This window comes from Streptomyces avicenniae, assembly GCF_000719135.1.
Classification (GTDB): Bacteria; Actinomycetota; Actinomycetes; order Streptomycetales; family Streptomycetaceae; genus Streptomyces; species Streptomyces avicenniae.
In genome coordinates, this window is sequence record NZ_JOEK01000009.1 from 567,742 (window position 1) to 624,094 (window position 56,353).

General features: G+C 74.5%; 56 protein-coding genes (2 of these 56 running past the window's edge). 39 read left to right on the forward strand and 17 right to left on the reverse strand.

Annotated elements, in window-relative coordinates:
- A protein-coding gene (locus tag IF27_RS17515) for an MFS transporter (RefSeq protein ID WP_052850523.1) crosses the window boundary here: on the reverse strand, positions 1-636 show its 5' portion. The gene continues 594 nt to the left of window position 1, outside the view; the window shows 636 of its 1,230 coding nt (coding positions 1-636); the start codon lies at positions 634-636; the stop codon falls past the left edge of the window.
- Between the two features lie 459 nt (positions 637-1,095).
- Between IF27_RS17515 and IF27_RS17520 the strand changes: the two genes are divergently transcribed.
- The 8 genes from IF27_RS17520 to IF27_RS17555 all read left to right on the forward strand — a co-directional run bounded on the left by IF27_RS17520 (position 1,096) and on the right by IF27_RS17555 (position 7,705).
- On the forward strand, positions 1,096-1,482 hold the full coding sequence (locus tag IF27_RS17520) for a DUF6879 family protein (RefSeq protein ID WP_338058212.1): 387 nt from the start codon (positions 1,096-1,098) through the stop codon (positions 1,480-1,482).
- Between the two features lie 254 nt (positions 1,483-1,736).
- Positions 1,737-2,000 carry a hypothetical protein gene (locus IF27_RS17525; protein ID WP_052850524.1) on the forward strand — a complete coding sequence of 88 codons (264 nt, stop codon included), beginning with the start codon at positions 1,737-1,739 and terminating at the stop codon, positions 1,998-2,000.
- Positions 1,981-2,499 (forward strand): DUF6879 family protein, encoded by a 519-nt coding sequence (locus IF27_RS17530; protein ID WP_052850525.1) that lies wholly within the window; start codon positions 1,981-1,983, stop codon positions 2,497-2,499. The genes IF27_RS17525 and IF27_RS17530 overlap by 20 nt, the downstream gene beginning before the upstream one ends.
- A 3-nt stretch (positions 2,500-2,502) precedes the next feature.
- Positions 2,503-3,351, forward strand: a complete 849-nt coding sequence (locus tag IF27_RS17535; RefSeq protein WP_052850526.1) for a helix-turn-helix domain-containing protein — start codon at positions 2,503-2,505, stop codon at positions 3,349-3,351.
- A 177-nt stretch (positions 3,352-3,528) separates the two neighbouring features.
- Positions 3,529-3,765: a putative ATP-grasp-modified RiPP gene (locus tag IF27_RS17540; protein WP_263053845.1), complete on the forward strand. Its 237-nt coding sequence runs from the start codon at positions 3,529-3,531 to the stop codon at positions 3,763-3,765.
- Positions 3,765-4,742, forward strand: a complete 978-nt coding sequence (gene tgmB / locus IF27_RS17545) for an ATP-grasp ribosomal peptide maturase (RefSeq protein ID WP_052850528.1) — start codon at positions 3,765-3,767, stop codon at positions 4,740-4,742. Before IF27_RS17540 ends, tgmB begins: the two co-directional genes overlap by 1 nt.
- A complete protein-coding gene (gene tgmC / locus IF27_RS17550; protein WP_052850529.1) occupies positions 4,726-5,868 on the forward strand; it encodes an ATP-grasp peptide maturase system methyltransferase in 1,143 nt (380 codons plus the stop codon). The genes tgmB and tgmC overlap by 17 nt, the downstream gene beginning before the upstream one ends.
- 154 nt (positions 5,869-6,022) lie before the next feature.
- Positions 6,023-7,705 carry an immunity 49 family protein gene (locus tag IF27_RS17555; RefSeq protein ID WP_223291088.1) on the forward strand — a complete coding sequence of 561 codons (1,683 nt, stop codon included), beginning with the start codon at positions 6,023-6,025 and terminating at the stop codon, positions 7,703-7,705.
- 36 nt (positions 7,706-7,741) lie between these two features.
- On the opposite strand, the gene IF27_RS17560 is transcribed toward IF27_RS17555, so the two are convergent.
- Together IF27_RS17560 and IF27_RS17565 are read right to left on the reverse strand one after the other, a co-directional pair.
- Complete coding sequence (locus tag IF27_RS17560) at positions 7,742-8,134, reverse strand: VOC family protein (RefSeq protein WP_052850530.1); 393 nt, start codon at positions 8,132-8,134, stop codon at positions 7,742-7,744.
- Between the two features lie 100 nt (positions 8,135-8,234).
- A complete protein-coding gene (locus IF27_RS17565; RefSeq protein ID WP_052850531.1) occupies positions 8,235-8,942 on the reverse strand; it encodes an MBL fold metallo-hydrolase in 708 nt (235 codons plus the stop codon).
- 94 nt (positions 8,943-9,036) lie between these two features.
- Here IF27_RS17565 and IF27_RS17570 point away from each other — a divergent pair, with 94 nt between their 5' ends.
- Positions 9,037-9,588: a TetR/AcrR family transcriptional regulator gene (locus IF27_RS17570; protein WP_052850532.1), complete on the forward strand. Its 552-nt coding sequence runs from the start codon at positions 9,037-9,039 to the stop codon at positions 9,586-9,588.
- A 48-nt stretch (positions 9,589-9,636) separates the two neighbouring features.
- On the opposite strand, the gene IF27_RS17575 is transcribed toward IF27_RS17570, so the two are convergent.
- Both IF27_RS17575 and IF27_RS17580 read right to left on the reverse strand, forming a co-directional pair.
- Entirely contained in the window at positions 9,637-12,156 is a 2,520-nt protein-coding gene (locus IF27_RS17575) for an excinuclease ABC subunit UvrA (protein ID WP_052850533.1), read from the reverse strand.
- Between the two features lie 116 nt (positions 12,157-12,272).
- Positions 12,273-12,803 carry a pyridoxamine 5'-phosphate oxidase family protein gene (locus IF27_RS17580; RefSeq protein ID WP_052850534.1) on the reverse strand — a complete coding sequence of 177 codons (531 nt, stop codon included), beginning with the start codon at positions 12,801-12,803 and terminating at the stop codon, positions 12,273-12,275.
- 415 nt (positions 12,804-13,218) lie between these two features.
- Here IF27_RS17580 and IF27_RS17585 point away from each other — a divergent pair, with 415 nt between their 5' ends.
- Positions 13,219-13,725, forward strand: a complete 507-nt coding sequence (locus IF27_RS17585) for a DUF6624 domain-containing protein (RefSeq protein ID WP_052850535.1) — start codon at positions 13,219-13,221, stop codon at positions 13,723-13,725.
- Positions 13,726-13,843: 118 nt separating this feature from the next.
- Here the strand turns inward: IF27_RS17585 and IF27_RS17590 are convergent, their stop codons facing one another.
- Positions 13,844-15,901 carry an alkaline phosphatase D family protein gene (locus IF27_RS17590; protein ID WP_052850536.1) on the reverse strand — a complete coding sequence of 686 codons (2,058 nt, stop codon included), beginning with the start codon at positions 15,899-15,901 and terminating at the stop codon, positions 13,844-13,846.
- A gap of 134 nt (positions 15,902-16,035) precedes the next feature.
- Here IF27_RS17590 and IF27_RS17595 point away from each other — a divergent pair, with 134 nt between their 5' ends.
- On the forward strand, positions 16,036-16,764 hold the full coding sequence (locus IF27_RS17595; RefSeq protein WP_052850537.1) for a GntR family transcriptional regulator: 729 nt from the start codon (positions 16,036-16,038) through the stop codon (positions 16,762-16,764).
- Positions 16,765-16,781: 17 nt separating this feature from the next.
- Here IF27_RS17595 and IF27_RS17600 read toward each other — a convergent pair whose 3' ends face one another.
- Positions 16,782-17,231, reverse strand: a complete 450-nt coding sequence (locus tag IF27_RS17600) for an NUDIX domain-containing protein (protein ID WP_223291089.1) — start codon at positions 17,229-17,231, stop codon at positions 16,782-16,784.
- Positions 17,232-17,490: 259 nt separating this feature from the next.
- Here IF27_RS17600 and IF27_RS17605 point away from each other — a divergent pair, with 259 nt between their 5' ends.
- Positions 17,491-18,207, forward strand: a complete 717-nt coding sequence (locus IF27_RS17605; protein WP_190233003.1) for a hypothetical protein — start codon at positions 17,491-17,493, stop codon at positions 18,205-18,207.
- A gap of 349 nt (positions 18,208-18,556) precedes the next feature.
- On the opposite strand, the gene IF27_RS17610 is transcribed toward IF27_RS17605, so the two are convergent.
- A complete protein-coding gene (locus IF27_RS17610) occupies positions 18,557-20,428 on the reverse strand; it encodes a hypothetical protein (protein ID WP_052850539.1) in 1,872 nt (623 codons plus the stop codon).
- Positions 20,429-20,587: 159 nt separating this feature from the next.
- Between IF27_RS17610 and IF27_RS17615 the strand changes: the two genes are divergently transcribed.
- A complete protein-coding gene (locus tag IF27_RS17615) occupies positions 20,588-21,331 on the forward strand; it encodes a metallophosphoesterase (RefSeq protein WP_052850540.1) in 744 nt (247 codons plus the stop codon).
- A gap of 25 nt (positions 21,332-21,356) precedes the next feature.
- On the forward strand, positions 21,357-21,977 hold the full coding sequence (locus IF27_RS17620; protein WP_052850541.1) for a LysE family translocator: 621 nt from the start codon (positions 21,357-21,359) through the stop codon (positions 21,975-21,977).
- A 239-nt stretch (positions 21,978-22,216) separates the two neighbouring features.
- Here the strand turns inward: IF27_RS17620 and IF27_RS17625 are convergent, their stop codons facing one another.
- Complete coding sequence (locus IF27_RS17625; protein WP_052850542.1) at positions 22,217-23,038, reverse strand: class I SAM-dependent methyltransferase; 822 nt, start codon at positions 23,036-23,038, stop codon at positions 22,217-22,219.
- Positions 23,039-23,067: 29 nt separating this feature from the next.
- Between IF27_RS17625 and pdxR the strand changes: the two genes are divergently transcribed.
- The gene (pdxR, locus tag IF27_RS17630; protein ID WP_110945992.1) at positions 23,068-24,576 is read left to right on the forward strand and encodes a MocR-like pyridoxine biosynthesis transcription factor PdxR; all 1,509 of its coding nucleotides are present in this window, start codon (positions 23,068-23,070) and stop codon (positions 24,574-24,576) included.
- Between the two features lie 19 nt (positions 24,577-24,595).
- Here the strand turns inward: pdxR and ssuE are convergent, their stop codons facing one another.
- On the reverse strand, positions 24,596-25,147 hold the full coding sequence (ssuE, locus tag IF27_RS17635; RefSeq protein WP_052850543.1) for an NADPH-dependent FMN reductase: 552 nt from the start codon (positions 25,145-25,147) through the stop codon (positions 24,596-24,598).
- Positions 25,148-25,243: 96 nt separating this feature from the next.
- Complete coding sequence (locus IF27_RS17640) at positions 25,244-26,380, reverse strand: LLM class flavin-dependent oxidoreductase (RefSeq protein ID WP_052850544.1); 1,137 nt, start codon at positions 26,378-26,380, stop codon at positions 25,244-25,246.
- Between the two features lie 445 nt (positions 26,381-26,825).
- On the opposite strand from IF27_RS17640, the gene IF27_RS17645 reads away from it, so the two are divergent.
- Positions 26,826-28,082 carry an SMI1/KNR4 family protein gene (locus IF27_RS17645; RefSeq protein ID WP_052850545.1) on the forward strand — a complete coding sequence of 419 codons (1,257 nt, stop codon included), beginning with the start codon at positions 26,826-26,828 and terminating at the stop codon, positions 28,080-28,082.
- Positions 28,083-28,193: 111 nt separating this feature from the next.
- The gene (locus IF27_RS17650) at positions 28,194-28,574 is read left to right on the forward strand and encodes a VOC family protein (RefSeq protein WP_052850546.1); all 381 of its coding nucleotides are present in this window, start codon (positions 28,194-28,196) and stop codon (positions 28,572-28,574) included.
- Between the two features lie 9 nt (positions 28,575-28,583).
- Here IF27_RS17650 and IF27_RS17655 read toward each other — a convergent pair whose 3' ends face one another.
- Positions 28,584-29,462, reverse strand: a complete 879-nt coding sequence (locus IF27_RS17655) for a PhzF family phenazine biosynthesis isomerase (RefSeq protein WP_223291090.1) — start codon at positions 29,460-29,462, stop codon at positions 28,584-28,586.
- A gap of 70 nt (positions 29,463-29,532) precedes the next feature.
- Here IF27_RS17655 and IF27_RS17660 point away from each other — a divergent pair, with 70 nt between their 5' ends.
- Positions 29,533-30,453 (forward strand): LysR family transcriptional regulator, encoded by a 921-nt coding sequence (locus tag IF27_RS17660; protein WP_052850548.1) that lies wholly within the window; start codon positions 29,533-29,535, stop codon positions 30,451-30,453.
- 14 nt (positions 30,454-30,467) lie between these two features.
- On the opposite strand, the gene IF27_RS17665 is transcribed toward IF27_RS17660, so the two are convergent.
- From IF27_RS17665 to IF27_RS17675, 3 genes are all read right to left on the reverse strand, one after another.
- On the reverse strand, positions 30,468-31,310 hold the full coding sequence (locus tag IF27_RS17665; protein WP_052850549.1) for an aldo/keto reductase: 843 nt from the start codon (positions 31,308-31,310) through the stop codon (positions 30,468-30,470).
- A gap of 34 nt (positions 31,311-31,344) precedes the next feature.
- Positions 31,345-32,124 carry a thioesterase II family protein gene (locus IF27_RS17670; protein WP_052850550.1) on the reverse strand — a complete coding sequence of 260 codons (780 nt, stop codon included), beginning with the start codon at positions 32,122-32,124 and terminating at the stop codon, positions 31,345-31,347.
- A gap of 263 nt (positions 32,125-32,387) precedes the next feature.
- A complete protein-coding gene (locus tag IF27_RS17675; RefSeq protein ID WP_052850551.1) occupies positions 32,388-33,257 on the reverse strand; it encodes an SDR family NAD(P)-dependent oxidoreductase in 870 nt (289 codons plus the stop codon).
- Positions 33,258-33,386: 129 nt separating this feature from the next.
- Between IF27_RS17675 and IF27_RS17680 the strand changes: the two genes are divergently transcribed.
- The 3 genes from IF27_RS17680 to IF27_RS17690 all read left to right on the forward strand — a co-directional run bounded on the left by IF27_RS17680 (position 33,387) and on the right by IF27_RS17690 (position 35,639).
- Positions 33,387-33,956 (forward strand): PadR family transcriptional regulator, encoded by a 570-nt coding sequence (locus IF27_RS17680; protein WP_052850552.1) that lies wholly within the window; start codon positions 33,387-33,389, stop codon positions 33,954-33,956.
- A gap of 74 nt (positions 33,957-34,030) precedes the next feature.
- Positions 34,031-35,299 carry an FAD-binding protein gene (locus tag IF27_RS17685; RefSeq protein ID WP_052850553.1) on the forward strand — a complete coding sequence of 423 codons (1,269 nt, stop codon included), beginning with the start codon at positions 34,031-34,033 and terminating at the stop codon, positions 35,297-35,299.
- A 97-nt stretch (positions 35,300-35,396) separates the two neighbouring features.
- Complete coding sequence (locus IF27_RS17690; RefSeq protein WP_052850554.1) at positions 35,397-35,639, forward strand: DUF2630 family protein; 243 nt, start codon at positions 35,397-35,399, stop codon at positions 35,637-35,639.
- A gap of 21 nt (positions 35,640-35,660) precedes the next feature.
- Here the strand turns inward: IF27_RS17690 and IF27_RS17695 are convergent, their stop codons facing one another.
- Positions 35,661-36,260 (reverse strand): CGNR zinc finger domain-containing protein, encoded by a 600-nt coding sequence (locus IF27_RS17695; protein ID WP_052850555.1) that lies wholly within the window; start codon positions 36,258-36,260, stop codon positions 35,661-35,663.
- Between the two features lie 156 nt (positions 36,261-36,416).
- Here IF27_RS17695 and IF27_RS17700 point away from each other — a divergent pair, with 156 nt between their 5' ends.
- Positions 36,417-37,253, forward strand: coding sequence for a TrmH family RNA methyltransferase (locus IF27_RS17700; RefSeq protein ID WP_052850556.1), 837 nt, complete (start codon positions 36,417-36,419; stop codon positions 37,251-37,253).
- A 75-nt stretch (positions 37,254-37,328) separates the two neighbouring features.
- Complete coding sequence (locus IF27_RS17705) at positions 37,329-37,865, forward strand: SMI1/KNR4 family protein (protein ID WP_052850557.1); 537 nt, start codon at positions 37,329-37,331, stop codon at positions 37,863-37,865.
- A 27-nt stretch (positions 37,866-37,892) separates the two neighbouring features.
- Here IF27_RS17705 and IF27_RS30385 read toward each other — a convergent pair whose 3' ends face one another.
- A complete protein-coding gene (locus IF27_RS30385) occupies positions 37,893-38,147 on the reverse strand; it encodes a hypothetical protein (RefSeq protein WP_110945993.1) in 255 nt (84 codons plus the stop codon).
- Between the two features lie 148 nt (positions 38,148-38,295).
- Here IF27_RS30385 and IF27_RS17710 point away from each other — a divergent pair, with 148 nt between their 5' ends.
- From IF27_RS17710 to IF27_RS17785, 16 genes are all read left to right on the forward strand, one after another.
- Positions 38,296-39,519: an MFS transporter gene (locus tag IF27_RS17710; protein WP_110945994.1), complete on the forward strand. Its 1,224-nt coding sequence runs from the start codon at positions 38,296-38,298 to the stop codon at positions 39,517-39,519.
- A gap of 841 nt (positions 39,520-40,360) precedes the next feature.
- Positions 40,361-41,248 (forward strand): helix-turn-helix transcriptional regulator, encoded by an 888-nt coding sequence (locus IF27_RS17715; protein WP_052850558.1) that lies wholly within the window; start codon positions 40,361-40,363, stop codon positions 41,246-41,248.
- A 51-nt stretch (positions 41,249-41,299) separates the two neighbouring features.
- The gene (locus IF27_RS17720) at positions 41,300-42,001 is read left to right on the forward strand and encodes a formylglycine-generating enzyme family protein (protein ID WP_052850559.1); all 702 of its coding nucleotides are present in this window, start codon (positions 41,300-41,302) and stop codon (positions 41,999-42,001) included.
- Positions 42,002-42,032: 31 nt separating this feature from the next.
- Positions 42,033-42,686 carry a TetR/AcrR family transcriptional regulator gene (locus IF27_RS17725; RefSeq protein ID WP_052850687.1) on the forward strand — a complete coding sequence of 218 codons (654 nt, stop codon included), beginning with the start codon at positions 42,033-42,035 and terminating at the stop codon, positions 42,684-42,686.
- 99 nt (positions 42,687-42,785) lie between these two features.
- A complete protein-coding gene (locus IF27_RS17730; protein WP_052850560.1) occupies positions 42,786-44,705 on the forward strand; it encodes an AMP-dependent synthetase/ligase in 1,920 nt (639 codons plus the stop codon).
- A 297-nt stretch (positions 44,706-45,002) separates the two neighbouring features.
- A complete protein-coding gene (locus IF27_RS17735) occupies positions 45,003-46,331 on the forward strand; it encodes a cytochrome P450 (RefSeq protein WP_052850561.1) in 1,329 nt (442 codons plus the stop codon).
- A 39-nt stretch (positions 46,332-46,370) separates the two neighbouring features.
- Positions 46,371-47,531, forward strand: coding sequence for an acyl-CoA dehydrogenase family protein (locus IF27_RS17740; RefSeq protein ID WP_052850562.1), 1,161 nt, complete (start codon positions 46,371-46,373; stop codon positions 47,529-47,531).
- Between the two features lie 7 nt (positions 47,532-47,538).
- Positions 47,539-48,795 carry a GNAT family N-acetyltransferase gene (locus IF27_RS17745; protein WP_052850563.1) on the forward strand — a complete coding sequence of 419 codons (1,257 nt, stop codon included), beginning with the start codon at positions 47,539-47,541 and terminating at the stop codon, positions 48,793-48,795.
- Positions 48,783-49,244, forward strand: coding sequence for a type II toxin-antitoxin system RatA family toxin (locus IF27_RS17750; RefSeq protein WP_052850564.1), 462 nt, complete (start codon positions 48,783-48,785; stop codon positions 49,242-49,244). Before IF27_RS17745 ends, IF27_RS17750 begins: the two co-directional genes overlap by 13 nt.
- The gene (locus tag IF27_RS17755) at positions 49,241-50,509 is read left to right on the forward strand and encodes an aspartate aminotransferase family protein (RefSeq protein WP_052850565.1); all 1,269 of its coding nucleotides are present in this window, start codon (positions 49,241-49,243) and stop codon (positions 50,507-50,509) included. The genes IF27_RS17750 and IF27_RS17755 overlap by 4 nt, the downstream gene beginning before the upstream one ends.
- Entirely contained in the window at positions 50,506-50,775 is a 270-nt protein-coding gene (locus tag IF27_RS17760) for an acyl carrier protein (RefSeq protein WP_052850566.1), read from the forward strand. Before IF27_RS17755 ends, IF27_RS17760 begins: the two co-directional genes overlap by 4 nt.
- Positions 50,772-52,013, forward strand: coding sequence for a beta-ketoacyl-[acyl-carrier-protein] synthase family protein (locus IF27_RS17765; RefSeq protein WP_052850567.1), 1,242 nt, complete (start codon positions 50,772-50,774; stop codon positions 52,011-52,013). The genes IF27_RS17760 and IF27_RS17765 overlap by 4 nt, the downstream gene beginning before the upstream one ends.
- 25 nt (positions 52,014-52,038) lie before the next feature.
- Positions 52,039-53,052: an SDR family oxidoreductase gene (locus IF27_RS17770; RefSeq protein ID WP_052850568.1), complete on the forward strand. Its 1,014-nt coding sequence runs from the start codon at positions 52,039-52,041 to the stop codon at positions 53,050-53,052.
- Between the two features lie 161 nt (positions 53,053-53,213).
- Complete coding sequence (locus IF27_RS17775) at positions 53,214-53,978, forward strand: LppU/SCO3897 family protein (protein ID WP_052850569.1); 765 nt, start codon at positions 53,214-53,216, stop codon at positions 53,976-53,978.
- Between the two features lie 145 nt (positions 53,979-54,123).
- Positions 54,124-55,665 (forward strand): ABC transporter substrate-binding protein, encoded by a 1,542-nt coding sequence (locus IF27_RS17780; RefSeq protein WP_052850570.1) that lies wholly within the window; start codon positions 54,124-54,126, stop codon positions 55,663-55,665.
- Positions 55,666-55,672: 7 nt separating this feature from the next.
- A protein-coding gene (locus tag IF27_RS17785; RefSeq protein WP_052850571.1) for an ABC transporter permease crosses the window boundary here: on the forward strand, positions 55,673-56,353 show its 5' portion. 255 nt of this gene lie beyond the right edge of the window; only the first 681 of its 936 coding nucleotides appear in the window; the start codon lies at positions 55,673-55,675; the stop codon falls past the right edge of the window.

Below are 56,353 nucleotides of genomic sequence, written 5' to 3' on the forward strand. Positions count from 1 at the left end.
CGACCACGCCCACGCGGCGCCTTCGCGCACCTGCCGGACGAACCGCTGCCGTTCGCCACCGTGTTGGGGCTCGGGAAGCCGGTACGCCCCGCGCAGCCGGACGTACGCCAGCGCCGCCAGCAGGAAGACGCACGTGTTCAGCAGCGACGGCGCGAACGCCGCCAGCCCGAACAGGAACCCGCCGAGCGGCGGCCCCACGAACTCGTCCACGACCACCTGCGTGCCCGCGATCTGCGCGTTCGCGCGGTCGAGCCTTTCGGCCGGGACGGCCTGGGGCAGGATGGCGACGGCGGCGCTGTCCGCCAGCGTCTCGATCACCCCCATCACCGCATACACCATGTACAGGACGGTCAGGGTCGTCGTGTCACTCAGCACCACCAGCGTCAGCACCGCGAACAGCGCGCCACGTGAGAACCCGGCCCCGTAAAGCAGCTTGCGGCGATCGACCCGGTCCACGAGGACGCCGATGCCGAGCACCGACAGCAGACGCGGCAGCGTGTAGGCGATCGACAGCCCCGCGATCGCGACCGGGTCCTCGGTGAGCGTGGCGGCGAGCAGGGGCAGCGACACGAAGGTCACGCCGTCGGCCAGGTTGGACGAGGCGTTGCCCGCCCAGATCTTCCGGTAGTCGTCCACAAGTTGCCCCCCTGGCTCAGCCGCTCGGACAAGGATGCCTGCGAGCGCACAGCCACTCCGGTCGCGAGCGCGCCGAAGTACCCGACAAAGCGGTCGAGTTGGGTCGCGCCCCAGCACGCGGCGGGCAGGGATCACGACTTCGCCGCTCGCGTCCGAGGACCCGAACACCAACGGCGACGAATGCCTCACCATGTGTGGGGACAACCAGAGTTCGTAGGCCGATGGCGACACGGAAGCGGAACGCCGGACAAACGGGGCCGTCCCCAACTCCGCGCCGATCCGCATCCGCGCGCAGGGTGCCGTTGAAACAGGAAGGCATGTCATGAAGCCGAGCGTTCCGCCGTTCCGTGAGCTGATCGCAGACTGTCACCGCTCCGCCGTGCACCTCGAACTACGCGACACCTACGAGGGGTACGAGGACGGGGGGGGCACTTCGCCGCCTGGAAGCAGGCCGGTGGGATCACCCCGGCCTTTCTCGCGTACTTCCGCCCGTGGACGGAACTCGTGCAGGAGGCGATCGGTCGCGGCGTCGAGATGCGCCGGGCCCGTGTCGTGTCCGAGCCGGTCACCGACTACATCCGGTTCGAGCACGACGTCTCGCGCCTCAACCAGGAGGCCGGGGAACAGTTGCGGTGGCTGCCGCGCAGGGACGCGGCGACGCTGCTCCTGCCCGGCGCCGACCTGTGGATCTTCGACGACCGGCTGATCAGGTTCGGCCACTTCGCGGGCGACGGCTCCTCGGTCGGCCAGGAGTTGTGCGACGACCCGGCGGTGATCGCGAAGTTCAGCGCGTCGTTCGAGGCCGTGTGGGAACGAGCCGTCCCCCACGACAAGTTCACGGTCTGACGGCTCCCCCGCTGCGTCAGCTCGTTGCTCAGCACAGGTCACGCGTGTCACGCGCACTCGCCACCAGTCGGCGCGCCCCACGGCCAGCCTCGCCGAAATGGCGGCCGAGATACCGCTGTCGCGCCACGACGGGCGGCGTGGTCGGCGTGGTCCGAGTGGCAGTCAACGGCCGAAAATGTCTACTTGACGCGTCGCACCGCCCGGGCGATGGTCGTGCAATCGCATGCAACCACACCGACTACGGGAGAGGCGGCATGAAGTTACGGTTCCTCGGGATCATCCCGAACAGCCCGGTGGACGAGTCCCCGACCATCTGGTTGGACGACGAGACCGGCGACCTGCTGATCCAGTCGTACAAGGCCACCGAGACGGAAGTGAAGGCGTGCCAGGAGATCGGTTCCCTCCCTGGCCACTCCGCGGACGTCCCGGATCACGAGACGATCATCCGGCTCCCGGCAGTGATGCTGAAGTACGTTCCGCGACCGGAAGGCAGCAACGGTGAAGTACCCCGTCCGTGAAGGACTGGCGGCGGCCCGGCACTCCGCGATGCACCTGGAGATGCGGGACCGCTACACCCCGGACGCCCCCGAGTTCGCCCGCTGGCGAGCGGGACATCGCTACGCCGGTGACCACGCCAGGCTGCCTGACTGGTGGGCGGCGTGGGCGGACGTCGTGGGCGAGACGACGGCGCGCGGAGTCACGATGCGACGCGCCCGCATCGTCTGCGAACCCGTCACCGACTACATCCGGTACGAGCACGACATGACGTTCGCCAATGTGGCGGCGGGTGAGCTGGTGCGCTGGCTGCCTCGCCGCGAAGCAGCGGACATCGCGCTGCCCGGGACCGATCTGTGGATGTTCGACGGCTCGACGGTCCTGTTCACGTTCTTCTCGGGAGACGGGGACGTGGTGGATCGCGAATGGACCACGGAGCCGTCCGTGCTGGCCATGGTGAGCACGGCGTTCGAGACAGTGTGGGAACGAGCGACACCACATGAGGACTATAAACTGACCTGAATCGTGTCCGATTCAGCGTCATCAAGCGTTCAACGAGCCCGGCGTCTCCTTGCCGACCGCCTCAGGGAATTGGTCAGGGACGCCGGGCTGGACGGCAAGGATGTGGCCGCCCTCTGCGGGTGGCACCCGTCCAAGGTGTCTCGTATCTCGACGGCGAAGACACAGCCCAGCGCCGACGACATCCGCGCCTGGTGCCACGCCTGCGGCGCCGACGACCAGGCGGAAGACCTCGTCGCCACACTGCGGGATGTCGAGGGCATGTGGGTGGAGTGGCGGCGCATGGAGCGATCGGGGCTCCGGCGGTCACAGCAGGCGGCACTGCCTCTTTTCGAGCGCACCCACCGGTTCCGCGTCTACTCCTCCTGGTTGGTACCGGGCCTCCTCCAGACTCACGGATACACCGAGGCCGTGTTGCGCGCGGTTCAACGGCGGCGCGTGCCCGTGGACGACGTGGCCGATGCCGTCGCCGTACGGATGGAGCGCCAGCGCATACTCCATGACGCGCCACGCACCTTCGCGTTCCTGATCGAGGAATCCGTGCTGAGCAATGGGCTCGGGGACGCCGACACGCAGGCCGAACAGTTGGAGCGACTCCTCACGGTCAGCACCCTTCCCCAGATCAGCATCGGCGTCATCCCCACCCGTCTGGAGCGGACACGCATGCCCGTGGAAGGCTTCTGGATCTTCGATGCGGGACAGGTCAACGTCGAGTTGGTCTCAGGACATCTCACCCTGACCCAACCCGGTGAAGTGAACGCGTACGCCGAGACCTTCGCCGAGTTCGCGCAGATGGCCGTCCACGGTGCACGAGCCCGCGCCTTGATCGTCAGAGCAAGGGACTCGCTCGCCTGATTCGCATGCAATCGGATGCAATCGGCTGTGTGGTGAGGTTCGTCCCTTTCTAGTGTCGTCGTGAACCGGACGACATGAAGGGGTCGGCATGAGCAAGCCGCTGCACTGTCGGCACCGCCAGGAAGCGGAGGCGCAGCACCGATGACACAGTTGCCCGCACCGTGGGGTACTGGCCGGATGGGGCCGTATGCGGCTGCCGTCGAGGTCCCCCGGTCCACACCCGTGATCGACCCCGAGACGCAGATCGCGCTGATCGTGGACGAGAACGGCCGTACGGTCGAACTCGGCGCCCACGGCACCAGCACCAGCGGCCTGACGCCCACCACCACCTCGCCGGGCGACGGAGCCGCCCCGGAGGTGGCGTCGGACGCCGACAGCACGGAATCGTACGACCAGGACGAGAGTTCCGGCTGATGGACGACCCGGGCGGGTCGGTGTTGGTGCTGACGAACCCGTACGACGTGACGGCGGACGTCGTCCTGCGGGTTCTCGCGGAACGCCGGGTCTCCGTGGTGCGTCTCGACCCCGGCACCGACCTGCACGCGGGTGCCTCGCTGACCGCCACCTACGGGACAGGCGGCCGACGGGGCACCCTGCGTACCGCGACCCGGAGCGTCCGTACCGGCCGCATCCGGTCCGTCTGGGTACGCAGGCCGTCGCCGCACGACGGGCCTTCGGAACTCGCCGCGCAGGACCGCCGGTTCGCCGCCGCCCAGTCCCTGTGGGGAGCCGGGGGCATCCTCGCGTCACTCCCGGAGGCGCACTACGTCAATCACCCATGGGCCAACCGCGCGGCCGAGTTCAAGCCCGCGCAGCTCTCGGCCGCGGAGCGCTGCGGCTTCCCGCTGCCCGACACGATCATCACGAACGATCCTCGCGAAGCCCGCGAGTTCGTCGCCTCACTGCGCGGGGCGGCGGTCTACAAGCCGCTGTGGAACACGCCTTACCGGGTCGGTGGCGAGCCGCACGGTGTGTGGGTGCGGGACGTCGGCGCGGAGGAGATCACCGACGCCGTGTCCCTCTGCCCACACCTGTTCCAGGCGAAGGTGGACAAGGCGTTCGACGCGCGGGTCACGGCCGTCGGGGAGCGCGTCTTCGCGGTCCGTATCGACAGCCCTGATCTCGACTGGCGCCGACGGCAGGACCTGATGACGTGCACGCCGATCGAGGTCCCACCGGAAACGGCGCGTTCGATCGTCACCTATCTCCGTCATTTCGCGCTGGTCCACGGGGCGTTCGACTTCGCCGTGACCGCCGAAGGTTCCTGGTACTTCCTTGAGTGCAACCCGAACGGCCAATGGGCCTGGCAGCCCCCGGCGACCACCGAGGCGATCGCCCGCGCCCTCGCCGACCAGTTGGAGAAAGGCACGACACGTGAGCACTGCGGCTGAACTCCGCGCCGCCCTGGCGGACGGCCTCGCCGAGCACGGCACGCCGACCGACCCCGCATGGCGCGACGCCGTCAGGAGCGTCCCCCGCGAACTGTTCACCAGGGCCTACTTCACGCGGGTCGGCGACAGCTTCCCGGCCGGTTACCGGCCGATGCGCGAGGGCGAGCCGGGATGGCTGGAGGGGATCTACACGGACCAGACGCTCGTCACGCAGCTCGACGGTCGCGTCCGGCCCGACGACGTGGCCGGGGGCACCGTGACCGGCTCGCCCTCCTCGTCGTCCACCCTGCCGTCACTCGTGCTGCGCATGTGGCAGCAGTTGGGCGCCCACGCGGGCCACAAAGTTCTTGAGGTGGGCACGGGCACCGGCTACTCGACCGCCCTCGGCGCTCACCGGCTCGGCGACACGCGCCTCACCAGCGTCGAGTACGACCCGGCCGTGGGCGAGGCCGCCGCGGCGGCGATCAGGGCAGCCGGGTACGCCCCGCGGCTGATCATCGGTGACGGGCTGCGCGGCGACCCGGACGGGGGACCGTACGACCGGGTGATCGCCACGTGCTCCGTCCGGTACATCCCGCTCCCGTGGCTGCACCAGGTGAGGCCGGGCGGCCGGATCCTGGTCACCCTGTCCGGCTGGAGCTACGCCAACGCGCTCGCGCTGCTCCACGTGACCGGGCCCGGTGAGGCGACGGGCCGGTTCCTGCCCGGCCACACCAGTTTCATGATCGCGCGCCCGCACGACCGCCCGCCCCGCCCGCACCTGGCCCTGCTGCCGGGCGAGGAGCGTCCGAGCCGGATCGACCCCGCGAAGCTCGACGACTGGACCGGCGGTTGGGTCGCGCAGCTCGCGGCGCCCTCGGCCGAACGCCTGGGGGGCGGCGACCGTCAGATCCTTTGGGACGTGTCCACCGGATCGCAGGCCAGGACGGCGCCCCACCCCGACGGCGGATGGACCGTCGTCCAGCGCGGACCGGTGCGCCTGTGGGACCGGGTCGAACGCGCCGTTCAGCTCTGGCAGGCGGCCGGGGAGCCCCACCAGGAGAGGTTCGGCCTCACCGTGTCGGCGGCGGGGCAGCGTGTCTGGCTCGGCGACGACGACGGGCCCGGCTGGGATCTGCCGATCTGAGGCGCCCGCGTTCCTGCGGGACGGGCCAGGGCCGTCGCTCAAGTGACGGGCCTGGTCCGCCCCATGGGTGTTCCGGGTTCGGTGGAGCAATGTTCACCTGGGCATACGAGTCCTTGGTGTGATCATCATCCGAATGGCACGTAGAGTTGCCAAGGTGAATGGTGACAACGACGTTGACCCCGAGCTGCCGATGCTGACGGCCGCCCAGGCCGTGCGCCTGCGAACGCTCGCCGCCCCGCACACCGCGCACGTCCAAGGCGTCTCCCTGCACAACCTGGCGTACCTGTGCCGCCAGGCCCCGGAGGACCACTGGCCGGAACTGGTGCGGACGCACTTCGCGCAGCTGCGGCAGGCGGGTCAGGGCGACGAGAGCCCCGCCGAGCTGCTGAGCGGCGTGCACGCGCGCCTGCTGCCCGCCGACGCGCTCACCCCCGAACTCGCCGCGGCCATGCGCTACGCACGCCCCGTCGCCGAAGGGCTCGTCCTCGTCCACGCCCACGACGCGCCCACCACCATCCGCACGCTCACCGACTCCGACGTCGAGCGCGCCGGGCACGAGGCGCTGAGCCAGGCGGCGTTCGCGAACCTGGCGCGTGTCCCCGTCAACCACGACGTGGTGACCGTGTCGGACGGCGCGTCGCTGCACTCCGTCCACGGCGACTCGCCGTTCGTCGCGAGCAAGGCGCTCATCCTGTCCCAGCTGGCCGAGGAGCTGACCGGGGAGGCGCTGCCGGACGCCGGGGCGCTCGTCGTCGTGCCGACGCGGCACCTGCTGGCGTACCACCCGATCACCGACGGATCGGTCGTCGGCGCGCTCAACGACCTCGCCTCGTACGCCCTGGGCGCCTACCAGGACGGGCCGGGGCCGCTGTCCCCCCGTGTCTACTGGTGGCATCGGGACCGCCTCACCTCGCTGTCGGTCTTCGACGGCGAGAGCCGCGTCTTCTCGCTCGAACCACCGGCCGAACTGCTGGGCGTCATGCGGAGCCTGGTCCGGCTCGACACCGCCGGGCGGCTCGCCCGCCGCGCCCCGGACAAGGCGCCGGACGACGAGACGCTGACCCGCACCGTCGCCGACGCGGTGGCCGGGCTCGCGCGGGACCCGTCGGGGCTCGCCGGGGCCTTCGCCGCCACGCTCGACCTGGCGTACGTCCGCAGCGCCGCCGACCCCCACCTCGCGGGCATCGACGCCTGGGACGCGTGGGCCGCCGCCGTGCAGCTCGGCACCGCGCTGTTCACCGGGACGGGCGCGCTGGACTGCCGTCTCGGCGAGGACCTCGTACGCCCACTGCCCGCCCTCCCCGCGGCGCCGCCGCCGGACGCCCGCGCCTGGCTCGACGCCTTCTACCTGGCGCTCGTGTGCCGCCAGCGGGACCGCCTCGGCCGTCTGTGCCAGGTGCCGTTCGAGGCGCTGCGGCAGGACAGCTCGGCCGACGCGTACGTCCTGCACTGGATCGACACGCTGCGGTCGTACGTCACCCAGCGCCCGATGGACGAGATCGCGAACAAGCTGACCGCCACCATCAAGGCGTCCTGGCCCGAGGCCGCGGTGCGGACGCCGAAGAGCCTCGTGGACCGGATCGACTACCAGCCGGTCGCGCTCTTCCACCGTCTGATCACCCGCAATCACGCGGCCTTCGCCGAGACGCTGGCCGAGGCCGTCGAGCGCCACGGGACGTACTGGGCCGGGTCGGCGGCGCCGCGCGCCCACGTGGCGCTCGGGCCGCTGGCGATCGCGTGCCTGGCGTACGACGACGGGTTCCCGCTCCCCGCGAGGCAGCGGTTCCTGCCCGGGTACCTGCTCAACCGGGAGCGCATCGAGTCGATCCCCGGCTGAGGAGCGCGGGGCGGCGGGGCGGCGCGGCGTCCGGGGTCAGGGGCAGCGGGTGGCGAGGACGCAGAACTCGTTGCCCTCCGGGTCCACGAGCACGACCCAACTCGCGTCGCCCTGGCCGACGTCGGCGTGCCGCGCGCCGAGTCCGAGCAGGCGGGCGACCTCGTCGGCCTGCTCCCTGTCGGTGGGGTTCACGTCGATGTGGAGCCGGTTCTTGACGGTCTTGCCCTCGGGGACGCGCGCGAAGGTCAGCATCGGGGGCACGGGGCCGGGGCGGCTCTTGCCCTCGGGCACGGCCGGGGAGCCGATGAGGACGACGCCGTCCTCCTCGTCCTCGTCCTGCACCTCGTAGTCGAGGACGGCGCACCAGAAGTGGGCGAGACCGGCCGGGTCGGCGCAGTCGATGACCATCTCGGTGAACTTGCTGGCCATGTCTGGACCTCCCGGTCGCGGCCTGGCGGGTCCGCCGAGCGGCCCGGCGGGATCGCCGCACAGTGTAGGCGGGCCGGGTGACCCGGGGGCGGTGGCGGGCTCAGCCGTTCCTGACGGCCGCCGCGATCTCGGCGGGTGACGCGTTCCAGGGCGCGCCGTGGCCCGGGAGCACCCAGGACGCGTCCAGACCGGCGATCCGGTCGAGGGAGGCGAGCGCCTGTGCCGGGTCGTCGGTGAAGGGCGCGGGCTGGGGTCCTGTGCGGCCGGTGAGGACGTGCCGTGTGGTCAGGGCGTCGCCCACGAACACCGCCTCGGCGAGCGGGACATGGATCGCCACGCTGCCGGGCGAGTGTCCCGGCATGCCGACGATCACGGGGCTGCCCGGCAGGTCCAGGACGTCGCCGTCGGCGACCTCCGTGACCTCGGCGAGGTAGCGGGGGCGCATGCCGTTCTTGCGGAGGCTGTACGTGAGGAACCCGAGCGTCGCGAGCGGGCGCATGGGGCCCGCGGGGGTCTTGGGCTTGTCCCCGGTACGGGCGCGGGCGGCGTCGGCGGCGTGCACGAAGACGGGCACGCCGTGCTCGCTGCGCAGGCGCTCGGCGAAGCCGATGTGGTCGGAGTCGCCGTGCGTGAGCACGAGGCCGCGGATGTCGTCGGCGGACTTGCCGAGGGAGCGCAGTTCGCGCTGGAGGTCCTGCCAGTGGCCGGGCAGGCCCGCGTCGATGAGGGTGATGCCGTCGGGGGTGTCGATGAGGTAGCTGGCCACCACGTCGCTGCCGAGGCGGTGCAGGTGGGGTGCGAGCTTCATGGGGGGTCTCCGGGGGGTGGTGCTGGCGACGTACGATGGCTAAGGTACGTAGCTATGATGGCTAACGTCAATAGCCATCGACCGGGAGGCCGACATGCCGACGCCCGAGAAGACCTCGCTCGGCGCGATCGTCGCCGCGGGCCGCGACCTGCTGGAGGTCGGCGGCCAGCAGGGGCTGACGATGCAGGGCGTCGCCGAGCGCGTGGGCGTGCGGGCGCCGTCGCTCTACAAGCACGTCGGCAACCGCGCCGCCCTGCTCGCCGCCGTCGCCGAGGCCACCGTCGCCGACCTGACCGCCCGGCTGGAGGCGAGCGACGGCTCGATCGAGGAACTGATGCGCCGCTACCGGACGTTCGCCCATGACCGGCCGGAGGGCTTCCGGCTGATGCACGCGCACTCGCCCCGCGCCCGGCCCTCGGACCTCGCCCGCGCCGCCGACCCGGTCCTGCGCGCCTGCGCGGCGCTCGTCGGCGAGCGCGACGCGCTCAACGGCGCGCGCCTGCTGACGGCCTGGGCGACGGGGTTCCTGGAGATGGAGCTGAACGGCGCCTTCCGCCTCGGCGGCGACGTGGAGGAGGCGTTCGAGTACGGCCTGACCGGCATCCGCCGCGCCCTCGCGGACGGACACCGGCCCCCGTCGCCCTGACGAGGCGATGACGCACGCCCCGCGCGCCGGACGCCGCCCGGCCGCCCCTCAGCCGCGCGCGCCCTCCCGCGCCCCGAGGAGCGGCAGGCCCGCCGCGTACCGCCGGAAGAAACCGGCGGTCGGGGTGTCGGCCGCCGCGACGTCGTCCGGGGTGCCCTCCGCGACCACCGCTCCCCCGGCGGGCCCGGCGCCCGGCCCCAGGTCGATCACCCAGTCCGCGGACGCGGCCACGGAGATGTCGTGCTCCGCCACGACCACGGTGTTGCCCGAGTCGAGCAGCACGTCGAGCGCGTCCACCACACGCTGGACGTCGGAGGGGTGCAGGCCGGAGACGGGCTCGTCCAGGACGACGAGCCCGGCCTTGCGGCTCGCGGCCCCGCGCTGGATCGCGGACGCCAGCTTCAGCCGCTGCGCCTCGCCGCCGGACAACTCCGTCGCGCTCTGGCCGAGTTGGAGATAGCCGAGCCCGACCTGGTGCAGGGCCCCCAGGGTCTCCATGAGCAGCCGAGGCGCGGGGAAGCGCTCCACGGCCTCGGCGACGGTCAGGTTGAGCACCTCGTCGATGGCCAGCCCGCGATACGTGATCTCCAGGGCCTCCGGCCGGTAGCGCCGCCCCTCGCACGCGTCGCAGACCACCCACACGTCGGGCAGGAAGTGCATATCGACCAGCGTGCGGCCGTAGCCGGTGCAGGTCTCGCAGCGCCCGCCGCCCGCGGTGTTGAAGCTGAACCAGGACGCGTTCAGCCCACGCCCGCGCGCCGTGCCGGTCTCGGCGAACAGCTTGCGGATCACGTCGAACGCCTTGCTGTACGTGGCCGGGTTGGAGCGCGGGGTCCGCCCGAGCGGCTCCTGATCGACCACCGCGACCCAGCCGAACCGGCCGAGGCCCTTCACCTCCCGCACCGTGTCCGTCGCCGTCCCGTTCAGCGCCGCCGCCACGCCCTCCCCGAGCGCGCCGAGCAGGCTGCTCTTGCCGCTGCCGCTCACCCCGGTCAGGCAGGTGAGACGACCGGCGGGGAGACGTACCAGCTCCGCGGTGACGTTGTGCGCGCGCAGCCCGCGCAACTCCACCCAGCCGGTGCTGCCCCCGACCGGGCGGCGGGCGCGGCGCAGCCGCGGTCCTTCACCGGCGAGATAGCGGCCGGTGAGCGACAGGGGGTGGGCCGCGGCCTTCTCGGGCGGGCCCGACACCAGCACCTCGCCGCCGAGGCGGCCCGCTCCAGGACCCATGTCGATCAGCCAGTCGGCGCGGGCGATCAGCTCGGGGTCGTGCTCGACGAGCAGCACGGTGTTCCCGGCCTCGCGCAACTCCAGGGCGATGTCGAGCAGATGGGCCTTGTCCGCCGGGTGCAGCCCGGTCCCCGGCTCGTCGAGGACGAAGGTGATGCCGCTCAGCTCGGTACTGAGCTGCGCGGCGAGCCGGGTGCGCTGGGACTCGCCGCCGGAGAGCGTCGCCGCGCTCCTGGACAGCTGGAGGTGGGCCAGGCCGAGCCGGTCGAGGATGCCGAGCCTGCGTCCCAGGTCCTGGAGCAGCGGCTCGCCCACCTCGCGCTGGCGGGCGCCGAGTTCGTCCCCCACGCGCCCCGCCCAGGCGCGCACCTCCCGTACCTCCACCTCCAGCAGGTCCGGGTACGCCAGCCCGCCGAGCCGCACCGACCTGGCCACCGCGTCGTAGCCGCTGCCGCCGCAGGTCTCGCAGGGGCGCTTGCGCATGTAGGGGAGGTAGCGCTGCTTGGCGCTGGACGTCTGGGCGTTCACGAACACCCGCTCCACCTCGGCGAGCGCGCCCCGCAGCGGCTGGACCGAGGTGTAGGTCATGACGGCCGTCTCGTTCTTGTTCGGCATCTCGACGGTCGCCTCGATCGTCTCGTCACCCGTGCCGAAGAGCACTTCGTGGCGGAACTGCTCGGGCAGCGACCGCCACGGCAGGGCGAGGTCCACGCCGCGCTTCTCGGCCAGGGCGGGCACGAACGCGTGCTCCCCGGAACGCCACTTGGCGAACCAGGCCGAGGCCCCGTCGAACAGCGGAAGCTCCGGGCGCGTGATGATCAGGTCCTCCTGCGCCTGCCAGCGTCCGCCCACCCCGTGGCAGTCCGGGCAGCTGCCTTCGGGCGTGTCGCGGTCGAAGTGGGCGGTGGTCAGGTGTCCGTCCACGAGCCGGGTCGCCGGGTCGTCGGCGATCGCCGGGAGGCGCGAGTACAGCAGCCCCAGGTGGCCGTCGATGCCGGTGATCGTCGCGACCGTGGAGCGCGGGTTGCGGTTCAGGCGGCGCTGATCGACGGCGAGCGTCGGGCCGAGCCCGAGGATGCGGTCCACCTTGGGCCGGTTGCGCTGGGTGATGTACTGCCGCACGAACGGCGACAGCCCCTCCAGGTAGCGCAGTTGGGCCTCGCTGTGCAGGGTGTCGATGGCCAGCGAGGTCTTGCCGCTGCCGCTCACCCCCGTGAAGGCGACGAGTCGGCCCTTGGGGATGCTCACGGACACGTCCCGCAGGTTGTTGGTCCTGGCTCCCACCACGTCGATGGTCCCGAACCCCGTGTGCGCGGGGTCCCCTGGAATTGCGGTCACTCTTCTTCCAACCTTCTGGCGGTGCGACGCGGCGCGGCACACCGCGACTCGATACGACGGGCGTGGGGGCGTGAGGGCGTGGGCGGGGAGCCTCCCGCCCACGCCAGGGGGAGCGGTCAGGTCCCGGAGGCCGCCATGAGCTTCGCGACGTCGGGGGCGTACGCGGTCATCCAGTGCGGACGGAGCCGGTAGTAGACCACCTCGTTGTCCCAGTCGAAGACGTCGTCGCCGTAGAAGTCCTTGAGGTACGCGAGGAACTTCGGCCATTCCGCGGCCGGTTCGCCGCCTCGGGGGTTGAGGACCTCGACCGTGCCGTGCGTGAACACGCCCAGGTCCTCGCCGCGCAGGTGTGCGGCGCTGGCGGCGGGCCGTGCGGCGAGGTGACGGGCCTTGGCGGCGTCGCGCGCGGTGCCGAAGTGCCACGTGCCGTGCAGGAAGTGGCCGTCCACCCCGCTGATCCGCGGCTCGCCGTTCGCCGTCACGGTGGACAGGGCGAGGGTGCACATGCCGGTGAGGAGGCGGGTGAGCTGCCCGGCGTCCAGCGTGCGCTCGGCGCTGACGATCGAGCGGAGGTGCGAGGTGGAGCGGGAGAGCGAGGCGTCGAGGAGGGCCTGCAGCTCTTCGAGCTCTTGTGGCGTTTCGCGCATGAGGGTCCTTGTCTGTGCGTGGAGAACCGGTCCGCGTCCACCCTCGACGCCGACCGGTGGGGCCATGCTCGGAGCCATACCAGACACCTTGTGTCCGGATTCCTCGGCCGATTCGCGGATGTCGCCTCTCCGCTTCCCCTGCCACGGCGCGGTCCTGGAGTCCTGGGGACACTCGCGGACCGACATTTCAGCGCGTGTTCCCCCCGGGTGAACACGCCCGCCGAATGCCTCGAACGGACGCGTGGGGCGTACGGCGCCGCGGCGCCCGGGCTGGCCAGGGGTTTCCGTCGTACATCCATTGTCCCGGCAGGGAGAGGCCCCTGTCACCGTTCCCCGGAATGATCTTTATGCCCGGAATGCCCCCTAGGGTGAGGGCGGCGGGGACAACCCCCGCGTCAGAGAGAGGAGTTCGAGGGTGGAGCACGACATCGCCGCGCTGGCGGCGGAGCTGGCGGACATGGGCGCGGCCGATCAGCGGTCCTCGGCGGGCGCGAACAGCGACGATCCGGCACGGCAGCTGGCGTGGCGTCGCCTGACCGCGCGGCACGGCGACCGGCTCGGCGAGATCATGGACGCGTACGGCTGGCCCACGGCCGACCTGGTCGGCGAGGAGGCGGCGCGGGCGGCGTGGCTGATCGCCCAGCACGCCGACCGCCAGCTCGACGTCCAGCGCCGGGCCCTCGACCTGATGGGGCAGGCGGTGTCGGCGGGCAGGGCCGGGGCGCGCGAGCTGGCGTTCCTGCGGGATCGCACGCTGGTCAACGAGGGCCGCGAGCAGGTCTACGGCACGCAGATCGCCGGGGTGCGGGACGGGGCGCCGGTCCCGTGGCCGTGCGAGGACCCGGAGCGTATGGACGACCTGCGGGTGGCGGTCGGCATCGCGCCCTTCGCCGAGTACGTCGCCGGGTTCGCGCCGTCCTGACGAGCGGCCCGGACGCGTCCGGCGGGGGCATGGGGACGGTCGCGCCCCCGCCGGTCGGCGTCACCCACATGTATCGACAGGTCAGGCGTTGTTCACCGAAGGCGCCGGGCGGGGCGCGTCAGGCCGGGTGGCCCAGTTCGGTGGCCGTGCGCCGGACCTCGAAGAGACGCCGCCCCTCCCGGTTGATCCAGGTGGCGGTGAGCGTGGCCGGGGAGACGGTCGTGTCGGCCACCAGCTTCAGGAACGTGTGCGGCTCGACGGCGCTGGCCACCAGGTGCGGGCTGGGCACGTTCAGGCTCGGGATCGTCCTGTCGTGCAGCGGGCTGACGATGAACTGCCACAGGTCGTAGCCGACCCGGGGCCCGTAGTTCAGGGCCCGCGAGCAGTGGATGTCGCCGCTGAGCAGGAAGCAGCCGGGGATCCCCTCCTCGGCGACGAGGTCGAGGATCGCGTCCTTCTCGTGCTGGTACGTCGCCCAGTCGTCGGACTCGGAGTTGCCCTTGTCGTCCCAGATCATCCCGGAGGCGATGGCCTTGAACGTCGCCGTGCTGGCGCGCAGCGCCGTGCGCAGCCACTCCCACTGGACGGTCCCGAGGCAGGTCGGGCGTGACGGGTCGGCGAAGCTCGGGCCCGTCCTGCTGAACCAGCGCGGATCGAGCAGGAACACCTCGACGGGGCCGCGCCGGAAGGAGGTGTAGACGGCCTCGCCGTCGGTCCTGCGGGTCAGCCGCGCGCCGTCGGCGCCGTGGCCGAAGGAGGCGTTGGCCCGGTAATCGACGAACGCCGTACGGGTGTTGCGCTTCCCGGCGAGGGTGCCGTCGGTGTCGTTGCCGCCGAAGTCGTGGTCGTCCCAGGTGCCCCAGACCGGCATGGACGCGATCATGCGGGCGATCTGCGGCTGGGAGAGGAACGTCCGGTGCTTGGCGCGGGCCACGGCCAGGTCGCCCGAGTCCACGTACGGCGTGTCGCCGAGCAGGACGAAGCTGTCGCAGCCCTCGTCCACGATCCGCGTCCAGACGGCGTCGGGCGTGGACGGCGCGCAGGAGCCGAGGCCCATGGTGACGCGGGCGGGCGCGCCCGCCGGGGGCGCGGTGGTGAGGGAGCCGGTGAGCGGGGTGAAGCCGGGGGCGGCCGACCGGGGGGTGATCGTGAACGTGTAGGCGGTCGCCGCCCGCAGGCCCGGCACGTCGAACAGGAGCGTGTTGTCGTTGGCGGTGGAGACGGTGGTGTCCACGGTCGTGGACCAGCCGCCGGAGGCGCGGGCGACGACGCACCGCCAGGCGGGGAACGTCGCCGCGTCGAGGCCCGGCCTGGCCCAGATGCGGGCGCCGGTCTCGTCCACGTGGCCGACCAACGGACCGGCCGGGGCCTGGGCGGGCATGGGGGTCGGCGTCACGGCGGGCGCCGTTCCGGCCCGCACCCGGGCGACGTACCCGGCCAGGGCCGTGAAGAAGGTGACGCTGTCGCGGACCGCGGCGGCGGGCTGGATCGCCGTCCCGGCCGCGTCGAAGCACTTGTCCACGGTGAGGCTGCCGACCAGGAACCGGCCCGCCCCGTGGGCGCCCTCCAGCAGGGCGGGCGGGAAACCGGTGGCCGCGCACGCGAGGAGCACGCGCAGGGACCGCCAGGAGGTGACCGTCTCCCAGCTGACCCGGATGCCGGAGGCCCGGCCGGTGAAGACGCGCCCTGAGACGACCGGGAGCGCGGCGACGAGGGGGTGGTCGGCGGCGGTGGGGTGGACGGTGTCGTAGTCGCTGTCGGTGCGGACCGCCGCCAAGGTGGACGGCAGGTACGGGACCGCCGCGCCGTACTGGTCGGACTGCGCCAGGTCGAGCACCACGCCGCCGCCCGCCGCGAAGTCGCGCAGCGACGGGGCCTGGGCGGCGACGTAGGTGGTGTAGCGGGAGTCGTTGTTGGTGAAGCTGCCGAAGGCGATCAGGTCCACGCCCTGCGCGGTCGCGGGGCGGGAGAGGTCCAGGGCCGTCACGGCGAAACCGGCCCGGCGCAGCAGTTCGGCAAAGCCCGTGGCGTTCGTCCACCGGTCGGTGAACTCCAGCACCGCCGCGCGCGGTGGGGCGGCCGACGCGGCGGGGGCGGTCAGGACGGCGCCGGCCGTCAGGGCGGTACCGACCCCGGCGGCCACGAACGAGCGGCGGTGGATTCCTTCAGGTGTCATGGTGTCCTCCTCGGCCGAAACCGTCGCAGCGGCGTGGCCCCCGGGACAATGACCTGTATGGATAAGTCATTCGCTGTTCATGTCAAAACCCGAAGTCGTCGTGTGTTCCACGCCGGCCTGTAAGGTCAGGGCGCATGAGGGATCCCCTGCATCGGAGCGTCGCGGCCGAGTTGCGTCGGCGCATCCGCAGCGGCGCCGTCCAGGTCGGGCAGGCGTTGCCGTCCGAGGCGGACCTCTGCCGGGAGTTCGCGGCGTCACGCGGGCCCGTACGCCAGGCGCTCGCCACGCTGCGGGACGAGGGGCTGATAGGCGGCGGGCAGGGCAGGCGCAGCGTGGTCCTCGACTCCGTGCCGTCGCAGCCGTTCGAGTCGTTCCTCTCCTTCACGCGGCGGGCCGAGCTCACCGGTCACGCGCCGGGGCAGCGGCTCCAGGAGATCGCCCTGCGCCGCTGCGACCCGGCGATGGCCGCCGCCCTCCAGATCGACGAGGGGGACCTGGTCGTCCAACTCCTGCGGCTGCGCCTGCTGGACGGTCGTCCGGCGATGCTGGAGCGCATGACCTACACGGAGCCGGTCGGCCGCCCGCTGCTGGACTCCGACCTCGACGCCGGGTCCATCTACGCGCTGCTGACGGAGCGTGGCGTCGATCTCGACTCCGCGCGGCACACCTTCGACGCGGTCGCTGCGGACGCCACCGACGCGGCGCTGCTGGAAGTGCCAGAGGGAGCGCCGTTGTTGCGGGAGCGCCGGGTGACGACGGACTCGCACGGACTGCCGCTGGAGTGGTCGGACGACCGGTACCGTCCCGACGTGGCCACCGTGACCGTCACCAACACCCGCAAGGCGCGGACCGCGACGCTCTGATCCGCCGCCACGCCGCTTCAGTCGGCGCGCGTGAGGTGGCGGATGTAGTGGCGGACGTGCGGCGGCATGGGCGTGGGCAGCTCTGCCACGGGGAACAGCCGCAGCTCCTGGCCTTCGCCCAGGACCAGATCGGCCTCCCGTCCGCTCCACGTGCCGACGAAGACGTGGGGTGGTGTCTTGCGGACGTCGTGGGGGGTGACGGTGACTTCGCGCAGGGTGTCAGGGGTGATACCGGTCTCCTCCCGGATCTCGCGGAGGATCGTGTCCCGGGGAGTCTCCCCGGCTTCCTGCCCGCCGCCCGGCAGTGACCAGTGCCCCGGCCAGCGGATGTCCGGGGCGTCGTCGCGGAGTTGCAGGACGATCCGCCCGTCGGGTGTGAGGATCAGGGCGAGCGCGCCCGGCTTGCTCTCGGCGGGTGCTTCCTCGGCCACCACGGTCTCCTCGACGCCGGACAGGGCGGGTTCCACCGTATGGTGTGTCGTAGTTCCTCGTGGCAACTCTCCGCGATTCCCCGCTCGTCGGGGAGACGGCTGAGAGGGCCTGGCCTGACCGTCGTTGCGACGGACACGGACCTCGGCCACCGCCGGGGGGCGGCGGGGGTCCGGCATCCACCGGGACGAGCGCTGGTCGGCCACAGGAGACGCGCCACGGCGCGGCGGGCGGCGGCATCCGGCGTTGTGGGGCACCCGCTCCGTCGTGGTGGCCTCGGCTGATGGGATGAGCTGCATGACTGTCCATGAGATCGCTCCCCGGCTCCCGGGGATCTCCGCACTCCGTGATCGATGCCGCTCGCTGGCGATGCTGGAGGCGATCGCTTATGACGGATTCGTCGGCGGTGACGAGTACGCGGACTTCGAGGCGAACTGGTCACGGGGGTGCGACCTGGCGACCCTCCGGAGCCGCGACGGCGTCGGGGTGTGCTACCTCGTCTTCTCCCCGGCGGGAGCACTGATCTGCGGATACGACCCCCGGGCGCCCATCGCGGCGTACGAGGGCGAGGCGGTCTTCCCGCCGGGGCTGATCGAGGGCGTGCCCACGCGGATCCTGCGGTTCGTCGCCGACGCCGAGTTCTGGCACGACGAGTACGGCAACGGAACTGTGACGGTGTGCCTCTGGCGTGAAGTGACGGACGATCGCTGGCACCACGGCGCGGTGGACCTTCCCGAGGGGACCCACGACGCGGATGGCGCGAACGCCCTGCTCGACCTCGTGGTCGATCCCTCGCCCGAGACGTACCTGCGGTGGACCGAGGAGAGAGACGGGGCCGCCACGGAGCAGGCGGCGCGTGAGGTGTACGCGCTGCATCCGTTGACCCGGCAACTCGTCGTCAAGGTGAATGCGGACGCGTCCCTGACCGGGCTGGCCCCGGCCCTGACCCGCATCGGCTACCCGCATGCCACCGATGACCTACGCCCCGGGCTCGACCACGCAGAAGTGACCTGAACCGTCCGGGAGAAGCCGGAATCCGCGCGAGACGAGACCCGCAGCGACGGTGAGAGGGCTGCCCGAGGCGCACACCGACGTGCCCTCCAACAGGGAGCAGCCGACGCCGCGCCGCCGCCGCGCCGCCGTCACGGCGCCGTTCGGCGCGGGCAAGGGACCTCGGTGCTTGGCGTCGGCACCGGGCAGTGCCCTGCCGCACGACCGTCCGAAGACGCGGTCGCCCACGCCGCCGCCGCGGGACGGACGGGGAGCGATCCGTCCTGCCGATACTGCCGGGGCACGGCCGGAGCGAGGAGCCGGGCGCGCCGTCAGGTGCCGCCGTCCGGACGCCGTTCCGGAGACCGGGGGCCTACCCCGCGCCGAGCATGTCCCGTGCCAGGGAGAGCAGTTCGTCGTCCGGGTGCGGCCCCTCGACCGGCAGGAGCGGGTCGTCCAGCAGGCGGTACGGGGACGAGGCCCATATGCGCAGCGGGGCGCGCAGCTCGTCCGGTATCTGCCCTATGGCGGCGAGGGTCTTCAACGCCTGGAGACCGAAGGGGGTGGGTCCGGCCAGTTCGGTGAGGACCGACACGGCGCGCGCGATGTCGCCGGTGAGGGCGTGGTACGCCTCGGCGGCACGGACCCGGTTCCACTCGTACCGGGCCGTCAGCAGCGGTTCGACGAGGGGAAGCAACGGCGCGGCGGCCGGGCCGAGCGGTCTCAGGTCCACCAGGACCGGATGGACCGGGTGGCCCCGGGCGAGCAGATCACCGAAGACGTCGAGCGCCGGGCCCGCGTCCCCCGTGAGCCGGTGGTGGGCTCCGGCCGCCGCCGCCCGCAGGGGGCGTTCGGTGCTCCGCATGGCGTCGTGCAGCAGGGCGACGGTCTCCTCGGTGGCTTCGCCGACCAGGCCCAGGCTCCGCGCCGCGAGGTCTGCGGCACGGCGGGTCCTGAGACAGTCGAGCGGTTCCGGCCGCGCCTGCCGGGCGGCGGCACCGAAGGGGGCGAGCGCCTCGATCAGGGCGACGGCGGTGACGCCCCGCGCCGGCGCGGCGAGTTCGCGGCGGATCACCGGTATCAGCCGGTCGGCGCCCTGCGGGAAGTGCACGGCCGCCGCCCGGAGCGCCTGCGCGGTGGGGCGCTCAAGCACCAGGTCCACGGCGCGGGGGTCGCGGGCCCTGGCGAGGGCGACGAGCGCGGCGGCGGCCGTGGTCGCGTCCCTGGCGGACGTGCGGCGGTGGAGCGCGTCACGTATGTCCTCGGCCGGTTCGGGCACGCGGGCGATCAGGTCGCCTATGACGCCGAGGCGGCGGGCCGTGTCGTGCGGCGGGGCGCCACGGCGAGGCGGGGCGACGAGCAGCAGCCGCATCACCTCGGCGTCACGGTCGCGCCACCTCCCGGCGACGCGCTGGAGGAGCGGGAGCGCGCACGAGCCGGGGTCCCCGGCGGCGATTCGGCGCGCGGCGACGGTGAGGTCCGGGTCGCGGACGAGCAGGCGGGAGAGGCGTTCTGCCGACGTGGCGAGGCCCCACGGGAAGTCGTCGTCCCCGGTATCGGGGTCGGGGTCGGCGCTGTCCTGGGCGATGATCTCCACCAGCCGCGCCGGGTAAGGCAGTTCGGACCGTTCGGCCGCGAGGACGGCCGCCGCGAGACGGACGTCGCCCAGCGGGCTGTCGAGTGGCGCCAGGTCCCGGCCGAACCGGCTGAGGAGTATCACCGCGTCGGCGCGCACCCCGGGAACGGGATCGCTCTCGTACAGTTCCTCGGCGCGGGCCGTGGCGGACGCGCGCGGCCCGTCAGGCAGCAGGTCGGCCACGGCGGCGACCGCGCGGATCGCCACCCTGCGGACCCTGCGGTCCCGGTCCCCGAGCAGGGGCAGCAACGCGGGCGTCTCCCGGCAGAGTTCGGCGCATGTGTCGGCGACGGCGCTGCCCTTCCAGGAGGGCTCTTCGGTGTCGGCGGGGTCGTGCTCGGCGAGGGCGGCGAGCAGCATGAGCACGTCGGCGCGCCTGCCCGGGGCGTGCAGGGCGGCGTGGGCGAGGAACGGGACGGCGGGCGCCGAGGCGAAGTGGACCGTGCCCTGGTGGACGATCGTGCCGAACAGGGCGTGCCGCGCGTCGTCGGCCGCGGCGTCGTCCGACCCGTAGAGGGCCAGAATCAGTTCGGGGACGTCGGCGGCGTCGTCGTAGGCGTGCTCCAGGTCGCGCCAGGGGACGGTGTGCAGTGCGTCCGGGCCTTTCATCGTCCGCGCTCCTTCCTCCAGGTCGGGTTACCGAGAGTAACCGCCGCCACTGACAATCCCCGCCCGGACGGGCGACAGGCCCCACCCCCTGGCCGCCCTAACGGTAGTTTGATATTTTCCGTTAGAAACTGGAGAGCGGCCGAACCGCGGAGGAAGACCATGACCGTGTTGCTCGCGCAGATCAGTGACCTGCACCTGGACGGCACCGAGCGGGCCACCCGCCGCGCCGTCCGCGTGATGGACCATCTCCGGGCCCTGCCACGCCCGGTGGACGCGCTCCTGGTCACCGGGGACATCGCCGACCACGGCACGGAGGCCGAGTACGAGGAGGCCGCCCGCATCCTGGACGCGCCCTTCCCCGTGCTGACCTGTCCCGGCAACCACGACGCGCGCCCCGCCTACCGCAAGGCCCTGCTCGGCGAGGCGCCGGCCACGGAACCCGTCAACCGCGCGCACCACATCGGCGGCACGGCCGTCCTGATGTGCGACTCCACGATCCCCGGCCGCGACGAGGGCCGCCTCGACGCCCGGACGCTCCGCTGGATCGACACGACCCTGCGCGAACTCCCGGAAGACACGCGCGCGTTGATCGCCTTCCACCAGCCCCCCGTGGAACTCCACCACCCGCTGCCCGACTCCGCCATGCTCGAACAGCCCGGCGACCTGGCCGCCCTCCTCGCCGCCCACCCCCGGGTCGCCGCCGTCCTCACCGGCCACGCCCACACCGCGGCGGCCTCGACGTTCGCCGGACTCCCCCTGGTCGTGGGCCCCGCCGTCACCTGGACGCTCCGCCTCCCCTGGGAGGGCGACCGCCCCGCGGACCGCGACCAGCCGCCCGGCCTCGCCTACCACGTCCTCGACGACGAAGGACGGCTCACCACCCACTACCGCGTCGTCCTGTGACCCGGCGCCAGGACGCGGAGACCTCGTGATCCACCCCTACGCCGTCGCCGGGTTCCTCCTGGCGGTCCTCCCCCTCGTCGCCACCCCGGGCGCCAGCCTGACCCTGCTCGTCCGGCACGTCGGCGACGGCGGCGGACGGCGGGCCCTCCCCGTCGTCCTCGGCACGGTCGCCGGGCTCTACGTCCACGCGGCCCTCGCGATCGCCGGGCTGTCGGCCCTCGTGACGGCGTCGAGCGAGGCGTTCACCGCCGTCAGACTCGCCGGGGCCGCCTACCTCGTCGGCCTGGGCATCTGGACCTGGCGCTCCGCCGGAGGGGCCACGGACCGCCGCGCCGGGCACCGGTGGCGGCGGCCGTGCCGGTCGGTCCACGCGCAGGCACTGCTGGCGAACGTCCTCAACCCGAAGGCGGCGTCCATCTACCTCACGCTGGTCCCGCAGTTCGTCGCGCCGCACGAGCCGTTCGCCGGGCAGATCCTCGTCCTGGCCACCGCGCACGCGCTGCTCATCGCGCTGTGGCTGCTCGTCTGGGCCTGGCTCGTCCACCGCGCCTCGCGCGTCGTGCGCGGCGCCCGCTTCCGCCGGGTGACGGCGCGGGTCAGCGGGCTCGTCCTCACCGGCCTGGGCATCCGCACGGCGACGGCCTAGGGCGCGTCTTCACAGGGGCGTCCGGCCGCTCGCGGCGCCTGGTGCGTGCGAGCGCAAGGCGCCGGATCGTCCTCGTACAGGTCGTACCAGGGCGATGCGGCAACGCAGCGAGCGTGCGTGCCAGGCGCCGCGAGCAGGACGACCCCTGTGAAGACGCGCCCTAGGGTCCGTCGTCCACACGTGGAGGTGACGGGGCGCCCCTGCCCACCGCTCGCTCGGCAGGAAGAGGCGCCCCGCCGTCAGGGGGCCGTGGCGGTGGCCTTCATGAACGTGTAGTGGAACGTGCCGCCGTCCTCCGCCGTGCGGTACAGGTCGGCGATCCCCCGGTCCCACGCCTCGCGCGTGGCCAGCCCGGCCGCCACGGCGTCGTCACCGGCCGCCGCGATGACGGGGACGAACGTCCGCCGCACGAAGCCGTCACGCAGCGCGGGCCGCGTCGCGTCGGCGTACACCACGCGCGGCTCCACCCGCACGTCGGCGAACCCGGCCCCGTCCAGCAGCGGCTGGAGACGGCGCCCGGTGAACGCGTCACCGCCGAGGGCCCCTTGGACGCGCGCCATGCCGTCGATCGCCGCGCGCGCCGCGTCGCTGTCCGGCGCGAAGAAGGCCGAACCGTGGTCACCCTCGATCACCGTGATCGTCCCGCCGGGGCGCAGCACGCGCCGCAGCCCGCCGAGCGCCGCGCGCGGGTCGGCGAGGTGTTCCAGCAGGAAGCAGACGAAGACGTGGTCGAACGTGTCGTTCTCGTAGGGGAGTTCACGGACGTCGGCACGCCGCCACGTGACGTCGGCCCCCGGCGCCGCGGCGGTGACGCGGGCGCGGGCCAGGTCGAGGGAGGACGCGGAGATGTCGAGCGCCGTCAGCCGCACGCCGGGGCTGCGGGTGACGAGGTGCGCCGTCTGGGCGCCGACGCCGCAGCCCGCTTCGAGGACGCGGCTGCCGCGCGCGTACGCCGTGCCGTCGTGCAGCAGGTCCGCGAGGGCGTCCGCCTGGTCGCCGAGACGGTGGGCCTCGTCCGTCGAGTAGCCGTGGACGTAGGCGGGGGTGGTCCGGGTGGTCATGGACACCACCCTGGGGCCAGAATGCCCCGGTGGACAGGGCCAAAGACAGTGCCGGTGACCGGTCCGAAGCGGCGAGGCCCCGTGCGGCGGGCGCCGGTTCCGACTTCCTCCAGCTCTCCCTGGGCGACGCGCCGCCGGGCGGCATCACGGAGTGGCTGGCGCGGCGGCTGCGGGGCGCGATCGCCGACGGGCGCCTGCCGGTGGGCAGCCGGCTCCCGGCGACGCGTGTCCTCGCCGCCGAGCTGCGCGTGTCGCGCGGCGTGGTGACGGAGGCGTACCAGCGGCTGTCGGAGGACGGCCATGTGGCCGGGCACGGACGGAACGGCACCGTCGTCGTGGCCGCGCCCGTGGGGGTGGCGGAGCGCGCGGACGGGCCGCGGGAGGAGGGCGGCGGGCCGCTGTTCACGGCGACGCCGGGCCCCGAGGCGTTCGACACGCTGCGGACGGCGCCCGCCCGCATCGACCTCTCCCCCGGCGCGCCCGACCTCGCCGCCTTCCCCCGCGCCGCCTGGCTGCGCGCCGAGCGCGCCGTGCTCGCGGACATGCCCGCCACGTCCCTGCGCTACGGCGATCCGCGCGGGGCCCCGGAGCTGCGCCGCGCCGTCGCGCACTGGCTCGCCCGCAACCGGGGCATCGGCTGCGAACCGGCCGACGTGCTCATCACCTCGGGCGTCGCCCAGGGCATCGGGCTGCTCGCCGACGCGCTGCGGCGCGAGGGCGTCACCGCCATGGCGTTCGAGGAGCCGGGCTCGCTGGGGGTGCGGCAGCATCTCGTCGCGGGCGGTTTCGCGACGCCGCCGGTACGCGTGGACGAGCAGGGCGTACGCGTGGACGACCTGCTGGCCTGCGGGGCGGCGGCCGTACTCCTCACGCCCGCGCACCAGTTCCCGACCGGTGTGGTGCTCGGCGGGGAGCGGCGGCGCGCGCTGATGCGCTGGGCGGCCGACGGCGGGCTGATCGTGGAGGACGACTACGACGCGGAGCACCGGTACGGGCGCCCACCCGCGCCCGCGCTGCGCGCCATGCTGGGTGAGGGCGTGTGCTACGCGGGAAGTGTGTCCAAGCTGCTGGCGCCCGCGATGCGCATCGGCTGGCTCATAGCGCCCACGCGCTACCGCGAGCCACTGGTGACGGCGAAGCGCTTCGCGGACCTGGGGAACGCGGCGCTGCCACAGCTGGTCCTGGCGCGGCTGATGGAGTCGGGCACGCTGGAGCGGCATCTGCGGGTGCTGCGGACGCGGCACAGGCGCCGCCGCGACGTGATGATCAACGCGGTACGCGCCCATCTGCCGGGCGCCGTGGTGCACGGCGCGGCGGCGGGGCTGCACCTGATGGTGACGTTCGGGGAGGACGCCCCCTGGGACGACCGGGCGCTCGCGGAGGCGGCGCTCGCCCTGGGCGTGAAGGCCCACCCGCTGTCCTGGCACCGCCAACTGCCGGGCGCGCCGGGGCTCGTCCTGGGGTACGCGAGCAGCGGCACGGCCGAGATCGCCGAGGGCGTGGGACTCGTGGGGAAGGCCCTCGCCACGCTGCGCTGACGCGCGCCGCCCCCGGGTCTCAGGGGAGGGGCGTGGGCTGCGGGACGGTCAGGCGTGCCGCGAACGCGTCCACCACCTCCCCCAGCGGCCCGGCGGCGGACGGGGCGAGCGTCACCGCGCCGTCCTCGCCCACCAGGATGTCCCGGTCGAGCACGAACCAGCCCGGGGTGATGTGCGTCGCGCCCATCGCGGACAGGACGGGCCGCAGCGCGTAGTCGATGGCGAGGACGTGCGCCGTGGTGCCGCCGGTGGCCAGCGGGAGGACGGTCTTGCCCGCGAGGGCGTACTGCGGCAGCAGGTCGAACAGCGACTTGAGCAGCCCGGAGTAGGCGGCCTTGTAGATCGGCGTGCCGACGACGACGCCCTGCGCGCGGGCGACCAGCGCGGCGGCCTCCACGATCGCCGGGTGCGCGGGGTCGGCGCCGGTCAGCGCGTCGGACGGCAGGGCCCGTACGTCGAGCGGCACGACCTCGTGCCCCTGGAGCGCGAGCCGGGCGTCGAGATGGCGCAGCAGCCGGGCAGTGCGGGACGTGGGCGACGGGCTTCCCTGGATGGACAGGACGACGGCCATGGGTCACTTCCTCGCGGAGCGGCGTACGGGCATGGGCGACGGGGGATGTGGAGCCGGGGAGCGCTGCATACGCGACGCCCCCGTAGCGCGGCCCCCTCAGCGCGCGGCCCCCACCGGGACGGGTAGGGCGCCGCGCGCCGGGTGCCGCCACAGCCCGCGCGCCTCAAGCAGCGGCAGCACGTTCTCGCCGAACCAGTACGCGGCCTCCAGGTGCGGATAGCCGGACAGCACGAACTCCTCAATGCCCACTGCCTGGTATTCCTCGACCAGCGCGGCCACCTCAGCGTGGCTGCCCACCAGCGCCGTCCCCGCGCCGCCGCGCACCAGGCCGACCCCCGCCCACAGACCGGGGTGGATCTCCAGCGCATCGCGGCTGCCGCCGTGCAGTTCCAGCATGCGGCGCTGCCCCTCGGACTCGCTGCGCCGCAGCCCTTCCTGGACGCGGCGCACCGTGCTCTCGTCGATGCCGGACAGCAGCCGACCCGCCTCGGCCCACGCCTCGTCCGACGTGTCGCGGTTGATGACGTGCAGCCGGATGCCGAAGCGGACCGTGCGGCCCTGCGCCTGCGCGAGGGCGCGCACGCGGGCGATCTTCTCGGCGACCTGGGCGGGCGGTTCGCCCCACGTGAGGTAGACGTCCGTGTGGCGGGCGGCGACACCGAGCGCGGCGGGCGACGAGCCGCCGAAGTACACCTCGGGCACGGGATCGGGCAGCCGCGTCAGGCGCGCGCCCTCCACACTCAGGTGCTCCCCCGCCAGATCGACCGTGCCGCCCTGCCACAGCGCGCGGACGACCTGGAGGAACTCGCCGGTGCGCGCGTACCTGGCGTCCTTGTCGAGGAAGTCGCCGTACGCGCGCTGCTCGCTGCTCTCGCCGCCCGTGACGACGTTGAGGAGGAGCCGTCCGCCGGTCTGCCGCTGGTAGGTGGTGGCCATCTGCGCGGCGAGCGTCGGGGAGACGAAGCCGGGGCGGAACGCGACCAGGAACTTGAGGCGTTCGGTGTGCTGGCTGATCATCGCGGTGGTCAGCCAGGCGTCCTCGCACCAGGCTCCGGTGGGGGTCAGGGCGGCCTCGAAGCCGAGGTCTTCCGCGGCGCGGGCTATCTGCGTGAGGTAGGCGACGGTCGGCGGGCGGTCGGCGCCCGCGGCGTTGACCGGCGTGCCGTGCCCCCCGCCGACGACGTGGCGGCTGTCGCCGCTGGTGGGCAGGAACCAGTGGAAGGTGAGCGTCACAGGGCAGTCCTTACGGGGTCGGACGGGCGCGGTCGTCGCCGAGCGTGTCGGCGGCGGTGTGCGGGCGCGCGAAGCCGTCGGCGGGGAGGCGGAGGTGCGGCGGCGGAGGTGCGGCGGCGGAGGTGTGGTGAGGGGCCCGCGGGAAGGAACCGGCGCGGCGGTCGCGGGGCGGAGGGGGAGGCGGGGCTCAGCCGCGCGCGGCGGCGGCCCTGGTCAGCGGCAGGGGCGACAGATCGCGGCGGCGACGCGGACGAAGTCCACGCAGCGGCGGCGGGTGAGCATCCGTGCACCTGGCATGCATCGATGCAAGCACGGCCCGTCGGGAGCGTCAATGGCGCGCCCGGCAGGCGGGATCGGCACGCGGTACCAGGACACGTGCCCCGGCCGAACTCGCCACCGGGGAAGGCCGATCGGCGGGCCGCGCCACGCGTGGTAGCGTCCGCGCGTGCGACAACCGGCAGGCGCGCTTCTCGCCGCGATCGACGACGACGACCCCGCCGCGCTGAGCGGTCTGCTCGCCCAAGGGGCCGATCCCGCGGCCGAGTACGACGACCACGGTGTGGTGGACCTGGTCGCCTTCCGGGCCGCCGACACCGGAGTGGTGGAGTTGCTGCGCCCGTTCATCACCGCGGGACTGCCGGTCGATACGCGGGTCCCCGGCTGGTCCTCCGGCCCGACCATGCTGGGCGTCGCGGCCATGAACGGCTCCCTCCCGATGGTCGAGTACCTCGTCGCCGCGGGCGCGGACGTGAACCACACCCCGCCGGGCGCCCCGGACGACCCGGACGTCGGGACGGTGCTCACCCACGCGGTCGGAAGCGACGAGCCGCTGCCCGTCGTGTCCGCCCTGCTCCGGGCAGGAGCCGATCCGAACGTGCCCCGCCCCGACGGCTGGACGCCGCTGATGCTGGCCGCGCACGGCGGGGACGTCGCGGTCGTGGAGGCGCTGCTGGCGGCCGGGGCGGACGTGCGCGCGGCGAAGGGGAGCGGGAACCGCAGGACCGACGCCCTGCGCACCGCCCGTTCCCGCCGTCACGACGACGTCGCCGCGCTGCTGCGCGGGCACGGGGCGGTGGATCCGACCGACGGCGCGTCCGAGGTGGCGCAGTGGCGCGCCGCGCACGCCACCACAGCCGTACCGCGCGTGCACCGGGAAGTCCCCGATCCCGCCGGGATCGACGCCTGCGCCGTCCGGCTGGCCGCGCTCGTGCCCGACGTCACCGACCGGCGTGACGCGGCGGACCCGGCGGACCCGGCCGCGGTCGCCGAGCTGGAGGCCGCGGTCGGCGAGCCCCTGCCGACCGATTTCCTGGCGTACTTCAGGCTGTTCGGCGGCGCGGCCGGTCTCGACGTGTTCGAGTACGACGGCCTGTCGGTGCCGAGGATCACCGACCGCTGGCGCGGGCTCACCGACCTGCTCGCCGAAGGCACCTTCGACAGCGCGGAACCGTACGAACTGGATCCGGACGAGAGGGCCGTCCGGTACCGGTGGTGGCATCCCGGGTGGGTCCCGTTCGCGCAGGACGGCGGCGGCAATCTCCACTGCATCGACCTCGCCCCCGACCGTGACGGCGTGCGCGGACAGGTGTTCTCCTGGGAGATCCACGGCGGCCCGTCCGGCGTGCGCGCCCCGTCCTTCGAGCAGTTCCTCGCCGCCTACCGGCGCCGCTCGCTCGACGGCCGCGCGGGCTGGTGGGACTGACGGGCGCGCTCACCCCCTGGGGTACGCTCCCCGGATCGTCTTCGCCGCCGGAGCCGCGGAGTCCGCGCGTGGGCTCCCCACGGTCCCGGCACGAGTGAGTGGAGTTGTGCCATGGCATGTCGTATCGGTGAGATGGTGCTCGGTTGCCGTGAACCCGAGGTGCTGGCGCAGTTCTGGTGCGAGGTCCTGGACTTCGTCGTGCTCGGTCGTGAGGACGACGGCTCGGTGGAGATCGGGCCGCGCGAGGGGTTCGGCGGTCCGCAGCCGACGCTCTTCCTGAGCCGCAGGGACGAGCCCGAGAAGGGCAAGTCCCGGCTGCACATCGACGTCAACCCCACCGACCGCGACCAGGACGCCGAGCTGGAACGCCTGCTGGCGCTCGGCGCCCGCCCGGCCGACATCGGTCAGACGGGGGACGAGCAGTGGCACGTCCTGGCCGACCCGGAGGGCAACGAGTTCTGCCTCCTGCGGGCCCGCCTCGCCCCGCTCTGACGGCGCGGCTCAGGGGGCGGGCAGCGGGACGGCCCGGCCCGAGACGCGGACGCGCGGGTCGTCCGCGTCGATGTCCACGGTCAGTTCCGAGGGCCGCCCCATGTCCTCGCCCTGCCGGATCGTCACGCGGGTCGGCCCGGTGACCAGGCCGAGGGTCCGCAGGTAGCCGCCGAAGGCAGCCGCCGCCGCGCCCGTGGCGGGGTCCTCCACGACGCCGCCGACCGGGAACGGGTCGCGGGCGTGGAAGAGGCCGGGGGCCTCCCGGTGGACGAGCTGGACGGTCGTCCAGCCGTGGCGGCGCATGACCGCGGCGAGGCCGTCGAAGTCGTAGGCCAGGTCGGCGAGCCGGGCGCGGGTCGCGGCGGCCAGGACGAGGTGGTGGACGCCGCCGGTCGCGACGTGCGGCGGCAGCGCCGGGTCGAGATCGGACGGCGCCCAGCCGAGGGCGGCGAGGGCCGCGTCCCGTTCGCCGTCGGTCGCGGGGCGGCTGGACGCGGGGGCGCTGACCAGCGTGGCCCGCAGCGGGCCGTCGCCGTCGCCGCCGCCGTCCCGCACGGTCGAGACGGGGATCTCGCCGACCGGCGTGTCGAAGAGCAGGTCGCCGGGGCCGAGGCGATCCGCCAGGGCGACGGCGGCGGCGATCGTCGCGTGGCCGCAGAAGGCGACCTCGTCGAGCGGGCTGAAGTAGCGCAGCGTGAAGCGGCGGCGCGCGTCGTCCCTGGCGGTCACGAACGCGGTCTCCGAGTAGCCCACCGCCGCGGCGACGGCGAGCATGTCCGCGTCGCCGAGGGCCGAGGCGTCGAGGAGGACACCGGCGGGGTTGCCGCCCGCGGGGTCGGCGGTGAAGGCGGCGTACCGCAGGATGTCGGACGGTGCTTCGGTGGTCATGCCTTCACGGTGCCACCGCCGAGCCATGATGGGAAACGATGGTTTCCGATCCCGGCGATTGGCTTTCCGCATGGACACCCGCCTGCTCCGCACCTTCACGGCCCTCGCGCGCACGGAGAACTTCACGACGGCCGCGAGCGAGCTGCACCTGTCGCAGTCCACCGTCACCGTGCACATCAGGACGCTGGAGAAGGAGCTGGGCACGCGGCTGTTCGACCGCCTGCCGCGCGGCGCGCGCCTGACCTCCGCCGGGCGGCGGCTGCTCACGGACGCCGAGGACGTCCTCGCCGCGGAGACGCGGCTGCGCGCGGCGGCGGCGGAGGGCGGCCCGGCCGCCGGGCGGGTCGTGATCGGGGCCGGGGAGACGCTGTGCTCGGCGCGGCTGCCCGGGGTGGTCGCGGCGCTGCGGGGCAGCCATCCGGGGATCGACGTGCACCTGTACGCGGCGGGCACGGCCGGGGGCGTCGAGGGGCTGCGCGCCGGGCGGCTCGATCTGGCGCTGCTGCTGGAGGAGCACGTCGCCCACGCCGACCTGACGGCGGAGCGGATCGGCGCGGAGCCGCTGGTCCTCGTCGGCGCCCCCGGGCATCCGCTGACCGAGGGGCGGCGCCCCGCGACCTGGCAGGAGCTGGGCGCGGAACCGTTCTTCCTGCACGAGCAGGGCTGCTCGTACAGCGACCGGCTCGCCCGGCGGCTGCTCGCGCTGCCCGGCGGGCCGCCGCGGATGACGCGCTTCGGGAGCATCGAGGCGGCGCGCTCGTGCGTGGCGGCCGGGCTCGGGCTGACGCTGCTGCCGCGCGTGTGCGTGGAGGGCGGGCTGCGGGACGGGAGCCTCGCCGTGGTCGCCGGGCCGCCGGTGGCCGCCGTGCCGGTGCAGGTGGTGCGGCATCGCGGTCGGTGGGTGTCCCCGGCGGTGCGGGCGGTGCTTGACGAGCTGCGGCGCGGCTTCCGCGCGGCGGGTGGCGGCGCGGGGCCGGAGTCGGCCGGTTGAGGAGGGGCGTGCCGTCAGGCGCCCACCGCGTGCGCGCCGTCGAGCAGGTCGCGCTGGGCGGCGGTGAGGTGGAGGTCGGCGGCGGCGACGTTCTCCTCCAGGTGGTCGATGCGCGCCGTGCCCGGGATCGGGAGGACGACGGGTGAGCGGCCGAGGAGCCAGGCGAGCAGGACCTGCGACGGGGTGGCGCCCGTCTCCTCCGCGACGGCCGCGATCCGCGCGTCCGCGCCCGCCCCACCCGCCGCGACCGGCCGCCACGGGAGGAACGCGATGCCCGCCGCCTCGCAGGCGGCGAGCACCGGCTCGTGCGTGCGGTCCAGCAGGTTGTAGCGGTTCTGCACGCTGGCGATGCCGGTGATCTCCCGCGCCCGCTCCAGTTCGGCGACCGTGACCTCGGACAGCCCGACGCGCCCGATCTTGCCCTCGTCCCGCAGGTCCCGCAGCGTGCCGACCTGGTCGGCGAGCGGGACGGCGGGGTCGATGCGGTGGAGCTGGAGGAGTTCGACCCGCTCGACGCGCAGGCGCCTGAGCCCGTGTTCGACCTGGTCGCGCAGGACGGCGGGCCGTCCGTCGAGCCCCCACTCGCCGGTCTCGGGCGAACGGGCGACGCCCACCTTCGTCGTGACGAGCAGCCCGTCCGGGTAGGGGTGCAGGGCCTCGGCGATCAGTTCCTCGTTGGCGCCGCCGCCGTACAGGTGCGCCGTGTCGATCAGGGTGACGCCCAGCTCGACGGCGCGCCGCAGGACGGCGATCGACGCCGCCCGTTCCCGGCCGTGTCCCGTCGGCAGGCGCATCGCCCCGTAACCGAGCCGCCGTACGCCGAGGTCCCCGCCGATGCTGAACGTGTCGGATGCCATGCGCTGATCCCCGCCCTCCGGTCAACGGGTCACGCTAGCAGGGCTGTTGAGCTGGGCCTTCGACGCCGGACAGGAGGGAGGCGACCGTGCGTGTGAGGGCGGCCTGGTGGTCCGTCAGGAAGAAGTGGCCGCCGGGGTAGCGGCGCAGGCTGAACGGGCCGGTGGTCAGCTCGCGCCACGCCTCGGCCTCGGCCGCGCTGACGTGGGAGTCCTCGGTGCCGGTGAGGACGTGCAGGGGGCAGCCGAGCGGCGGCCCCGGCACGTAGCGGTACGTCTCGATGGCGCGGTAGTCGGCGCGGAGGGCGGGCAGGACGACGCGCAGCAGCTCGTCGCTGTCGAGGATGCGGGGGTCGGTGCCGGAGAGGCCGCGGATGTCGGCGAGGAGGGCGTCGTCGCCGCGCAGGTGGACGGTCTCCGTGCGGTGGGTGCCGGGGGCGCGGCGGCCCGAGGCGAAGAGGGCGGCGGGGGTGACGCCCGCCTCCCGTTCGAGCCGCCGGGCGATCTCGAAGGCGAGGACGGCGCCCATGCTGTGTCCGAGGAGGGCGAGGGGACGGTCGGCGAGCGGGAGGACGGCCGGGTAGAGGGCGTCGGCGAGCTCGGGGATCGTGAGGAGGGCCGGTTCGCGCAGGCGGTCCTGGCGTCCCGGGTACTGGACGGCGAGGACGTCGGCGCGGGCGGCGAGGTCGCGCGAGTAGGGGAACCAGAAGCTGGCCGAGCCCCCGGCGTGCGGGAAGCAGACGAGGCGGACCGGGTTGTCGCGGCCTTCCGGGTGGAAGCGGCGCAGCCAGGCGGACTCGTCGGCGGGGCGGGTCATGGCGGGGTTCCTCCGGGGTGGGCGGCGCTGACGCGCGCGGGGACGGCCGCCCGGAAGGCCGCCCGACGGGACGCCGGGCCACGTGGTCGCCGTACGGGGAACGGCGGCCGGGGCCGAGGAGGGCCCCGGCACGTGGCCCGGCGCGTTGCGGGCGTCCTGGCCCTGGGAGGGGCCGGAGGCGGCTCGGCGGGACATGCCGATTCTCCGACGTGATTCCTACCCCAGGGCGGACACGTCACCCGATCGGATGAATCCGGATCGGGTCAGCCCGCGGCGGGGACCTTGTGGAGGCCCAGCGCGCGGGTGATCAGGCGGTCGCGGGTGCCCAGGGGCAGGCGCGAGAGCACGCCGAGGGCGCGGACGTCGGCGCCGACGGTGTACCGCTCCTTCGGCCGCGTGGCGGTGACGGCCTTCGTGATGGCCTTGGCGACGAGCGCGGGCGGCGATCCCTTGGTCCTGGCCTGCACGGCGTCCATCAGGTCGAGCTGGGCGCGGTAGAGCGCGACGCGCTCCGGGGCGATCCCGGCCAGCGCCGCGTCGGCGGCGTCGGCGGCCTTGTCGAAGATGGCGGTCTCGGTGGCGCCCGGTTCGACCACGACGACGGGGATGCCCCAGGGGCGCAGTTCGACGCGCAGCGCGTCGGAGAACGACTGGAGCGCCGCCTTGCTGGCGGAGATGGCGCCGAGGAACGGCACGGTGAGCCGGGCGGTGCCCGCCGTCACGTTGACGAGGCGTCCCTTGCCTTGGCGCAGGAACGGCAGGAACTGCTGGGTGACGAGCGCCGGGCCGTAGACGTTGACCTCGAACTGGCGGTGCAGCTCGTGTTCCGGGACGAGTTCGAGGGGGCCCTGGACGATCGTCCCGGCGTTGTTGATCACGGCGTGCAGGCCGGTGTCGCCCTGGGCGCGGATCTTCTCGGCGGCGGCGGCGAGGCTCGCGGCGTCCGTCACGTCGAGCGCGACGGGGTGGACGCCGGGGAGGTCGGCGAGATCGGCGGCCGGGTTCCGGGCCGCGGCGTGGACGCGGTAGCCCCGGTCGAGCAGTTCACGCAGGAGCGCGCGGCCGATTCCACCGGTCGCTCCCGTCAGCAGGACCGCGGGGGAGGCCGCTGACGCGGCGGGGGTGTGAGGCATGGCGGGCCGTCCTTGTGCCGGGCATGGATATGGTGGTGAAGACATGTCCATCTGTACATGTCCAAGCGTAGCTGTGCGAGGGGACGTGTCAAGATGGGGCCGGGGGTTGATCGCGAAGGAGCGTTGTTGATGTCGCTGCGCCATGGTCTGCTCGGCCTGCTCGCGGAAGGACCGGCCAGCGGATACGACCTCGCGCGCCGCTTCCAGGAGGCCCTGGGCTCGGTGTGGCCCGCGCAGCATCCCCGCATCTACGCCGAACTGGCCCGGCTCGCGGACGGCGGCCTGATCGAGGTGGACAGCCACGGCCCGCGCGGCCGGAAGGCGTACCGCATCACCGACGACGGCCTCGCCGAGGTGAAGCGCTGGCTGGCCGCCGGCGAGGTGGACCACACCTTCCGCGTCGAGACGCTGCTGCGCGCGTACTTCTTCTGGCTCATGGAGCCGGAGACGCTGCGCGCGCACCTCCGCGCCGAGCGCGCGTTCTACGAGGAGACGGCGGGCACGCTGCGCGCCTACGCGGGCGCCAAGGACCGCGGCGAGTGGGGCACCGGGCCGCAGGCGCGCGCGATGCGCGTCGCCATCGAGGCGGGCATCAGGGTCAACGACGCGCTCGCCTCCTGGGCGCGGTGGGCCGAGGAGACGGACCCCATGTCCTCCGAGACGTTCGGTACCGCGCCACCGCCGGAACACGAGGCGTGACCTGCGGGAATGGGGCGAAGGTCACGTACGGGGGGAACTGTCGCCCGTACACCCGTCCGTACTACCGTCGGATCATGCAGACGACCGGGACGCCCACGCACAACTGGGCAGGAAACATCACCTTCGGCGCGGAAAGGGTGCACCGCCCCGCTTCGCTCGACGAGCTGCGGCAAACCGTCGCCGGGGCGCGGCGGGTCCGTGCCCTCGGGACCGGGCACTCGTTCAACCGCATCGCGGACACGGACGACGACCAGGTCCTCGTGGACGGGCTGCCGCGCCGCGTCGAGGTGGACCCGGCCGCCGGGACCGTGACCGTCGGCGCGGGCCTGCGGTACGCCGAGGTCGCCGCCGCCCTGCACGAGGCCGGGTTCGCGCTGGCCAACCTCGCCTCGCTCCCCCACATCTCCGTGGCGGGCTCCGTCGCCACCGGCACCCACGGCTCGGGCGACGGACAGCAGGGGCTCGCCTCCGCCGTCGCCGCGCTCGAACTCGTCGGCCCCGAGGGCGACCTGGTGCGCCTCGCGCGCGACACCGACCCCGACCGGTTCCCCGGCGCGGTCGTGAACCTGGGCGCGCTGGGCGTCGTCACCGCGCTCACCCTGGACGTCGAGCCCGCCTTCGACGTCGCGCAGTGGGTCTGGACCGGCGTGCCGCTGGACGCGGTCGCCGCCGACTTCGACGCGGTCACCGGCGCGGCGTACAGCGTCAGCACCTTCACCGACTGGGGCAGCGGTCTCGGCACGGTGGTGCTCAAGCGCCGCGTGGACCGCGACGGCGCCGGGCACCCGGGCGAGAACTGGCTCGGCGGGACGCTCGCGCGGGGGCAGTGGCACCCGATCGCGGGCATGCCCGCCGACTTCTGCACCCGGCAGGAGGGCGTACCGGGGCCGTCGCACGAGCGACTGCCGCACTTCCGGCCGGAGTTCACGCCCAGCAAGGGCGAGGAGTTGCAGTCCGAGCTGTTCCTGCCGCGCGCGCAGGCGCCCGCCGCGTTCGCCGCGCTGCGCGGCCTCGGCGACGCGCTGGGGCCCGTCCTCCAGGTGTCGGAGGTGCGCACGATCGCGGCCGACGAGCTGTGGCTCAGCCCCGCGCAGGGCCGTGACTCGATCGGCGTCCACTTCACCTGGATCAGGGACCCGGCGGCCGTCACGCCCGTCCTGGCCGCCGTCGAGGAGCGCCTGCTGCCGCTCGGCGCACGGCCGCACTGGGGCAAGCTCACGACGGCGGCGCCCGAGGAGATCGCCGCGCGCTTCCCGCGTCTGGACGACTTCAGGGCCCTGGCGCGCGACCTCGACCCGGTGGGCCGTTTCCGCAACGCGTACGTGGACGCGCTCCTCGGCTGAGCACCGCCCGACCGCCCGACCGCCCGACCGCCCGGCCGTCCCGCGCAGGCGCCTGCGCCGGATGGCCGGACCCCGGGGTCGGGGCTAGCCTGACGCCATGGACGACCAGGACATTCTTGCCCGAGTCGGCGAGCTGGTGGCCGAGGAGAAGGCCCTGCGCGAGCGGTCCGTCGGCCAGGGCCTGGCGGAGGACGAGCGGGCACGCCTCGCCGCCGTCGAGGTGGGGCTCGACCAGTGCTGGGACCTGCTGCGGCAGCGCAGGGCACGCGGCGAGTTCGGCGAGAACCCGGACCGCGCGGCCATGCGCTCCCCGCGCGAGGTCGAGGGCTACGAGAGCTGAGCCCGCCGGACGCGGCGCCGGTCAGCGCGCCGCCGCGTCACGCACCCGGCGGTAGTGACGGGCGGCCCGCGCGCGGTTGCCGCAGGACGGCTTGCACCACTCCTGCCGCCCGTGTTCCTTCACGAAGTAGCGCACGCAGCGCGGCGCCGTGCAGGCGCGCAGCTTCTCGCGCTCGGGCCCGGCGAGGAAGTCGATGGCCGCGCGGGCGAGCGCGGCGAGGAGACGTACGCCAGGGTCCTGCTCGTCCGAGCGGACGGCGGTCACCGGCGCGGCGGCCTCCGACCACTCCAGACGCGGGGCGACCGGCTCGCGGGCGGCTGCGGCGTTGAGCCGGGCGAGGGCCTGCTCGTCGGGCAGGAGGCGGTGCGCGTCGGCGGGGCTGGGCGGGCCGGGGCGTACGGCGCGGGCGAAGAGCGTGCGGACGGCCTGGCGGAGGGCGACGACCTCGGCGCGCAGCCGCTCGTCGGCGGTGATCCCGCCGGGGACGGCGGCGTCGAGGAGGGGGGACTGGCCGCGTATCCAGTGGGTCAGCCCGGCGGGGGTGATCAGGTCGTCGGTGACGCCGCCCTGCCCGTCGTGCCGCACGGTACCGGCGAGTTCGAGTGCCAGATGGCGTTCCACGGCGTCCTTCCCTCCCTGGCCCGCCCGCCGTCCGGGGGGCGGGCCCAGCCTACCGTGACTAACGGTTGACCGGCGATTCTCCGTTGGCCCGCCGCCGCCGGTGACGCGGGCGGTCCGGGCCCTGGCGCCGTCGGCGGCCGGTGTAGCCTGCTGGGCGTGGCGGCTCGGCGGATCACTACGCGTAACGCCCGTTTCCAGCAGTGGCAGGCGGAGCTGTCCAACCGCAGGACGCGGCAGCGGGAACGGGAATTCCTGATTCAGGGCGTGCGTCCCATCTCCCAGGCGGTGGCGCACGGCTGGCCGTTGCGCGCCCTGCTGTTCGACGAGAGCCGTCCGCCGACGGCCTGGGCGCGAGAGCTGCTGGACGGGACCGCCGCGGAGAAGATCGCCATGGCGCCCGAACTGCTCGCGGAACTGGGCGAGAAGGACGAGGGCGTGCCCGAGGTCGTCGCCGTCGCCGCGCTGCCCGAGGACGACCTGCGGCGTATCCCGGTCGGCCCCGGCTTCCTCGGCGTCGTCTTCGACCGGCCGACGAGCCCGGGGAACATCGGCACGATCGTCAGGTCCGCCGACTCGTTCGGGGCCCACGGGCTGATCGTCACGGGCCACGCGGCGGACGTCTACGACCCGAAGGCCGTCCGCGCGAGCACGGGCTCGCTGTTCGCGCTCCCGGTGGTGCGCAGCCCGGGGCAGCGTGAGGTCGAGGAGTGGCTCGCGGGCGCGCGGGGCGGGGGCCGGGACGTCACGGTGGTCGGCACCGACGAGCACGGCTCGGCGGACGCGGCGGACTTCGACCTGACCGGGCCCGTCCTGCTGGTGATCGGCAACGAGACGACCGGCCTGAGCGCGGCGTGGCGCGAACGGTGCGACGCGATGGTGCGCATCCCGATGACGGGGTCGGCCAGTTCGCTGAACGCGGCGAGCGCCGCCACCGTCATGCTCTACGAGGCGGCCCGCCAGCGTGCGCGCCGCCGCCAGGCTGCCGACGTCTGAACGGCGGCCTCTTGCACGGCGGTTCCGGCGCCCCGGCATACTGGCCCGGCATCCGGTCAGGAAGGGGAACCCCAGGTGAGCGATCTGCCGACGCTGTTCGCGCGCGTCCGTGCCCGTGCCGAGCGGGAGTCGGGGGACCTGCGCCCGTGCGTCGGTGAACAGGACGTGGCGCGGGCCGAGTCGCTGCTCGGCTTCCCGCTGCCGCCCGTGCTGGCCGGGCTGTACCGGCACGTCGCCGACGGCGGCTTCGGGCCCGAGTACTTCCTGCTGCCGCTCGTCGGCGAGGAGGGGACCGTGGTCTCCACGTACCGCGCGCTCCGCGCGGAGGCCGGGACCTGGCCGCACGGCATGGTGCCGGTGCTGGACTGGGGTTGCGGGATGTACGCCGCCGTGGACTGCCTGCGCGAGGGCGCTCCCGTGCTCCTCTTCGAGCCGAACGCGGTCGGGGACGACTGGGCCGACGCCTGGTTCGAGGACGCGCCCTCCCTGCGCGGCTGGTTGCTGTCCTGGCTGGACGGGACCGGTTGGTGGGAGGAGGAGGTCATGGCGGCCGGGGGCGTCGAACTCACGCGCTGGCCCGGCGCGGGTGCCCGGCTCGCGGCGCGCGCCTGAGACGACGGGCCGCCGGGGCGCGGCGGTTCAGCAGCATATGTGGAGGCCGCCCGACGTGTCGGTGGCCAGGGGCGACAGGTAGCCGTACGGGCAGCGTTCGCCGGTGTGCCGGTGCCAGAAGCGCCCCTGCGGGCGGGGGCATGCGGGGCAGACCCAGGCGGGCGGGCTGTTCTCGGCCGTGGTGTCGGGCCACAGCGGGCGGCGGCAGATGTCGCACCCGGGCCAGGGGCGGCGGGCCCAGGACGGGCGGTGGGCCGGGGCGTACACGGGGTCGTCTCGCACGCCCGCATCCTGCTCCGACAGCCGCCGGGAACAGGGCGGTTCACCGCACGAATTCCCCCGAACGGGTGACCTGAAAGAACCCCGGGGACGGTCACTCCGCGTCACTTCCGACAGCGGACTGTCAGTGGTGGCCTCTACGGTGTGCCCCATGATCGAGACCGACGACGCGACGACCGCCCGCCCCGTGGAGCGGCTGCCCCGCACCTATCTCCTGTGGCTGACCGGGCTCCTGGCCTCCGTGCTGGGCGACACGGTGCTCTACTTCGGCCTCGGCTGGGCGGCCTCGGCGCACGGCGGCGGGGCGGCCGGGCTGCTGCTCACCGCGATCAGCCTGCCGCGAACGGCGCTGCTCCTGGTGGGCGGTGCGGTGGCGGACCGCTGGGGTGCGCGCCGCGTGCTGATAGCCGGGGACGCGACGATGCTGGTGGTCGCCGTGGCGGCGTGCGTGGCCGTCTGGTGGAGGGGGAGCCCGCTGTGGCTGCTGATCACCATCGGCCTGGCCGTCGGCACGGTGGACGCCTTCTACCTCCCGGCGTCGGGCTCGATGCCACGGCGTCTCGTCCCGCCCGCCGTGCTGGGCAGGGCGCTCGCGCTGCGGCAGACGGGCGCGCAACTGATCGCGCTGGCCGGGGGTTCGCTCGGCGGCTTCCTGGTGGGCGCGGCGGGCCTCGGCGGCGTGGCCCTGTTCGACGCGCTGACGTTCGCGCTGATGCTCGCCGTACTGCTCACGATCAGGCCACCCGCCACCACGCGGGAGAGCGCCCCGGCGAGCACGGGGGTGCGGCGCGACCTGACCGAGGGCCTGCGGCTCGTGCGGCGCGACCGGACGCTGCGGACCGCGCTCCTCATGACGTCCTGCGCCGCCGGATGCCTGATACCCGTGCCGTCCCTGCTGCTGCCGCTGTTGGGCCGGCAGCAGGGCTGGTCGGCGGGCACGACGGGGCTGCTGGTGGCCGCACAGACGCTGGGTGTCGTGGCGGTGGCGGGGTGGGTCACCTGGCGGGGCGGGCTGCCGCGGCCGATGGCGGCGTCCGCCGGGGGGCTGCTCGTGGCGGGAGCCGGGGCGGCGCTCCTGGCCGGTGCCTCCTCGCCGGTGGCGGCAGGTGCGGCAGCGGCGCTGTCCGGCCTGGGGACGGGCCTGTTCGCCACCCATGTCGCCCCCTTGCTCCTCGGCGGCACGCCGGAATCCCATCTCGCCCGCGTACAGGCGGTGGTGGGGCTGGCGCAGAGCTGTCCGCTGCTGGTGATGAACGTCGTGCTGGGCAATCTCGCGGCGGGAGCGGGCGTCACGGCCGCCTTCCTCTGCTGCGCGACCATGGCCACCGTGACGGGCCTGACCGTCCTGCGGCTCCACCGTCCCGACGGCCGGTGAAGGGCGGTGGGCACGGAGGATCAACAATTCGAGGACCGGAGGTCAAGGACAGGAGGCGTGGCAGCGATCAGGCTGGAGGGGTCCCTTGCCGATCAGGGCTCTGAACACCCGGCCAGGCCCCGGCAGGCACGCCAAGGAGAGGACGACACGACATGGGTGACATACCATCCGCCCCGCACGACGCCGCGCCTCGTCGCGGACGCGCGCGAAGGCACCACGTGGGACGCACGTCCCGCCCGGTGAGGCATCACGGTTCCTCGGCGGAACGCTCTCCGCCGCGAACGCCGCCCGGAACGGCGCCGCACTCCGCGTCCAGCCCATGGACGGGAGTTGATCGGCCACGCCAGTGAGCCGCGGCGGTGTCCGCCACCGGCGCCGGAGGTCCCTCCGGGGAACACCCCACCTCTCCCCCAGGCCTCCCCAGGGCCGCGTGACCTCCTCCCGGCGCCAGGTCTCCGGTGCGGCCGACGGCCGTACCCGGACGGTCGGACTCCGTGGCAGCCGCTGCCTCGAATCGTCCCGGCCGCCCCGTCGAACCGGCGCCGCGGGACGTCGTCCCATGCCCTCGGCCTGACGGCGCGCTCGCGCCTGCGTGCGGGGTGACGTGGCACACCCAGGTGGCGGGCTCGTCCCGCTCCGGGCCACGCCCCGGCCGCCTGCCCCACGCGGCCAGTCCCCGCATCCTCATTCCGAGGCCGGGCAGGCGCTGTTGACGGTTCGTTTACCCTCATCATCTATAAATCGACCCAGTACACCGATCGACCCAGTACACCGGCGGCCCCTCCTCCGCTCCGCGTTCCCTTGAGCTTCCTTCTTCCGCGCGCAGCTCCAGGAGGTCACGTTGACGACGACCCGAGCCCGGACCCAGCACACACACCGGCACGACGCGCCCGTCGCCGCACCCGACAGCACAGCCGCCGACACCACCCCGCGCAAGCCCAGGACACTGCGTCTCGGCAGCGTCCACGTCTGGCCCGTGACCTGCCCGGCGGCGCCCTTCGAGCGGCGGCCCAGGACGGCGAGGCGGGCAGAACCCGAGGTCTACCACCTGCGGTTCCCCTCGGAGCAGCCGTCCGGCGGGACACGGCTCGCCTTACGCGACGCCGCCCCGGCCCCCGTGGCGATCCATCTCGAAATGCCCCGCCGCCTGGTGTCCCTGCCGGAGGACCACGTGTCCCGGCTGGTCGCCGACGGATTCCCCGCGCGCGAGGGCAGCGGCGCCCTCCTGACGGGCCTCCTCACCCGGCTGACCCGCGACACGGCCGAGTACAGCGCGACCGCCCTGGACCGGCTGGAACGCGTGATCGTGGACCTCTTCACGGCCGCCCTGGCCCAGCGCCTGGAGGCCGAGGAGCACGGCACCCCGCAGGTCCGCGCGCACATGCTGGCCCCGGCCATCGAGGCGTACATCCTGCGCAGCCTGCCCGACCCCGAGCTGACCCCGCGCAGCATCGCCGCCGCCCACCACATCTCCCCCGGGCACCTGCACCGCGTCTTCCGCACCCTGGGCCACCACGCGACGCCGTCCTCCTGGATACGCGCCCAGCGCCTGGAGCGCATCCGCGCCGACCTCACCGACCCGGTGTTCGGCACGGCGCCGATCCACGAGGTCGCCGCCCGCTGGGGCATGACCGACCCCGCCACCTTCTCCCGCGTCTTCCGCGCGGCCTTCGGCCTGTCACCACGGGAGTACCGCCACCGGGCACTCGGGAAGCCCGCCGTGGTGTGACGTCCGCCCACCAGGGGCGACCCACCCGGCGGTTGCTAGGATCGCCCGCCCATGAGCACCCGCGCGGCACCCACGATGGTCCCCGTCCCCGGCGGACACGTCACGCTGTCGGACCGGCGGACGGAGCGCGCGTGGACGCTGGAGGTGGCGCCGTTCCTCCTCGGCGCCACGCCGGTCACCGAGGAGCAGTACCGGGCGGCGACCGGCCGGGCCCCGGCCGACGCGCACGACGCGCCGCTGCCCGCGCGCGACGTCTCCTGGCCCGACGCCGTCAGGTTCTGCAACGCGCTGTCGGCCCGGGAGGGGCTGACGCCCGCCTACGGCACGGCGGTCGGGCCCGAGGGCGTCGTCCGGTACCCGTCGGCGGACGGGTACCGGCTGCCGACCGAGGCCGAGTGGGAGCACGCCTGCCGGGCCGGTACGGACGGCCCCCGCTACGGCGAGCTGGACGAGATCGCCTGGCACCGCGGCAACTCGGCAGAACGCGCCCACCCCGTGGGCGGCAGGCGGCCCAACGCCTGGGGCCTGTACGACATGCTGGGCAACGTCTGGGAGTGGTGCTGGGACGTCTACGACCCCGAGGTCTACGGCACCTACCGCGTGCTGCGCGGCGGCGGCTGGTTCGACGAGCACTGGAGCTGCCGGGCCTCCGTACGCCGCCGCAGCCATCCGACGCTGACCCTGGACGACGTCGGCTTCCGCGTGGCGCGGTCCGCGATCCCCGCGCCGACCGGCGGACTTACCGCGGAGTAGGGTGCGCGCGGCGGTGGGTAGGCTGGCGCGGGTGACCGACAAGCCAAGACGCCGCCTGCCCAGGAGCGTACGCGAGCAGGAGATCATCGACGCGGCGCTGCGGGTCTTCTCCCGGCGCGGCTACCGTGCCGCCGTCGTGGACGAGATCGCCGAGCTGGCCGGGATCTCCAAGCCGATGGTGTACCTCTACCTCGGCTCCAAGGAGGGCCTGTTCATCGCCTGCGTCCGCCGGGAGGCGGGCCGCCTGGTGGCCGCGTTCCGCGAGGCGGCCTCCGCCGTGGACGAGCCGGAGGAACGGCTGTGGGCGGGCCTGTCGGCGTTCTTCGCGTTCGTCGCGGAACGGCGCGCCAGCTGGCTGGTGCTGCACCGTCAGGTGCCGGAGCAGAGCGAGGCGGTGGCGGCCGAGCTGGCGGCGGCGCGCCGCTCGGTGATGGCGGAGGTCGCGGGCCTGGTCGGCGAGGGGATCACGCGGGGACGGGCGCCCGCCGTGCGCCTGACGGAGCTGGACGCCGACTTCGTGGCCCACGCGCTGGTCGGCGCGGCCGACTCGCTGACGGACTGGATGGAGCGACACCCGGGCGAGTCGCCCGAGCGCGTCACCCTCCGTCTGATGAACATGACCTGGGTCGGCATGCGGAACGTCCTCGCGGGCCAGGTGTGGGCCCCGGAGGGCCAGGGCGCCTGACGGCGCGGCCGTCGCCCCGCGCCGTCCGCCGGGTAGGTGCCCGGGAGACGTCAGGGCGGAGCCGCCGGGCGGAGGCGCGGAGCGGGAAGGAGACCGGCCATGGGCCTGGGACGTGATCTGACGAGGGCACGCCGCCGCGCCGCCCGCGCGCCGTTCGCCGAGGTGGAGACCGTACGGGAGGACGGCGTGGTGCGCGAGGTGCGCAGCGCGCCGCTGGTGCCGGTCCCCACGTCGGGCAGCGCGGCCGACATCCCGTACCGGAACGCCGCAGAGGCCCCCGAGGCCGTGGTCGTGCGCCGCAAGGGGCCCGACGGGCGCTGGGAGCCGGTCACGGCCGCCGCTTTCGCCCGCGAGGTGACGGGGGTGGCCAGGGGCCTGGTCGCGGCGGGCCTGGAACCGGGCGGGCGGGTCGCCCTGATGTCGGCGACGCGCTACGAGTGGGCCGTGCTCGACCTCGCGATCTGGGCGGCGGGCGGGCAGGGCGTGCCGGTGTACCCGACGTCGTCCGCCGATCAACTCGACTGGATTCTGCGGGACTCGGGGGCCGCGTTCCTCGTCGCCGAGACGGCGGGGCACGCGCGGACCGCCCGGCAGGTGCTCGGGGGCCGACGGCTGTGGGTGATCGAGGACGGCGCGCTCGCCGAGCTGACCGCCCTGGGACGCGCGACCCCCGAGGCGGACGTCACCGCGCGCCGGGCCGCGCTCACCCCTGACACCCCCGCGACCGTCGTCTACACCTCAGGCACCACCGGGCGGCCCAAGGGCTGCGTGCTCACGCACGCCAACCTCCACGCCGAGACGGAGAATCTGGTCGCGCTGCTCACGCCGGTGTTCGGCGAGGTCACCGGGCAGACGCCGAGGACGCTCCTCTTCCTGCCCCTGGCGCACGTCCTCGGGCGCACGATCCACCTCGCCTGCCTGTCGGCGCGCATCGAGACGGCGCACTGGCCCAGCCTCCGCCCGGAGGAGCTGCGCGCCGAACTCGCCTCCTTCCGGCCGACGTTCGTCGTCGGCGTCCCCTACCTGTTCGAGAAGATCCACGCCATGGCGCGCGCGCAGGCCGAACGGATGGGCCGCGCCGCCTCGTTCGACCGCGCCGAACGGGTCGCGACGGCGTACGCGGCGGCACGGCTGCGCGCGCACGCCGGTACGGGCCGGGGTCCAGGACCCGGGCTGCGGCTGGCGAGGGGCCTGTACGACCTGCTCGTCTACCGGCGCGTACGCGCGGCGCTGGGCGGGCGCCTGCGGTACGCGATCAGCGGCGGCTCGCCGCTTGAGGAGCGGCTGAACCTCTTCTTCCTCGGCTGCGGCGTCGCCGTCCACGAGGGCTACGGCCTCACGGAGACGACGGCGGCGGCCACGGTGGTCCCGCCGCCGGTCCCGCGCCCCGGCACGGTCGGCCGCCCGGTGCCCGGCACGTCGGTGCGTATCGCCGACGACGGCGAGGTCCTGCTGAAGGGGGCTCTGGTCTTCGGCGGCTACCGGGGCGACGACGCGGCCACGGCTGCGGCGTTCACGCCCGGCGGGTGGCTGGCGACCGGCGATCTCGGCACGCTGGACGACGAGGGCTACCTGCGGATCACCGGCCGTAAGAAGGACCTTCTCGTCACCAGCGGCGGCAAGAACGTCTCCCCCACCGTGCTGGAGGACCGGCTGCGCGGCCGTGGACCCGTCGGGCAGTGCATGGTGGTCGGCGACCGGCGGCCGTACGTCGCCGCGCTGGTGACGCTGGACGCGGGGGCGCTGCGGCACTGGCTCACCGCGCGCGGGCGTCCGGGGGACACGCCGGTGGAGGCGCTGTGCGACGACGCGGACCTGCGGGCGGCCGTGCAGGAGGCGGTCGATCACGCGAACGCGGCGGTGTCCCGCGCCGAGTCGATCCGCCGCTTCACGCTGGTGCCCGGTGAGTTCACCGAGGAGAACGGGCTGCTGACCCCCTCGATGAAGATCAGGCGCGGCGCGGTGGCCGAGGCGTACGCGGCGGACATCGAAGGGCTCTACCCGGCCCCGGCGCGGTGAATGCGCAGGCCGGGCGAGGAGGCGTCCCGGTGCGTCTGACGGCCATTCACGGCATTTCGGACGCCAGGGACCAGGCCGCCGTGGTCGCGGACACCCGGGACTTTTTCCGGAAAGCGCGCCCCTTCGCACGCCCTTTCACACCCAGGAAATCCCGCTAATCGCACCATCGCACAATTCTCTATCCAGTGAATTCCCGGGGTGATTCACCCGATCACCTGGCGTGTCCCGCTTGTGGCTGGTTAGGCTTCCGTGCAGGCACAACAGGAGGATCGGGGAATCCGGGAGGGGTGCGGGGGGATGAAGAACGCAGCGGAAATCCCGCCGGACGGCGACCACGACAGCCCGGACACCGAAATCGCCCCCGGCGAGAACACCAGGGACGGCGGGAAAAACAGCGCCTCGAATTCCCGCCCCGACGCCGCCCTCCTCTCCCTTTTCACGCCGGAAGGCAGGGAGAATCCCTACCCCGCCTACGCGGAACTCAGGCGGCACACGCCCGTCCACCACCACGCCGGGCTCGCCACCTACGTCCTCACCCGCTTCGCCGACTGCCACGCCGTCCTCACCGACCCCGCCTTCCACACGCCAGGACGCGCCTGGTGCGACCGCGAGATACCGGACTGGCGCGAACACCCGGGCGCGCGGTTCTTCTACTCCTCCCTGCTGCGCACCGAAGGCCCCGACCACAGCCGCGTACGGCGCCTGGTCGGCGGCGCCCTCGGCACCCGCGCGACACGGACGCTGCTCCCGGCCGTACGCGCGCTCACCCGGGGCCTGCTCGACCGGTTCGCGGACGCCACGGCGGACGGCGGCACCGCCGACTTCCAGGAACTGGTGGGCTACCCGCTGCCCGTCGCCGTCGTCGGCCACCTGATCGGCGCGCCGCCGGAGGACCAAGGGGCGTTCCACCGGCTCGGCCAGGACGCGGGGCGGCTGCTGGAGCCCGTGCGCTCGGCCGAGGACTGGCGCCGCGCCGACGCCGCCGTGGTCGCGCTGCGCGGCTACTTCACCGACCTCGTCCGCAGGCGGCGCGCCCGGCCCGCCGACGACCTGACCTCCGCGCTCCTCGCCGTCAGGGACGCGGACGACGGGCGGCTCTCCGGCCGCGAACTCGTGGACACCCTGCTGCTGATCCTGGTCGCCGGGTTCGAGACCACGGCCAACCTCCTCGGGCTCGCCGTCCACGCCCTGCTGACCCACCCCGACCAGTGGCGCGTCCTGCGGGAGCGGCCGGAGGCGGCGCCGGGCGCCGTCGAGGAGACCCTGCGCTGGGACACGCCCGTCCAGATGACGGAGCGCATCGCCGCGCGGCCCGCCGAGATCGGCGGCGTCACCGTCCCGGCGGGCGCCAACGTCACCACCGTCCTCGCCGCCGGCAACCGCGACCCGGCCCGGCATCCCGACCCCGACGCGTTCACCGTGCTGCGCGCCGACAGCAAGGTCCTCAGCTTCAGCGCGGGGCCGCACCACTGCCTCGGCGCCGCGCTGGCCCGCGCCGAGGGCGCGGAGCTGCTGAGCCAGCTGGTGACACGCTTCCCCCGGCTCGCCCCCGCGGGCGAACCGGTGCGGCGCGCGTCCGTCAGCCTGCGCGCCTTCGCGCGGCTGCCGCTCGCCGCCACCGGCTGACGCGAGGCCCACGCAGCCGTTCCCCGAAGGGAGTTGCCCGTGAGATTCCAGCAGTGCGAGCGCGCCACCCTGCACCGGCACCTGCCCGGGCTCGACGCGGCCCTCGCCCCCTTCCCGCTCGCCGCGCTGGAGAGCGCCCCGAGCCCGGCGATCGCCGCCTTCCGCGAGGCGGGCGGCCCCGGCCTCCTCGTCCCTGAGGCCAGCGGCGGTCTCGGCGCCTCGCCGCTCGACGCCGTGCGGGTGCAGCGCGCCGTGGGCGCCCGCTGCCCCTCGCTCGCGGTGGCCACCACGATGCACCACTTCTCCGTCGCGGGCCTGGTACTCGCGGCGCGCGAGGGCACCGGCGCCGAAGGGCCGCTGCTGGAGGCGATCGCCGGGCAACGCCTGCTGCTCGCCTCCGGCTTCGCCGAGGGCCGCACCGGACAGAACATCCTGCGCCCGCACATCACGGCACGGCGGCGGGCGGACGGCCGTGTCGTCCTCAACGGCAGCAAGAAGCCGTGCAGCCTGTCCCGCTCCATGGACCTGCTGACCGCGTCCGTCGTCATGGCGGACGGCGACGGCGTGGAGCACCTGGCCGTCGCCGTGGTCCCCGCCGACACCCCCGGCGTGGAGGTGCGGCCGTTCTGGCGCACGCACATCCTGGCCGGGGCGGAGAGCGACGAGGTGGTGCTCACCGACGTCGCGCTCGACCCCGCCATGGTGGTCCCCACCGGCGTCGCCGCCGACGGCGTGCCCGACGCGCTGAACCTCGCGGGCTTCCTGTGGTTCGAACTCCTCATGACCGCCTCCTACCTGGGCGTGGCCGGGGCACTGGCCGAACGCGCCCTGCGGGCCGGAGCCGGACCCGGGGCAGGAGCCGGGCCGGGCGAAGGCGACGGCGACCCGGCGGCCCTCACCCTCGGCCTCGACGCGGCGATGCTCGCCGTGGAGGCCGTCGCCCGCGCCATGGCCACCGAGGAGTGGACGGAGACCCTGCTGGCCGCCGCCCTGGCCGCCCGGTACGCCGCGCAGGACGCCATCGCCCGCGCCACACGGGACTGCCTCGCCGCCCTGGGCGGCATGGCGTTCATCGGCTCGGGGGACGGCGCCTACCTCGCCTCGGCGGCGGCGGGGCTGACGTTCCACCCCCCGTCCCGCGCCCGGATGGCCGCCCCCCTGCGGGACTTCCTGCACGGCTCCCCCCTGCGCATCGGGTGACGGCGCCGTGCGGACAGGACCGGGAGCAGGAGAAGAGGGCGCGTACCGGGCCGAGGTGCTGCCCGGCATCGACGCCCTGCCGGACGCCCTGTGGCGCGCGCTCGCCCCGCCGGACGACCCGATGTGGTCACGGGCGGTGTTCGCCGCCATGGAGAGCGCGGCGATCGGCCCCGACGGCTACGCGTACCTCCTCGTACACCGGGCGGGACGGCCGGTCGCCGTCCTGCCGCTGACCGTCTTCCGGGGCCTGCGTCTCGACCGGATCGCGGGCCCGCGCGAGCGCCGCCTGCTCGCCCCGGTGGCGCGCGTCGCCCCCCGGCTGCTGCGCGTCCCGACGCTCTTCTGCGGCCATCTCCTCGGCCAGGGCCACGTCCTCGGCGGCCGGGACGGCGGCGACGGCGCGGACGACGACGCGCTGGCCCGCGTGCTGGTGGCGTCCGTCCTGCGGTACGCCCGGGCGCGGCGGCTGGGCACCGTCGTGTTCAAGGACTTCGCGCCGCGCGACCTGGCGCCGCTGGCCGACGCGCTGCGCGACGCCGGGTTCTTCCCCGTCCCAGGCCTGCCCGACACCGAACTGCCGCTCGACCACGCCTCGTTGGACGAGCACGTCGCCGCGCTCCCCGCCAAGCCCCGCCGCAACGCCCGCAGCAACCAGCGCAAGTACGCCGCCCACCGCCCCGCGCTGCGCATGGAGGTGCTGGACGACTTCACCCGCCTCGTGCCGTCCATGCTGGCGCTCTACCGGCAGGTGATGGACCGCGCGGACCAGACGCTGGACGAGCTGGACGCCGCGTTCCTCACCGCGCTGCGCCCCGCGCCCGGGGTGCGGGTCCGGCTCGTCGCCTGCTTCGAGGGCGAACGCCTCGTCGCCTTCCTCCTGTGCCTGTTCAGCGGCACGGGCGCGACGGGCGCCCGGATCGGGCTGGACTACGCGCTGGCCCACGACGCGCGGCTGTGGCACAACGTGCACTACGCCGCGATCCGGCTGGCGCTCGCCGAGGGCTGCCGCCACATCAGGTTCGCGCAGACCGCGTACGTCCCGAAGGTCGAGCTGGGCTGCGGCCTGGTCGCGCAGCGGCACGCCGTCACGCACGTCCGCCCGCTGCCGCGCGCCGTGCTCAGGCGCCTGCTGCCGCCCGCGTTCGCGCGCTCCGTCGCCGCGGCGCTCGGCCCGCACGCCGGGCGGCCCCAGGACGCGCCCCGGCCGGGCGTGACCCCTCCCCCACCGCATCCGGAAGGCAGGCGAGCCCCGTGCCCCGAGTAGAGGTCGAGCTGTCCGTCGCGGCGCCGCCAGGGGCCGCGTGGGAGGCCGTCGTGGACGTCGAGTCGTATCCGGAGTGCATGGACAGCGTGGAGGCCGTCTCGGTCGTCGCGCGACGGGGCGCCGGGCACCGCACCACGGCCTGGTCGGTGCGCCTCCAAGGGTCGGTGCTGCGCTGGACGGAGGACGAGGTGATCGACGCGTCCGCCCGCCGCTTCGACTTCCGGCAGGTCAGCGGCGACCTCGGCGCGTTCGCCGGGCACTGGGGCGTGCGGCCGGGGCCGGGCGGCGGGAGCACCGTCTCGCTGCACGTGGACTTCGACATCGGCATCCCGCTCCTGGCCGACATGCTGAACCCCGTGGCGGCGGACGCCCTGCGCGAGAACGCCGCGCAGATGCTCGCCGCCCTCCAGGCCAGGCTCGCCGCACCCGGTGAGGACGGCGCCCGGTGACCGGGCCCGCGGGCGACACGACGGCCCCGGCCGTCTTCGACCTGATCCGCCGCCACCTGTCGCCAGGGCTCGCGCTCACCGGCTCCTTCGCCGGGCGCGGCGCCGTCGAGGCGTCGGCGGACGGCTGCCGCGTGACGCTGTCGGACGGGCGCACGGCGCTCGACTTCGGCTCGTACGCCGTCACCCTGCTCGGCCACCGGCACCCGGCCGTCGTCGCGGCGGTCGGCGACCAGCTCGGCCGCATGCCGGTCTCGACCCGCAGCCTGGCCAGCCCGGTGACGGCCCACGCCGCCGCCGCGCTCGCCGGGTACCTCGGCGGGCGGCTGCCCAAGGTGTGCTTCGGGCTGAACGGCTCCGACGCCGTGGAGATCGCCGTGAAGCTGGCGCGCGTCGCGACCGGGCGGGGCCGCGTCGTGGCGGTGCGGGGCGGGTTCCACGGGAAGTCGCTCGGCGCGCTGGCCCTGACGCACAGCCCGCTGTACCGGGCGGGGCTGCGCGGCGCGGTGGTGGACGTGGTGCACGTCAGGCCGGACGACGCGGGCGCCGTCGCGCGCGAGGCGGCGCGCGGCGAGGTCGCCGCCGTCGTCTTCGAGCCGGTGCAGGGCGAGAGCGGCGCGCGGGAACTGCCCGTCGAGGTGCTGCGCCGGTGGTGCGCCGACGCGGCGCGGGCCGGGGCCTTCGCGATCGCCGACGAGATCCAGTGCGGGCTGCGGCGCTGCGGCGAGCGGTCGGTGGCGCTGGCCGAGGGGCTGCCGGTGGACGCGGTGCTGTTCGGCAAGCCGCTGGGCGGCGGGGTCATGCCGCTGTCGGCGGTGGTGTGCTCCGAGGAGTTGTACGCGCCGCTGGCGGCCGACCCGTTCCTGCACTCGGCGACGTTCGCCGGGCATCCGCTGTCCTGCGCGGCGCTGCCCGCCGCGCTCGGGGCGATCGAGGAACTGGCCGGGCACGGGCGGGTGCTGGCCGCCGCGCTGGACGCGGAGCTGGAGGGGCTGCGGCGGCGTCATCCCGGGCTGGTCACGGCCGTGCGCGGCCGGGGGCTGCTGCGCGGCCTCGACTTCGCGGAGGCGCGGGCGGCGGGCGGCGTCGTCATGGAGCTGGCGGGGAGCGGGCTGCTCGTGTCGCCGTGCCTGGGGCGGCCCACGACGGTGCGGCTGCTGCCGCCGCTGGTCGCGTCCGAGGCGGACGTCGCGGAGGCCGCCGCCCTCCTCGACGCGGCGCTGACGGCGGTCGGGCGCCGCCGCACGGCCGGGGAGGCGACGGCATGACGGACGGTCGGCCGCCGGGCCGCGAGGAGCTGGTGCGCGTCGTCCGTGAGGCGGTCGCCGACGTGCTGGGCATCGAGCCGGAGGACATCACGGAGACGACGGACCTGGCGGGCGACTTCGGCATCGACAGCCTCGAACTGATGGACGTCGGCGCGCGGTTGGAGACGGCGCTGCGCGTGCGCATCCCGGTGGACGCGCTGACGGAGGCCACGACGGTGGGCCGGGCCGTGGACCTGCTGCGCGCGTGGCTGGGGCGGCAGGAATGAGCGGCGGGCGCGTCCGGGTGGCGGTGACGGGCATGGGCGTCAAGTGCCCGGCGGGGACGTCCGTGGAGGAGACGTGGGCCACCGTGCTGGCGGCGCGGCCCACGGCGGCGGTCGTGCCTGAACTGGCCGAGGCGGAGCTGCCGGTGCGGATCGCGTGCCTGGTGCCGCCGTTCGACTGGGAGCCGTACATCGGCCGCCGCGAGCTGCGGCAGATCGACAGGACCACGGCGCTGCTGCTGTGCGCCGCGGCCGACGCGCTGGCCGACGCGGGGACGGCGGACGGGGTGCCCGCGCACCGGATCGGCGTCCACGTCGGCACGGGTGTCGGCGGGCTGCCCAGCATGGAGGACGTGGCGATACGGCACGGCGCGCGGCCCGCGCAGATGCCGGTGCACACGGTGCCGAAGACGATGGCGAACTCGCCCGCGTGCCGCCTCGCCATGCGGTACGGCTTCCGCGGCTCGTGCCTGACGTACACGACGGCCTGCGCCAGCGGGACCGACGCGATCGGCGAGGCGGCGCGGCGCATCAGGTACGGCGAGCTGGACGTGGCCGTGACCGGCGGCGTGGACGCGCCGGTGACGCGCGTCGTCATGGCCGGGTTCGCCCGGATGCGGGCCCTGTCGGCGCGGGGCTCGGGGCCGGGCGGCGACCCGGCCCTGGCCAGCCGCCCGTTCGACGCCGACCGGGACGGCTTCGTGCTGGGCGAGGGCGCCGCCGTGCTGGTCCTGGAGCGCTGGGACCTGGCGGTGGCGCGCGGCGCGCGCATCCACGGCGAGGTCACGGGCTACGCGGCGACGTGCGACGGCTTCCACATCGTCGCGCCACGGCCCGACGGGGCGACGGCCGCCGCGTGCATGCGGCTGGCGCTGGCCGACGCGGGGCTGCCGCCCTCCGCCGTCGGGCACGTCAACGCGCACGGCACGTCCACCGTCCTCAACGACCGGGCGGAGGCTGCCGCGTTGGCGCGCTGCTTCGGCGCGGCTGCGCCGCCGGTGACCGCGGTGAAGGGCGTGACGGGGCATCTGGTCGGCGGCTCGGGCGCGGTCGAGGCGGTCGTGGCGCTGCTGAGCGCGGGGCGCGGCCTGGTGCCGCCCGTGGCGACGACGACGGCGCCTGAACCGCCCGGGCTCGACCTGGTGCTCCGGGCGCCACGGGACGTCGGACGGCGTCCGGTGCTGTCCACCTCCTTCGGCTTCGGCGGGCAGAACGCCTGCCTCGTCCTGTCCCCCACCTGACGCCAGTCGGAACGGAACGGCGGCCATGCGCATCCTCGTCACCGGCGCCACCGGAGTGGTGGGCAGCGAAGTCAGCGACCGGCTCGCGGCCGTCCGGCACACGAGGGTGGCGCGGCGCGCGCCCGACGCGTCGGTCGTCCGCTGGGAGCTGGGCGCCGAGCCGCCGCCCGACGTGCTGGCGGGCCACTGGGACGTGATCGTCCACACGGCGGCGGCGACCCGCTGGACGCTCAGCCGCGACGAGGCGCTCGCGGCGAACGTCGGCCCGCTGCGCGCCGTCCTCGCCCTCGCCGACGCGGAGACGCACCTCGTGCACCTGTCCACGGCGTACGTCGGGGGCGTGCGCGCGCCCGAGGACCTGCGGGGTGCGGAGTTCGAGGGCTACCGGAACGGCTACGAGTGGTCGAAGGCCGTCTGCGAGGAGATCGCCCGCGAGGAGCACAGGGGGCCGCTGACGGTCGTCCGTCCCGCGCTGGTGGTCGGCCGCCGCGACACCGGGGCGATCGCCCGGTTCTCCGGCCCCTACACGCTGCTCCAGGCGCTCGTGTCGGGGCTGGCGGCGGTCGTGGTGGGCGACCCGGCGGGCTGGGCGGAGATCACGCCGGTGGACGAGGTCGCCGCCGCCGTGGCGGACGCGGCGCTGTCGGCGCCGCCGCCGTCGCCGCGCACGGAGGTGATCGCGGGCGGGGCGGGCAGCATGCGGCTGGGCGGGCTGCTCGACGTGGTCTGCGGGACGCTCGACGAGTGCCGCGCCGCGCGGGGCGCCGGGCCCGTCGTGAGGCCGCCGGTCGTCGCGACCGAGACGTGGAACCGTTTCTTCCTGCCGATGGCGGAGCGGTACCTGTCGCCGTTCCAGCACCAGGCGGTGCGGCTGCTCGCCATGTTCCAGAGCTACACGAGCATGGCGGCGCCGTTCGAGCCGACCAGGACGGTGGCCGACCCGGCGGCCGTCATGGCGACCGCCGTACGGCACTGGGCGGCGCGCAAGCCCCGGCTGGCGCTGGCGCGGCCGACGCCCTGGACGCTGCTGGCGGGCTGAGCGGCGGGAGAGCGGCAGGAGAGCGGCGTGGTGACGATCCGGGACAGGACTGTCACAGCGCTGCCGCATGGCGTTCCTTGCGGCTCCGGCGCGTCAACTGCCATGGTGGTGGGGGTCCTTGGCGACGGTGGGCGGGCGCCGGGGAGGGGGGAGGGGCGGGCGTGGAACGGGTCGCGAAGGTGGGGGCGTGGGTCGGCGTGGCGGCGTCGGCCATCACCGTGCTGGCATTCCTCGGCATCGGGAACTACGACGAGTTGCGGCGGGCGCTCGACGGGGATTCCGCGGGTGGTTCTCCCCCGACCGGCCTGGAGGTCTCGGACCCCGGCGCGAGCGGCGGCGGCCTGGACGACGACGCGACGGGCGGCTCGTGGACGGGCGGCGACAGCGGCGACGACTGGACCCCGGAGCCGGAGCCGGAGCCGGAGCCGGCACCCGACCCGACGCTCGACGCGTACCGGGCGGTCAACGCGGGCGACTGCCTCCACAACTGGATGACCGGCGAGAGCACCTGGTCGGCCGAGGTGCCCGAGGTCATCTCCTGCGACGCCGAGGGCGCCGCCCTATGGGTGTCACGGATCTCGGACGCGCCGGGCGACTGCCCCGCGGACGCGGGCAGGCGGAGCCTCGTGTACACCGGGGGCGACGACGAGACGGTTGCGCTGTGCGTCACGCGCGTGTTCGACGTCGGGCAGTGCATCCTCGGCATGGCGGACAGCAGCGCCAATCTCATGAGCTGGGTGGACTGCCAGAGCAGCGAAGTGCCGGTGCCGTACAGCCGGATATACAACGTCACGGGCGTCTACACCGCCCCGGCGCAGCACACGGGGGCCGAGTGCGCCCGCACGCCGGGCGATCCGACCGCGTACACCTCGTGGTTCGCCGACGACAACAGCGTGCTGGTCTGCGCCGTGCTGCACGCGGGCTGAGCCGCGGACGCGCCGCTCGTCCACGCGGGCGGGCGCCCAGGGTTGAGGCGGGCACGGGGGTGGCAGGTCTGAGGGGTGGCGGATCTCCCTGGCGCCCGAGGGGGTGTTGATGAAAACGCTTTTCATGTCCATTAGAGTGAGGGGCATGTCGAGAGTACGCATACGAAGCCTCGTCGCCGGCGCGCTCGCGCTGCTGGGGGCCGCCGCCTGCGGGGGCGGCGGCACGCAGGCCGGTGACGAGGACGGCGCGCGCCCGCTGCGCGTCGTCACCTCCTACGCCGTCGAGAGCCTGTCGCCCGTCGAACAGGGCCTGTGGGCCCCCGAGTGGGGCTACGGCGAACTCCTCATGCGCGCCACGGAGGAGGGCACCGTCGAGCCGTGGGTGCTCGCCGGGCTCGACCGCGCGGGCGACACCGCCTGGGACCTGCGGCTGCGCGACGGCGTGACGTTCCAGAACGGGCGCGCGCTCGACGCGGACGGCCTCGTCGCCCTGCTGACCGCGCACCTCGACCACAACAGCCGCGCCGCCTCCGCGCTGCCGGGCGCGACCGCGCGGGCCGTGGACGCCGCGACGGTCCGCCTCACCACCGCCCGGCCCCTGCCCAACGTCCCCAACCTCCTCGCGGACGAGACGGTCTTCCCCGTCTTCGACGCGCGGGCCGCCGCCGAGGCGGGCGAGGGGAACGCCGCGCTGGCCGATGCCGGGATCTGGACCGGCCCGTTCACCGTCACCTCGCTGACGGCCGACGCCCTCACCCTCGCCCGCGACCCGGACTACTGGGGCGGCGACGTGCGGCTGCCCGGCGTCGAGGTGCGGTTCGTGCCCGACGGCCAGGCGCGCGTCCTCGCGGTGCGCGGCGGCGAGGCCGACCTCGCGTTCTACCCGCCGACCGAGGCGCTGCGCGGGCTGAGCGGCGCCGAGGTGGTCGAGGCGACCGGCGGCGCCACCCCGCTGCGCGGCTTCCTCAACACCCGCGCGGCGCCGCTCGACGACCCGGCCGTGCGGCGCGCGCTGGCCCTCGCCGTGGACCACGAGGCACTGGCCACGGACGTGCTCGACGGCTTCTACCGCACGCCGCTCGGCATGTACCCGGAGACCGTGCCGTACGCGGAGGCGACGGTCCGCACGGACCGCGACGAGGCGGCGGCGCTGCTCGACGCGGCCGGGTGGACCCGCGACGGTGACGGCGACGGCCCGCGGACCCGTGACGGCGAGACGCTGGCGCTCACCGTCGTCTCGTACAGCACGCAGCCCGACACCCGCGTCGTCGCGACCGCCCTCCAGGCGCAGCTGCGCGAGAGCGGCTTCGCCGTCGAGGTGCGCGACGTGCCGGCCAACTACGAGGCGATGGCCGAGACGTCGGACTGGCACGTCGGCCTCAGCTTCGACAGCTCGCTCGGCACGACGTTCGATCCCCGCGCGAAACTGCGCGACTTCCTGCACAGCGCGGGCCAGTACAACTTCGGCGGCGTCGCCGACGCGCGGCTCGACGCGCTGATCGAGGAGTTGGACACCGTCTTCGACACGGCGCGGCAGGACGAACTCCTTCGGCGGGCGCAGGAGATCACGGACGAGGAGGCGTACGCGCTGTTCCTGACGGAGCGGCCCGCCCGCGTCGTCGCGGGGCCCGGCTGGGAGGACTACCGCGCGTCGTCCGTCCTCCAGCACGTCGGCCCCCGGACGTGACGCGGGCGTGCGGCGGGTCGCGCAGGCGCTGACGACGCTGCTGGTGGCCAGCGTCCTGGTCTGGGGCATGACGGAGCTGGCGGCGGGCGACCCGGCGCGGCAGGTGCTCGCCGCGCGCGGGATCACGGAACCGGCGCCCGCGCAGCTGGATTTGGTGCGCGCCGAGCTGGGCCTCGACGGCGGCGCCGCGCAGCGGTACGGGCGGTGGCTGGCGGACGCGGCGCGCGGCGACCTGGGCGTCTCCTGGCGGACGGGCCGCCCGGTGGCCGAGGAGATCGGCACGCGCCTGCCCGCCACGCTGCGGCTGACGGCGGTCGCGCTGCTGTACGCGTTCGCCGCCGCCGTGCCGCTCGCGCTGGCGGGCGCGTGGTGGTCGGGGCGGTGGCCTGACGCGGCGGCGCGCGGCGTGGTGTTCGCGGCGGCGGCGCTGCCCGGGTTCGTCGTGGGTGTGGTGCTGCTGGAGGTGGTGGTGGTCGGCTGGGGGGCGGGGCGCGTGGTGGCGGACGGGAGTTGGGGCGGGGCGCTGCTCCCCGCGGTGCCGCTGGCCGGGGCGGTGGCGGCGCAGTGGGCGCGGGTGCTGCGCACCGGGTTCGACGACGCGCTGGAGGCGCCGTTCGCCGAGGTCGCGCGGGCGCGCGGCGCCGGACGGGCGCGGCTGCTGCTCGTGCACGGGGTGCCGCACGCGGCG

Bases quoted from the DNA above. Each gene is read 5' to 3' on its own strand.
- IF27_RS17525 (WP_052850524.1), top strand. From the start codon at position 1,737: ATGAAGTTACGGTTCCTCGGGATCATCCCGAACAGCCCGGTGGACGAG.
- IF27_RS17540 (WP_263053845.1), top strand. From the start codon at position 3,529: ATGGGGCCGTATGCGGCTGCCGTCGAGGTCCCCCGGTCCACACCCGTG.
- tgmB (WP_052850528.1), top strand. From the start codon at position 3,765: ATGGACGACCCGGGCGGGTCGGTGTTGGTGCTGACGAACCCGTACGAC.
- IF27_RS17560 (WP_052850530.1), bottom strand. From the start codon at position 8,134: ATGGCCAGCAAGTTCACCGAGATGGTCATCGACTGCGCCGACCCGGCC.
- IF27_RS17565 (WP_052850531.1), bottom strand. From the start codon at position 8,942: ATGAAGCTCGCACCCCACCTGCACCGCCTCGGCAGCGACGTGGTGGCC.
- IF27_RS17570 (WP_052850532.1), top strand. From the start codon at position 9,037: ATGCCGACGCCCGAGAAGACCTCGCTCGGCGCGATCGTCGCCGCGGGC.
- IF27_RS17580 (WP_052850534.1), bottom strand. From the start codon at position 12,803: ATGCGCGAAACGCCACAAGAGCTCGAAGAGCTGCAGGCCCTCCTCGAC.
- IF27_RS17590 (WP_052850536.1), bottom strand. From the start codon at position 15,901: ATGACACCTGAAGGAATCCACCGCCGCTCGTTCGTGGCCGCCGGGGTC.
- IF27_RS17595 (WP_052850537.1), top strand. From the start codon at position 16,036: ATGAGGGATCCCCTGCATCGGAGCGTCGCGGCCGAGTTGCGTCGGCGC.
- IF27_RS17605 (WP_190233003.1), top strand. From the start codon at position 17,491: ATGACTGTCCATGAGATCGCTCCCCGGCTCCCGGGGATCTCCGCACTC.
- IF27_RS17610 (WP_052850539.1), bottom strand. From the start codon at position 20,428: ATGAAAGGCCCGGACGCACTGCACACCGTCCCCTGGCGCGACCTGGAG.
- IF27_RS17615 (WP_052850540.1), top strand. From the start codon at position 20,588: ATGACCGTGTTGCTCGCGCAGATCAGTGACCTGCACCTGGACGGCACC.
- IF27_RS17625 (WP_052850542.1), bottom strand. From the start codon at position 23,038: ATGACCACCCGGACCACCCCCGCCTACGTCCACGGCTACTCGACGGAC.
- ssuE (WP_052850543.1), bottom strand. From the start codon at position 25,147: ATGGCCGTCGTCCTGTCCATCCAGGGAAGCCCGTCGCCCACGTCCCGC.
- IF27_RS17650 (WP_052850546.1), top strand. From the start codon at position 28,194: ATGGCATGTCGTATCGGTGAGATGGTGCTCGGTTGCCGTGAACCCGAG.
- IF27_RS17655 (WP_223291090.1), bottom strand. From the start codon at position 29,462: ATGACCACCGAAGCACCGTCCGACATCCTGCGGTACGCCGCCTTCACC.
- IF27_RS17660 (WP_052850548.1), top strand. From the start codon at position 29,533: ATGGACACCCGCCTGCTCCGCACCTTCACGGCCCTCGCGCGCACGGAG.
- IF27_RS17665 (WP_052850549.1), bottom strand. From the start codon at position 31,310: ATGGCATCCGACACGTTCAGCATCGGCGGGGACCTCGGCGTACGGCGG.
- IF27_RS17670 (WP_052850550.1), bottom strand. From the start codon at position 32,124: ATGACCCGCCCCGCCGACGAGTCCGCCTGGCTGCGCCGCTTCCACCCG.
- IF27_RS17675 (WP_052850551.1), bottom strand. From the start codon at position 33,257: ATGCCTCACACCCCCGCCGCGTCAGCGGCCTCCCCCGCGGTCCTGCTG.
- IF27_RS17680 (WP_052850552.1), top strand. From the start codon at position 33,387: ATGTCGCTGCGCCATGGTCTGCTCGGCCTGCTCGCGGAAGGACCGGCC.
- IF27_RS17685 (WP_052850553.1), top strand. From the start codon at position 34,031: ATGCAGACGACCGGGACGCCCACGCACAACTGGGCAGGAAACATCACC.
- IF27_RS17690 (WP_052850554.1), top strand. From the start codon at position 35,397: ATGGACGACCAGGACATTCTTGCCCGAGTCGGCGAGCTGGTGGCCGAG.
- IF27_RS17710 (WP_110945994.1), top strand. From the start codon at position 38,296: ATGATCGAGACCGACGACGCGACGACCGCCCGCCCCGTGGAGCGGCTG.
- IF27_RS17720 (WP_052850559.1), top strand. From the start codon at position 41,300: ATGAGCACCCGCGCGGCACCCACGATGGTCCCCGTCCCCGGCGGACAC.
- IF27_RS17730 (WP_052850560.1), top strand. From the start codon at position 42,786: ATGGGCCTGGGACGTGATCTGACGAGGGCACGCCGCCGCGCCGCCCGC.
- IF27_RS17735 (WP_052850561.1), top strand. From the start codon at position 45,003: ATGAAGAACGCAGCGGAAATCCCGCCGGACGGCGACCACGACAGCCCG.
- IF27_RS17760 (WP_052850566.1), top strand. From the start codon at position 50,506: ATGACGGACGGTCGGCCGCCGGGCCGCGAGGAGCTGGTGCGCGTCGTC.
- IF27_RS17765 (WP_052850567.1), top strand. From the start codon at position 50,772: ATGAGCGGCGGGCGCGTCCGGGTGGCGGTGACGGGCATGGGCGTCAAG.
- IF27_RS17770 (WP_052850568.1), top strand. From the start codon at position 52,039: ATGCGCATCCTCGTCACCGGCGCCACCGGAGTGGTGGGCAGCGAAGTC.
- IF27_RS17780 (WP_052850570.1), top strand. From the start codon at position 54,124: ATGTCGAGAGTACGCATACGAAGCCTCGTCGCCGGCGCGCTCGCGCTG.